Source organism: Halomonas bluephagenesis (genome assembly GCF_054790765.1).
The window spans coordinates 1,383,001-1,440,671 of record NZ_CP133631.1; the positions used below are offsets into that span (position 1 = coordinate 1,383,001).

Consider the following 57,671-nt stretch of genomic DNA (forward strand, 5'->3'; position numbering starts at 1 on the left):
CGCTCTTCAAACTCGCCACGAAATTTAGCGCCCGCCAGCAGCGATCCCATATCCAACGAGAGTACGCGTTTCTCTTTCAAGCCTTCTGGCACTTCGCCGTTCACAATACGCTGAGCCAGCCCTTCAACAATGGCGGTTTTACCCACCCCTGGCTCACCGATCAGTACCGGGTTATTTTTGGTGCGACGCTGCAGCACCTGAATCGTGCGGCGAATTTCATCATCGCGTCCAATCACGGGGTCCAGCTTGCCATCTAACGCACGCTGGGTAAGATCCATAGTGTATTTATTAAGCGCTTCACGCTGATCTTCTGCATTGGGGTCATCGACCTTAGCACCCCCACGCAAGCTGTTAATCGCAGCTTCCAGGCCTTTCCGGTTGAGACCTGCCTCTTTCATCAGTTTGGTGATCGAACTGTTCATTTCCAGCGCAGCCAGGAGTACCAACTCACTGGCAATAAACTGATCACCACGCTTCTGCGCTTCTCGGTCAGTTAAGTTGAATAGTTTGATGAAGTCACGGGATGGCTGAACATCGCCATCGAACTGGCTTACTTTGGGTAAGTCATCTAGCTGCTTTTGTAAACCGTCGCGCAGGCGCGAGCTGCTGCCTTCGGCTTTTTCGACCAAGGCTTTGATGCCAGTGTCTTTGGTATCGAGCAGCGCAAGCAGTAAGTGCGCGGGATCAAGCTGATTATGGCCGCGCCCAACCGCAAGGGATTGTGCTTCAGAAATAGCAGCCTGCAACTTGGCAGTAAATTTATCGAATCGCATGGAGTTCCTCCTGGGGGTGCCGTGCGTTTGGACCCACGGCGTTTCCCAATAACCTGTCTTTAATGTGCTAGGAACGTTGATGTACTAAAAATTTGATGTACTAAAAACGTTTAGCTTGACAAGTTAAATGGAGTCAGTTCCACGCATTTCAAGAGGGACGTATAACAAGCTCGAAGGAATAGCGCTGATTAATTGATCCAGATCACACTTGCCATGCGTCCAGTGTTGCCATTGTCTCGGCGGTAAGAGTAAAAGCGCGATTCGCAGGCGGTACAGAAGTGACCGCCGCTGATATGGTGAATCCCCAGCGTTTCTAGACGAAAGCGCGCCAAGCGATAAAGATCCGCCATATAGTGACCAAGACGATAGGGGCTATGGTCAAACGCTTCAGCGGTCTCAGGGTGGACCGCAACAAACGCACCATAGACCTCTGGCCCGACCTCAAACTGCGCATTCGAAATGGCTGGCCCAAGCCATACCAAAATGTCGTTAGAATCACAGTTCATAGCGGCGACAGTCGCTTCCAACACACCGCCCGCCAGCCCGCGCCAGCCCGCATGGGCAACCGCCACCTGGGTGCCCTGGCGATTACAGAACATTACCGGCAAGCAGTCTGCGGTTAACACCACACAGGCATAGTCGTTACTGCTGACAACCGAGGCGTCAGCTTCCGGCGTATCGTCTTGGTACGCCTGTTGAACACGGGCGCCATGGGTTTGGTTCAACCACAACAGCGGGCGATCATCGCCAATTTCTTTATGCAGCAAACGCCGACACAGCGCCACATGGTCAGCATTATCGCCTACGTGGGTCGCTGGATTGAAAGCTGCAAAATCATCTTGGCTCGGCCCTGTTTCCCGAGTGGTCACAAACGCCCGCACATTCGCGGGGGCTGGCCAGTCAGGTAACAGCAGCGTGGGCTTTAGATCAATCGCGTCGCTCATCTCATGGTCTCGCTATCTTCGCGCAGGTAGTCCAACAACATCAGTAGATCATCGGGCAAGTCGGCATGGAAAGTAAGCGTTTCACCACTCACCGGATGCACAAAACTGAGCTTCCGAGCATGCAGTGCCTGACGAGGAAATTCACGCAAAATCTCTTTTAACGGCGCAGCAGCGCCCGGCGGCAGCTTGGCACGACCACTATAAAGCGGATCACCAATCAGTGGGTAGCGGGCATGAGCCATATGAACACGAATTTGATGGGTACGTCCGGTTTCCAACTGGCAACGCACATGAGTATGAGCGCGAAAACGCTCAACCACCCGAAAGTGAGTCACGGCCGGTTTTCCGGAAGCCTTGACCGCTTGCCGCTTGCGGTCTTTCGGGTGCCGACCAATGGGCGCATCGATGGTGCTACCCGACACGGGCTTGCCAATCACCACCGCATCATACTGACGAGAAACGCTGCGCGCCTGCAATTGTTCAACCAGCGTCGTTTGTGCGGGCAACGTTTTTGCCACCATCATCAGGCCTGTGGTGTCTTTATCCAGGCGATGCACTATTCCTGCCCGGGGCACTTCTGCCAGTGCAGGATGATGATGAAGCAACGCATTCAACAACGTGCCGTCAGGATTGCCCGCGGCGGGATGCACCACCATGCCAGCAGCCTTATTGATGACCATCACCGCGTCGTCTTCGTACACGATATCAAGCGGAATATCTTGGGGTTCAAAACGAGTATCGTCTTCGATAGTCGCTTTTAGCGCTAATATTTCATGGCCGTGCAGCTTGGCCTTCGGCTTGACTTTAGCGCCGTCGACGGTGAGTTCACCGGCGTTGATCCACGTTTTCAAACGTTCGCGGGAATAATCGCTGAACAACTCAGCTGCGGCTTGGTCTAAACGCGCGCCTGCTAATGTCGCGGGTACCCGCTGCGTGGCTTCAACAATACGAGACATGAACAACCTCTTTAAGACGCAAACGGCTTTGCCATTATTTAATGCTGCTTAACTTTTCAAGCAGCAATGGAGTGTCGCTAAGCCTGCGTTTTGCGTCTAGGTGATTTATAGTGGGCGAACTGCGACCTATTCTACCATTTCTACTTATGGCCATCGTCGCTTTTCGGTGATTGAGGCTTGTTTGCAACGAGGATGATGATGCGCGCTTTTTCCGCTGCCAACCGCTTTGGCGTTCTAGCCTTAAGCCTTGCCCTTTTGGCAGGCTGTGCGAGTAATAAATCCACCCCCGAAGAAGAAGATGAATTCGCGGGTGTGCAAGAACGCGAACTCTATGAACTTGCGCGCACAGCGCTGGATAGCAACCGCTTTCCAATTGCCATTGAGCGACTGGAAGCTCTTGATACCCGCTACCCATTCGGCCCCCACGCCGAACAAGCTCAACTTGAGCTAATTTACGCTTACTACGAAAACAGCAATTGGGAAGAGGCACGCGCGGCCGCCAGCCGCTTCATACGCCTGCACCCAGATCACCCACAAGCCGATTACGCCTACTACCTACGCGGCCTTTCTGCTTGGCAGGCAGGGCGATTTAGCCTTGAGCGCTTGCGCCTGATTGATATTTCCAAGCGTGACTTAGGTGCTTCACGGGACGCTTACAACGACTTCCGCGAATTAATTCAGCGTTTCCCCCAGAGCGAATATGCACCGGATGCCCAGCAACGCATTGTTTATCTGCGCGAGCTGCTGGCACGCCATGAACTACATGTTGCCGACTACTACCTGCGTCGCGGTGCCTTCCTGGCCGCCGTTGAACGAGGCCGTTGGGTGATTGAAAACTATCCCGAGTCCAATGCAACACGTGATGCGCTGGCAACCATGGTAGAAGGCTATCAAGGGCTTGGTATGAGTGATCGTGCTAATGAAGTGCTTGTCGTACTACGTGAAAATGCGCCAGACCACGAGCAGCTACGTGGCAGTCGTTTTGTACCCAAGCATGGCAATGCGGATAATTAATCGCCACCTCAGGCAGTATTGATTTATACAAAGTTGTACAAAACGCTCATCAAAAACCACGCTTCGGCGTGGTTTTTTTGTTTCTTCTACAAAACACTTTCACTTACATAACGTTAACAAAATAAAAATCCATTATTCCTAAAAATAAGTTGTACAAATATTGTGCAACAACTATATTCTGCCCATCTTAATAATAAAGCACCTGCTTGGAGCTCACTGAATGTCCGCCCCCAAATCTCGGTTTTCAGAAACCAATATTAGCACTCGTCTAACATTTGCCTTTTCCACCCTACTCGCGTTGTTAGCACTTTTAACAGCTGTCGGTATTTATCAGGTCAACCAAATTGATCGTGGGTTAACGGCTATTAATGACGTGAACGGCGCTAAACAGCGTTTCGCTGTTGACATGCGCGGCAGCGTTCACGACCGAGCTATTGCACTACGCGACATCGTTATGACGAGTGATGCCAGCCGCCTGACAACGCTGAATGAAGAGATGAGTCAGCTAGCTGCCAACTACGATACGGCGATTGAGAGCATGCAGCGGGTCATGCGTGAAACCGATACAACGCCTCAAGAGCAAAGCATTCTTTCGGCTATCAACAATCAGTCGGAAGCTACACAAGTACTTACTCAGCAAGTGCTCAATGCCAAAACCGCTAATACCATTAGTCGCGCCCAAGCCCTTACTCTAGAGCAGGCTGGTCCTGCTTATGCCGAGTGGCTTAATCGCATCAATCAATTTATTAACTTGCAGGAACAGATTAATAACGCTTCCACCGCTGCTGCTCGCAACACTGCATCAGGGTTCCAACTGCAAATGCTGGGGCTAACACTGTTTGCTGTGTTAATCGGGGGGGCAATTGCACTGTTTTTGTCACGCCAATTGCTTCGCGAATTAGGTGCCGAGCCCCGTCAGGTGAAAGCATTTGCTGAAGCCATCGGTCGTGGCGAGCTGACTACTCAGCCACACCTTAAGAAAGGCGACACCCGCAGCATCATGGCATCGCAAGTCGCGATGTCTAAACAACTGCAAGCAATCGTATCGCAAGTTCGTTCATCAGCCGAGGCAGTGGCCTCTAATAGCGAACAAATTGCGGAAGGAAATAATGACCTATCGTCGCGCACGGAAGAACAAGCCAGCGCACTAGCAGAAACAGCGTCAGCAATGGAACAGCTTAACAGCACGGTTAAGCTCAACGCAGATAATTCACAACAGGCAAGCCAGGAAGCCGCTAGCGCTTCAAAAACGGCGACCCAAGGTGGCGAAGCCGTGCATCAGGTAGTCGCTACCATGAACGATCTCAACAAAAGCTCACAAGAAATTGCGGGCATTATTTCAACCATTGATGCCATTGCCTTTCAAACCAATATTCTCGCCCTGAATGCCTCTGTGGAAGCTGCGCGAGCCGGGGAGCATGGCCGTGGATTTGCCGTGGTTGCCGAGGAAGTTCGCAAACTCGCACAGCGCAGCGCTGACGCCGCCCGAGAAATTAACGATTTGATCTCTAATAACTTGGAACGTGTTAATCATGGCAACGCACGCGCTGAAGAAGCCAGCAAATCGACCGAAGAGATTGTGGCAGCGATTGAGCGAGTGACCAAGATTATGCAGGAAATTAGTCATGCTAGCGCTGAACAGAGCACCGGTGTGCAAGAAGTTGGCCAAGCGATCACCGAGATGGATCAAGTGACCCAGCAAAACGCTGCGCTTGTGGAAGAGAGCGCAAATGCTGCGAATCATTTACGTCAAAACGCACATCAATTGTTACATGCTATGAGCGTTTTCAAGTTACCAGCCAGCCAACAACATGCCCATGCGCAAACAGTGACAAGCACCCGCCAGACACAAAATCCGGCGACGAATAACGCTCCGAGCTTACCAGCCTTAAAGCGCCAACCCGCCGAATCTGCGTGGGACAGTTTTTAAGTCAATCAAGCAAACGCTGACGCTCTAATCGCCAGGCTGCCAGCCATTAACAATCGGGTAACGCCGGTCACGCCCAAATCCTCTGGGCGTGACCCGCACTCCGACTGGCGCCTGTCGGCGCTTATATTCACAGCGATCAACAAGCTTAACTACTTTATAAACATCTTCCTCATCAAACCCAGCAGCAATAATTGCCTCAGCACTCATATCGCCTTCGATATAGCTCACCAGAATGGCGTCTAGTACATCGTAATCAGGCAATGAGTCACTGTCTTGCTGGTCGGGCGCCAGCTCCGCACTGGGCGGACGCTCAATCACCCGCTCTGGAATAGCAGGCGATTGGGTATTGCGCCAGCGGGCCAAACGATACACCCAGGTTTTGTAGACGTCTTTGATGGCGTTATAGCCCCCCACCATGTCGCCATAAAGCGTGGCGTAACCCACTGCCATTTCGCTTTTATTGCCAGTAGTAAGCACCATCAGGCCTTTCTTATTGGAGATCGCCATCAGCAGAACACCGCGACAGCGCGACTGCAGGTTCTCTTCAGTGGTATCCCGCTCTGTGCCCGCGAAACTTTCTGCCAAAGTGCCCATAAACGCTTCGACCATCGGCTCAATGGGCATCACGTCATAATGCACGCCAAGCATGTCAGCCTGTTCAGCAGCGTCCTGTTTAGAGATATCCGCCGTGTAGTGATAAGGCATCATCACCGCTTGCACCCTCTGAGGGCCCAACGCATCGACAGCAATCGCCAAAGAAAGCGCGGAATCAATACCTCCGGAAAGGCCCAGCACAACGCCTTCAAAACCACTTTTATTGACGTAGTCCCGCAGCCCAGTGACCAGGGCACAATAAAGGCTCTCTTCTGGCTCAACCTCTGGTTCAACTTCACCCTGCTGTGGTTCCCACGTATCAGCGCTCGTTTGCAGCAGTTGAACGGGCATTAAGCCAGCTTGCCAAGAAGGCGCCAGCACTTTGAGTTCGCCTTGGGCATCCACACAACTGGAGCCACCGTCAAAAACCAGCTCATCCTGCCCACCGATAGTGTTCACATACACAATCGGCCGATTTACATCCTGGGCACGCTGCTCTAACAGGCGCAGGCGCTCGCTGGGCTTATCCTGATGATAGGGAGAGGCGTTTAAGCTGATCAGCACTTCTGCGCCTGCTTCACGGGCAGCATTAACCGGCGTACCTTCCCAAAGGTCTTCACAAATCAGCAGACCTAACTTGGCACCTTTGTGCTCGTAAACCAGCGGTTTGGTGCCTGGCGTAAAGTAGCGCTGCTCATCAAATACCTGATAATTCGGCAGTGCCTGCTTGGCATACTCGGCTTCCCATTGGCCGTTATACAATACGCCCGCCAGATTATAGCGCTCCCCTTCACGCACGCCTGGTTAGCCAATAATCACTAGCACATCGCGGGCGATTTTTTCTGCCATTTTAGACCGCGCTTCACGTAAGCGAGCTTCCATCGATGGGCGAAGCAGCAAATCCTCCGGCGGGTAACCGGATAAGAAAAGCTCTGGGAAGACAACAATATCCGCCCCATGCTCGATCCTCGCTTCGCGCACCGCTTCAATGGCGCGTGCAGCATTGCCGGGAATATCTCCCACTAGAGGGTCGAGTTGGGCCATTACCAGCGTTAAGTCTTGCATGGGCGTTAAAATCTCTTGAGAATCTTTAGAACACGTTGCCGCTAACCTAAGCACATTGTCACGCAAGGGCTGCCAACAGGCAAAGGTTAGCCGGCGCTCATGTTATTCTGGCTATTATTACATCCCACCATGGGAGTCATAGAGGATGAACCTTTTGATCATTCGGCTGATTATTTTTGCCGTGCTGTTCTATGTGGGCCTGAAGCTTTATGGTCTCTACCGAGAGCGCAGACTTTCCCACCAACAGAGTGAACCCGAACGCCATGAAGGCGGACAAATGGTGCGCTGCCGCTGGTGCGATGTCCATGTTCCTGAAGAGGAAGCCCTACGCGATAGCGAACAGTGGTTTTGCTCAAGTGCTCATCGAGATCGGTTTTTGCAAGAGCAACAAGAAAAGCAAACCCGCGACTAACAACGCTGCCGACCAACAATGCCAGCCATCAAGCGATCTGCTGTTGGCTGAAAGGGTGCTGGGTCGATAAGTGGCTCACGCCCTAATAGCTGATCAACCAATACATGGGTAGACGCGGGTGCAAGCACCAACCCATTGCGATAGTGGCCCGCATTGACGTACACATCAGACCACCCAGGCAGTGCCCCAATAAATGGAATGCCGTCCGGCGAGCCTGGACGCAACCCCGCCCAATGATAAGCAACCGGGTAATCTGCCAACGCAGGCACGATACTTTCTGCGGTCTGTTTGAGCGATGCCAGCGCCTCACTGTCGGTCGTTTTATCAAAGCCCGCTTCTTCTAAGGTTGAGCCTACCAACAGCAACCCATCACTACGCGGGATGATGTAGCGACCGTCTTTCAATACCACGCGCTGCACCAATCCTGGCGGCGCTTGATAAGCGATCATTTGGCCTTTTACGGGGCGTACTGGCAGGCGAATAGTTAAGCTTGCTAACAGCTTGGCTGTCCAGGCTCCACCACACACCACCACCTTTTCAGCGCGCAGCTCCCCTTGCGCAGTCGCAACGCCCAGCACCTGCTGGTCATGCGTTATAAAACGACTCACCTCGCAGCCTTCATTAAGCTCAACGTTCGGCATTGCCAGCAGCCGAGCGCGCAACGCCTGTCCCAGACGTGGATTGCGCACGCTGCCGAGTGTCGGCATCCACAACGCACTATCCTGGGCAGCAGCCACCATGGGCTCTTTCTGATGAACAAACTCAGCATTAACACGCTCTAGCGGCTTTGCTAACTCTCTCGCCCAGCCAAGCGCTGTTTCCGCATCGTCAACGTTGAGATAAAGCAGCCCTTTCTGCCGATATTCAGGATCAATGCCGGTTTCTTCCAGCAAGCGTAGCGACAATGTGGGATACACGCCCTCAGACCAGCGAGAAAGTTGCGAGATTGGCGGTGCATACCGCCATGGATAAAGTGGCGAAACAATACCGCCACCTGCCCAGGAAGACTCCTGACCGCAAATGCCGCGCTCTACTACAGTGACTTGCTGACCAGCATCTGCTAGCTGCAGCGCCGTCATCATACCGATCACGCCACCGCCAATAATTAAGAAATTGCTCACAACGTTTGTCCGCTTTGGCTTACATAAAAAACGATCATCGCGAGGTAGGCTGTAAAAAAGCACAAGCCTGGAGTCACCATGCCATCTAACAATAAAGGCGCACCCTACAAGCGTACCCAAGGCTTCACCCTGATCGAACTTGTTATTGCTCTTCTGCTTATTTCAGCATTAGCCGCCTGGGGAATGCCAAACTTTCAAGCACTTGGCCGAAACACAGCCGTTACAGCTGATATTAACAGATTGCAGTCAGCATTTTCGCTGGCTCGTAATACAGCGATTACACAGCGTAAAACGGCCACCGTTTGCCCAACAAATACGCAAAGAGACGCCTGCACCAGTGACTGGAGTAATGCACTACTAGTCTTCAAGGGGGATTCGGTAAGTCAAATAACCAGCAGCGATGTCATACGTGTCTTTCCTGCAGAGAAGACAACCACCGTGACTTATAATCGCAGTAGGCGGCGCGTGAGCTATAGCACGCTGGGCCACACAAACGGCTTCAATGGCCGCTTTTATATATGTGCAGCAAGCGCCCCAGGCAGAGTGCTCGTACTCAGCCGAATGGGACGCCTGCGCATTGATGAAACGCCCGCCGATTGTTAGATTACTAGCTTAGGCGATACCGTCCAGGTAGCGCTCAGCATCTAGCGCTGCCATCCAGCCACTGCCGGCAGAGGTAATGGCTTGGCGATAAATATGATCCATCACGTCACCACAGGCAAAGACGCCAGGCACGCTGGTTGCGGTAGCATTGCCTTCAAGACCTGATTTCACCTTGATGTAACCGCCGTTCATTTCCAGCTGGCCTTCGAAAATTCCTGTATTGGGGCTGTGGCCGATAGCGATAAACAACCCTGGCGCGTGAATCTCTTTGGTAGAACCATCTTTAGTAGACTTAACGCGCACGCCAGTGACACCGGTGTTATCGCCCAGCACCTCGTCCACTTCATAGAACCACTCAAGAGCAATTTTGCCTGCTTCGACTTTTTCGAACAGCTTATCCTGCAGGATTTTCTCGGCGCGCAACGTATCGCGACGATGCACCAAGGTAACCTTAGAGGCGATATTTGAGAGATACAGCGCTTCCTCAACGGCAGTGTTGCCGCCACCCACCACGATCACTTCTTGGTTGCGATAAAAGAAGCCATCGCAGGTAGCGCAAGCAGACACCCCTTGGCCCATAAACTGCTGCTCGGTCGGCAGGCCCAGATAGCGTGCGCTGGCACCGGTAGCAATAATCAGTGCATCACAGGTGTAAATTCCGCTATCCCCTTTTAAGGTGTACGGTTTTTCACCTAAGCTGACCTCATGGATATGGTCGAACAACACTTCCGTATTAAAGCGCTCAGCGTGCTGCTTCATGCGCTCCATCAACTCTGGCCCCTGAACACCTTGTGCATCGCCGGGCCAGTTATCGACATCGGTTGTGGTGGTCAATTGGCCACCTGCCTGCAGGCCGGTAATCAGCAGTGGCTTTAAGTTAGCGCGTGCTGCATACACCGCTGCCGTATACCCCGCAGGGCCGGAACCAAGAATAATTAAACGTTCATGACGCGTTTCCATGACACCACCTTTGTCACAATTGAGCAGATATCGTTTGCAAGAGAGTCTGCCTGAAATGGCGTCAAGTACAAGCAATTACAAGGGTTAGCCTTCGCTATTAGGCGAAGATGCCTTGAAAGCCGGGGGTGAAACACCCATGTGCTATTAAGAAGATAAGCCATACTGGGGATAAGCCACATTAAAGAAAAGCAGTGACCGTCGCGCCTAGTGAGTTGCAATTAGCGATTCGCTCAAGGCCAAGCAATCAGAGGAGAAACTTATGGGCAAGATACCCGATACGCTCACCACCCTAGAGGTGGGCAACCAGCAGTATCACTACTACAGCCTGCCAAAAGCCGCCGATGCGCTCGGTAATATTGACCGGCTCCCCAAAACGCTCAAAATTCTACTCGAAAACCAGCTGCGCTTTGGTGATGACGAAAGTGTCGACCAAGCGGACATTCAGGCATTAGTGGACTGGCAAAAAGAGGGCAAATCGAGCCGCGAGATCGGCTAACGCCCTGCCCGCGTCCTCATGCAAGATTTTACCGGCGTGCCAGGGGTTGTTGATCTTGCTTCTATGCGCGCCGCGGTTGAGAAGCTCGGCGAAGATCCCGCACGCATTAACCCGCTTTCTCCCGTTGATCTCGTTATCGACCACTCAGTGATGGTCGACAAATTCGGCAACGCCGCCGCGTTTCAAGAAAACGTCGATATCGAAATGCAGCGCAATGGTGAGCGCTACGAGTTTCTGCGTTGGGGCCAGCAAGCGTTCGACAACTTTAGCGTTGTACCGCCCGGCACCGGCATTTGCCACCAGGTCAATCTAGAGTACCTGGGTCGCACCGTATGGACGAAAGAGCAGGATGGTCAGACGTTTGCCTACCCAGACACCTTAGTCGGTACTGACTCCCACACGACTATGATCAACGGCCTGGGCGTACTTGGCTGGGGCGTCGGCGGTATCGAAGCGGAAGCCGCCATGCTTGGTCAGCCAGTCTCAATGCTGATCCCAGAAGTTGTCGGTTTCAAGCTTAACGGCAAACTGCGCGAAGGCATTACCGCCACCGATCTCGTGCTTACCGTCACTGAAATGCTGCGTAAAAAAGGCGTAGTGGGTAAGTTTGTTGAATTCTACGGTGACGGTCTTAAAGACTTGCCGCTGGCCGACCGCGCCACGATTGCCAATATGGCACCGGAATATGGCGCTACCTGCGGCTTTTTCCCAGTAGACGACGAAACGCTTAACTACATGCGTCTTACCGGCCGTGAAGATGACCAAATTGCATTGGTAGAGGCATACAGCAAAGCGCAGGGCTTATGGCGCGAACCTGGCGATGAGCCGATCTTTACCGACTCTCTCAGCCTCGACATGGACGAAGTAGAAGCAAGTCTTGCCGGCCCCAAACGCCCCCAAGACCGAGTGGCGTTAAAAGACATGGCTGCCGCCTTTGACAAGTTCATGCAAGAGGACACCAGCGCAGACACAACCGCAAAAGGAAAACTCTCCTCGGAAGGCGGCCAAACCGCGGTGGGGGTTGAACGTAGCTTTGAGCATGACACCAGCCAATCCGTTAAGCTCAACGATAATGATTTCAGTCTTGACCCAGGCGCAGTAGTGATTGCGGCTATCACCTCATGTACCAACACATCCAACCCCAGCGTCATGATGGCAGCCGGTCTATTGGCACGTAATGCGCGCCAAAAAGGACTTACCACAAAGCCTTGGGTTAAGACCTCCCTTGCCCCCGGCTCAAAAGTGGTGACCGATTACTTAGCAGCTGCGAACTTAAGCGATGACTTGAACGCGCTGGGCTTTAACTTGGTGGGTTATGGATGCACGACGTGTATCGGAAACTCCGGCCCACTGCCCGATGAGATCGAAAAAGCGATCAATAGCGGCGATCTTGCCGTGGCATCGGTACTTTCAGGCAACCGTAACTTTGAAGGCCGTGTGCACCCGCTAGTCAAAACGAACTGGCTCGCCTCACCGCCCTTGGTGGTCGCCTATGCGTTAGCCGGGAACGTACAGTGCAACTTAACGTCCGACCCGCTCGGCCAGGACAGTGACGGCAACCCGGTTTATCTCAAAGACATCTGGCCTTCTCAAGCAGATATCGCTAGTGCGGTTGAACAGGTCAACACTGAGATGTTCCGCAAAGAGTATGGTGCGGTATTTGAAGGCGACGATACCTGGAAAGCCATCAACGTTCCTGAAAGCAAGGTCTATCAGTGGCCTGAATCTACCTACATTCAGCACCCGCCGTTTTTCGAAGGCATGGAGCGTGAGCCGGACGCCATTGAAGATGTTGAAAACGCCCGCGTGTTAGCCCTGCTAGGCGACTCGGTGACGACCGACCATATCTCCCCAGCTGGCTCTATCAAGCCCGACAGCCCTGCGGGTCGTTACTTGCAGGAACATGGCGTTAAGCCCGTCGACTTCAACTCTTACGGCTCACGTCGAGGCAACCATGAAGTAATGATGCGCGGCACCTTTGCTAACGTGCGCATTAAAAACGAAATGCTGGACGGTGTGGTGGGCGGCGAAACCCGACACGTACCCAGCGGCGAGCAAATGGCGATTTACGATGCCGCCATGAAATATAAGGAGGAAGGCACCCCTCTAGTGGTGATTGCTGGTAAAGAGTATGGCACCGGCTCTTCACGGGATTGGGCAGCCAAAGGCACCCGTTTATTGGGCGTGCGCGCGGTCATTGCCGAGTCCTACGAACGTATTCACCGTTCAAACCTAATTGGAATGGGCGTGGTACCGCTGCAGTTCCCTGAAGGTGAAAGCCGTGAAACGCTTGGCTTGACAGGTGATGAAGAAATCTCAATTGCTGGTTTGGGCGATTTAAGCCCAGGTGGCACCGTGAAAATTGTCATCAAAAATGACGATGGGGAACGCACCGTTGATGCCAAGTGCCGAATTGATACCGTCAATGAGCTGGCTTACTACCGCCACGGTGGTATCCTTCACTACGTGTTGCGCAAAATGATCGGCGCAGCTTAAAGGCAAAACCTACCAATGCTTGCATCGCCCCCACCATGGTGGGGGCTTTTTTTTGCGCTCGCGTTGCTGTTTCGCTTCTCGTTAAGAAACTTAGAAAGCCCTGCGGCGATAAGCACGATATTCAGGCGACCAGCACGCTCTCTCGATACGCTCACGAAGTTCAATGCCGCTAGTTTTAAGCGCTACACCGTTTTGCTGCGCCTGGGCAGCCACTTCAAAGGCAATCGATTTACTAATGTCACGAATCCGCGACAGCGGCGGTAACAGCGCACCCTTGCCTTCTTTGACAAGTGGCGCCTCGCGAGCCAGCGCCCGAGAGGCACTCATTAGCATTTCGTCTGTCACGCGATTAGCGTTCGCTGCAATCACACCTAAGCCAATACCGGGGAAGATATAGGCATTGTTACATTGAGCAATTGGATAAGTGCGACCGTTATACACAACCGGTGCAAAAGGGCTGCCAGTCGCGACTAGCGCTTGGCCGTCGGTCCAGCGAATCACATCTTCGGGTACCGCTTCTGCCTGAGAAGTAGGATTGGACAGCGGCATAATTACCGGATGCTCGCAGCCCGCGTGCATGGTGCGCACGACTTGTTCGGTGAAAATACCACGCTTACCGCACACACCAATCAATATCGTTGGCTTCATCTGGGCAATGGTTTCTTCAAGCCCCTGACCATTCCAGTTCACAACCAGCTCAGAATCGTGGGCCAAACGGCGTTGGAAATCCCGCTGCCAGGGCTGATCAGTCGTCATCAATCCATCTCGATCAACAATAAATATCCGCGCCCGTGCTTCACTTTCAGTAAGCCCTTCTGCCTGCATGGCCACGACCACCTGCTCAGCAATACCACACCCTGCCGAACCGCCGCCGACAAACACTACGCGCTGCTGAGCAATCGTTTCCTCGCGGGCCTGACACGCCGCCATTAACGTGCCCACCACCACTGATGCCGTGCCTTGCACATCGTCATTAAAGCAGCACAAATCGTCCCGGTAACGCTCTAAAAGCGGTACCGCATTGGCCTGGGCAAAGTCTTCGAACTGAAGCAGAACGTTCGGCCAGCGACGTTTTACAGCGGTAATAAACTCTGCCATAAACGCATCGTACTCTTCCTGACTAACCCGCTCATGACGCCAGCCCATGTACATAGGGTCATCCAGCAATGCCTGATTGTTAGTGCCCACATCAATCATAATCGGCAACGTATAGGCGGGGCTAATGCCACCACAGGCGGGGTAAAGCGCCAGCTTACCGATGGGAATGCCCATCCCTCCGATGCCCTGGTCACCCAACCCTAGGATCCGCTCACCATCGGTGACAACAATCACCTTAACGTTATCTTTGGTGGCACTGCGCAGGATATCGTCCATGTGCTCGCGATCGGGATAGCTGATGAACAGCCCCCGGTGATTGCGATAAATATTAGAGAACTCCTGACATGCCTTCCCAACCGTAGGGGTATAAATAATGGGTAGCATCTCTTCCAGATGCTGAGAGACCAAGCGGAAGTAAAGCGTTTCATTATCGTCTTGGATGGCACGCAGATGAATATGCTTCTCTAAATCACTATGACACTGTTGATACTGGCGATATGCCCTCGACAACTGCTCGTCAATGGTCTCAACTTTTTGCGGCAACAAACCAATCAAGTTAAACGCTAGCCGCTCCTCTTGAGTAAACGCGCTGCCTTTGTTCAATAGCGGCATTTCAAGCAAAGAAGGACCGGCGTAAGGAATGTACAGGGGGCGTTTACTCATCGTAGACATAGGCACTCTCTTTTTATGTCGATTGCTATTGCAATGCAGCAACGCTGGGCGTTGGCGGCGTTTCGCATAATGTAACATGCTAGTACGACAAAGGTGGGAGGGACATAAATAATGGCAACAAAAAAACGCCTTGGTGGCTACCAAGGCGTTCTCAAAAAGTATCGAAATCGGTCAACCACTAGCAACTTTTTGCGACGGGTTTGCGACCTTCAACACCATCAAAAAACACCGGCCGCAGCTTTACGCCCACCATGTTGCCAGCGAACGCCGCGACCATCCATAGCCAACCATGCAAACTGCCAGAGGCAATGCCACTAAAGTAAGCGCCAATATTGCAACCAAATGCTAATCGCGCGCCATACCCCAGCATAATCCCACCAATGACAGCCGCTAATAGCGATTTAAACGGAATGCGGAAGTTGGGAGCAAAGCGCCCAGCTAAGCTCGCTGCGGCAAGCGCACCCAGCATGATGCCAACATTCATTACCGTCGTGATATCACTCCATACACTCGCCTCTAACGCTGCTGCATTACCAGGGGCTTGCCAATAGCCCCACTGGCTGACATCACCACCAACGAGTTCAAACCCTTTTGCGCCCCACAACGCGAACGCAGAGGTAATGCCCCAGGGGCGACCAGCAAGGGCCAATGTTGCGAAATTGAGTAGCGCTAGCGCCACTGCGCCAGCAATCAACGGCCACGGCCCCGTTAACCAGCGCTGACTGCCAGGCTTATCGACCAGCGGCGCCTGCTCCAAGTGGCCATGACGACGCTTTTCCATAATCACAGTAAACGCAGCAATCGCCGCAAACAGCACCAAGCTAATCGCGATACCACCACCAGCGCCTGCCACATTCACCAGCGACACAGGCTGAAATGCTGGCAAGCTCTGCCACCACGTGAAATGCGCTGAACCAATCACCGACCCGACAATAAAGAACAGCAGCGTAATTAACATTCGTGCATTACCACCACCTGCAGTAAACAGCGTGCCCGACGCACATCCGCCACCTAACTGCATGCCCACACCAAAGATAAACGCCCCCACCACGACCGAAATACCAATCGGCGCGACAAAACCACTCACGCTAGTGCCAAACAGCGAACCAGCGCTTAACGCCGGAAAAAACAGCACCACCGCAATCGCCAACATCACCATCTGAGCGCGCAAGCCACGTCCCCGCTGCTCGGTGATAAATCCCCGCCAAGCAGCAGTAAAACCAAATGCCGCGTGATACAGCACCAGCCCAAGCAAACCGCCAACAATCATTAAGAGGCCAATGTTCGCGCCAAACACCACACCGATAATCACCGCACCCAGCACAATGGCTGCTGTTGAGATTAATGGCACCCGGTTCTGACTAGGTGCCACTGCAGAAATCGTGGACATAGCTCACCTTCTAACAACGCCAAAAGCGCCTGTTAGAAACAGGCGCTTGGCTGAGTTGGACAATAATGATAAGCCTAACGCTGGCTGTAGAACGCTGGAAATTCTTTATTCAGCAGTGCATATGCTTTTAAAGAATATTGTTCTGCATTCCAGTATTGCTCTCACCATGAGTAGTTTACCAATACGCAATGATCTTAGATGCCTAATCGCTGAAAGATAATTCGCTCCAGGGCGTCGGTGATGTAGGCGCTGAGTTGTTTTTCTTCGTTTTCATTGCCTTGATCAATCCGCAGCATCGGCATAAAACTACCCGGCTCGTAGACCACCGTGGTGCGTTGGTTGTTGGTCTCTTCCCGTATGATGCGGTCGCCGTCCCAGCCGTAGTGGGTGGCGCACGGTTTTGCTAATGCGTCGTCCTAGGCCGTCGTAGCGGTAGCGGATACCGTTGAGCTGGGCGAGCTGGTTGGTGGCATTAGGTGTGGAGCTGCTCGCGGCACTGCGGTTACCGGCAGCATCCACCGGGTAGCGGTGGGCGTCGAGGCCGTGCTGGCTGGCGATTAAGCGCCCGGCCTTGTCGTAGGTGTAGGCAATGGTGGGCGAATCACCTTGCTGGGTGCGGAAGGTCATTCGCCCCAGGGCATCGTATTGGTAGTGCTGCTCACTGGCGCGATGGGGGCTGCGCAATGCGAGGTGGTCCAACTGGCCCGTGGCGGTGTAGCCACGCTCTAAGATCAGTGGCTGGGGGTGATCGCCGGTACTAACGCCGGTACTGAGGCTCAGGCGGCGCTGGGTCTCGCGGTGCAGGGCATCGGGTTCGAGGGCGATCTCCAGGTGGAGGTCGGGGGCGCTGAGACCGTGCAGGTGGCCGCTGCCGTAGGTGTGCCTAAGCTTGATGTAAGTCATGGTGAAAGATGCTTACTGACACGCTTCCCCCAAGAAGGCAGCGGGAGCCCTCCTTGGGGGGAGTACGCGACCCAATACATATCAGTTATGTTATGCAAGGCTAATTAGTAATACCCCGACACCTAGAACAAACAGTTGAGATAAGAAAAATATAGCGGCTGATTTTTCTCGAGAGGCCTGATCATTTAACAGCCTTTTTTCTATGACAATATAGCTATAAACATTTCCTAAAACACATTGTGCTACAAAAATTATCAGAACGCTTAGTATTATATTTAATTTTACAACGAGGACGATCAGGGCCAGATAAGAAGGAAGCATAACAAGAGCTTCAACCCACTTTTTACCCCAGTCTTCTTTAGCTAACTTCATTCATCTAGCCCCAGGGACACACATCCCATGTTGGTAATGCTCATCAGACAATCCATCCCCGTTACCATCATAATTGCGTGTTTGAAGAGTGCTTATCTTCGATGGATCAACTAGCGCCCATCCTCCCCATACATAGGGGTTGCTTTTAATTATGGCCCCAGTAGATATGTCTACCTTGGAAACTCCACCAGTAACTTTGCCCCAGACTTTGCTTAAACCGGCATTCCCCACTTTTTCTAACGTTGATCTAGGCGCGGGCGGGTAGCGAGAATAAGGATTGCTACGCTGCCGGCGACCAGATTGATCAATATCCCCTGGGCGATCAAACAACCCCAGCGGATCCACCATCCCCGTCGGGTTGGTCACATACCCATACAAATTCGTGCCGCCCCTTAACCCAATCGGATCCTGGCTGATATAACGCCCCTGCTCGGGGTCGTAGTAGCGGTGGCGGGTGTAGTAGAGGCCGCTTTCTTCGTCGTGCCACTGGCCTTGGAAGCGAATCGGTTGGGTGACGCCACGCACGGCGCGTTGTTTTGTGACCGCCGCCCAGTCGTCGGGCTCGGCGAGCCAACGGGGCTGGCCGTTGGGGCTGAGCAGTTGCAACGGGGTGCCCAGGGCGTCGGTGATGTAGGCGCTTACCTGTTTTTCCTCGTTCGCTCCGGCTGTGCCGTTGTTGTGTGAGACGCGTTGGTCAATTCTGAGCATCGGCACAAAACTGCCCGGTTCGTAGACCACCGTGGTGCGTTGGTGCTCGGTCTCTTCATGGACGATGCGGTCGCCGTCCCAGCCGTAGTGGGTGGGGGCGGTGGTGCCATCGGGGTGGCGCACGGTTTTGTTGATCCGCCGCCCCAGGCCGTCGTAGCGGTAGTGGGCGTGGCGGGTATAGCCCAGTTTGCTGATGTGGGTCAGTTGCCCCAGCCGGTTGGCGCCGTCGTAACCCAAGGTGAGGCGCTCGCCGTCGGGGGGTTCACGATGGATCAGATTGCCCGCGCCGTCGTAGCGATAGCGGGTGCCGTTAAGCTGGGCGAGCTGGTTGGTGGCATTAGGTGTGGAGCTGCTCGCGGCACTGCGGTTACCGGCAGGATCCACCGGGTAGCGGTGGGCGTCGTGGCCGTGCTGGCTGGCGATTAAGCGCCCGGCCTTGTCGTAGGTGTAGGCGATGGTGGGTGAATCGCCTTGCTGGGTGCGGAAGGTCATTCGCCCCAGGGCGTCGTATTGGTAGTGTTGCTCACCGGCGCTGTGGGGGCTGCGCAATGCGAGGTGGTCCAACTGGCCCGTGGCGGGGTAGCCACGCTCTAAGATCAGCGGTTGGGGGTGATCGCCGGTACTAACGCCGGTACTGAGGCTCAGGCGGCGCTGGGTCTCGCGGTGCAGGGCATCGGGTTCGAGGGCGATCTCCAGGTGGAGGTCGGGGGCGCTGAGACCGTGCAGGTGGCCACTGCCGATTGATGTGAGTCATGGTAAAAGGTGCTTACTGGCACGCTACCGCCAAGGAAGTCATCCAGTGTCTTCCTTGGCAGAGGGGGCAGCATAAACTCAGCGTCTTTTCTACAATCTCCAGCTGCTCCAAGTCATAGTCACTCCATGGAGTTCAACGTCAGTTTCGACGATGATTTTGTCATATTTTCCCCCACGCTCAAGACCTTCGCCTTTTCGTAAAAACAGAATTAAGTCATTGCTTACTATAGCTAGTCCGCCAAGGTGAGAGACTGTGGTGGTATGGCCATTTGATGTATTAAGCAAAGTTGCAGATATAGAGTGCTTGCCAAAAAAATCATCTCCCCACTTATATGTATCCTCTCTGCTTTCAATATGAGCTGGCCGCATTGAAGTTACATCAATACGAACACTTGCTCCGGGAGTTAAGACTTTTAATGGCTTTTCTGACTCAAGCTCTAAGCGGCTACCCGCTTTCATATCAACAGGCGAAGACGTTAACGTAACTAAACTCCCAGTAAATGTAACTACAATAACAAACTTTAATAATTTCAATAAGTCTAATAAAAATTCCAACATAATCACACCCACATTTTAAGTTATCATTTTGCATCAAGTTGCTATCGATACTTATCGCCAAAATTGCCACCATGATGCATCAGAGGTCGCTTTATCGGCTTCACGAAGAACATCATCAGCCCATGTTTGGCAATTACGCGCTCCAAGCACATGAGGCAATGTTCCCCGGTATGCTCCTACGTTATAGGTAGGTTCCCCCACATTTCTAGCAGAATCCCGTACAGCATTGGCATACTCGGGGTCTTCAGATATAACGGTACAGAGCGCGTTGGGTGATTCTTTTTTATCAATCCACCCTTGGCTCCAAAGTAATTGCATAGCATCATCACGCTCTTCAATATTTCCCCGTCCACAACCAAGAAATCATGGCGTAAAGGGTTACCACTCGGTTTCATTGGTGATAGCTCAGGATCAAGTGCATCTAGCCCCCTTGCACATCTCAGTGTTTGCACCCCCAGCGGATCCACCATCCCCGTCGGGTTGGTGACGTAGCCATACAAGTTTGTGCCGCCCCTTAACCCAATCGGATCTTGGCTGATATAACGCCCCTGCTCGGGGTCGTAGTAGCGGTGGCGGTTGTAGTAGAGGCCGCTTTCTTCGTCGTGCCATTGGCCCAGGAAGCGGATCGGTTGGGTGACGCCGCGCACGGCGCGTTGGTTGGTGACGGCGGCCCAGTCATCGGGCTCGGCCAACCAGCGGGGTTGGCCGTTGGGGCTGAGCAGTTGCAACGGGGTGCCCAGGGCGTCGGTGATGTAGGCGCTTACTTGTTTTTCCTCGTTCGCTCCGGCTGTGCCGTTGTTGTGTGAGACGCGTTGGTCAATTCTGAGCATCGGCACAAAACTGCCCGGTTCGTAGACCACCGTGGTGCGTTGGTGCTCGGTCTCTTCATGGACGATGCGGTCGCCGTCCCAGCCGTAGTGGGTGGTGGCGGTGGTGCCATCGGTGTGGCGCACGGTTTTGTTGATCCGCCGCCCCAGGCCGTCGTAGCGGTAGCTGGCGTGGCGGGTATAGCCCAGTTTGCTGATGTGGGTCAGTTGCACCAGTCGGTTGGCGCCGTCGTAACCCAAGGTGAGGCGTTCGCCGTCGGGGTGTTCGCGATGGATCAGATTACCTGCGCCGTCGTAGCGGTAGCGGGGGCCGTTAAGCTGGGCGAGCTGGTTGGTGGCATTAGGTGTGGAGCTGCTCGCGGCACTGCGGTTACCGGCAGCATCCACCGGGTAGCGGTGGGCATCGTGGCCGTGCTGGCTGCCGATTAAGCGTCCCGCCGCGTCTTAGGTGTAGGCGATGGTGGGTGAATCGCCTTGCTGGGTGCGGAAGGTCATTCGCCCCAGGGCATCGTATTGGTAGTGCTGCTCACTGGCGCGGTGGGGGCTGCGCAATGCGAGGTGATCCACCTGGCCCGTGGCGGGGTAGCCACGCTCTAAGATCAGTGGCTGGGTGTGATCGCCGGTGCTCACGCTCAGGCGGCGCTGGGTCTCGCGGTGCAGGGCATCGGGTTCGAGGGCGATCTCCAGGTTGAGGTCGGGGGCACTCATGCCGTGCAAGTGGCCGCTGCCGACGATATGCCTAAGTTTGATGTGAGGCATAGCAAAAGGCGCTTATTGCTATACTACCGCCGCCTCCAGGGAACGCAGCAACCTTCTTCTGTTGGGAAGATTCGGTCTCTTCCAGCCCCGTAGAATAAATGAGCCATATTTTCAGAATCACTTATGCTGTAGGGAGGTAGTCCTAATGTATTTAAGTAATCGCTGAAGTCTAGACCAGACTCGAGAAGTATTGCCGAATTATCTTTTATTTTTATTAAGAAATAACGATCACCATCATCCAAAGCAATGCCATAGAGGGTGTCGTCCGCAACAATCCATTCTGAAACATCTTGGACGAGCACTTTGTTATTAGTGCAATCTATTAGGTTATATTCATCTTTCATGAAGATTTGATCAATACAGATGTTTTCAACGATACGCGTCCTAAAGTTATACACATGCTGGAAGACTAAAAATGCTACTATAAATATAGTGATAGCAATAAGGGTCGCGAAGACTATAAGAGCTTTGAGAAGTCTTTTCATCGACACACTCCTCCACCTTGATAATTTTCAGACCACTGATCACTAATATTGTATGGCGAACCATCAGGATTCCACTCACCATCAAACAGATTAAAAGTGTCATAAGGGTCTGTAAATTCGTCATAAAAATCTATCGTTGCTTCACCTGTGTATGTGTACGCTCCGTTTGGGTAAACAGTAGTAGTGCCTGTGAAATCCCCAGACAATGTAGCTGATCCAATAAACCACTTATCTCGATGGAATCTATAGCTATTTCGAAATGTCTGGTTTGTATCAAATACCCCTGGTCCGTTTGATGCGCATATTGCCTTTGCGGTGTCATTTATATCTCTAGAGCCAAAGCGAGATAGTGCCCCTTGGGTCGTGGAAGAGTTTTGTATGGTTGATAAAAGCCCTATTTCCCTTAGGGTGACATCTGGTCCATTATTTCTGTAGTGCAGCCATGAGCGTAGGTTGGACCATCCCTCCAACCCCAGCGGATCCACCATCCCCGTCGGGTTGGTCACATACCCATACAAGTTCGTCCCGCCATTGAGACCAATCGGATCCTGGCTGATATACCGCCCTTGCTCGGGGTCGTAGTAGCGGTGGCGGTTGTAGTACAGCCCGCTTTCTTCGTCGTGCCATTGGCCCTGGAAGCGGATCGGTTGGGTGACGCCGCGTACGGCACGTTGGCTTTTAACTGCGGCCCAGTCGTCGGGCTCTGCGAGCCAGCGGGGTTGGCCGTTGGGGCTGAGTAGTTGCAGCGGGGTGCCCAGAGCATCGGTGATATAGGCGCTTACCTGTTTTTCCTCGTTCGCTCCGGCTGTGCCGTTGTTGTGTGAGACGCGTTGGTCAATTCTGAGCATCGGCACAAAGCTGCCGGGTTCGTAGACCACCGTGGTGCGTTGGTTGCTGGTCTCTTCGTGGACGATGCGGTCGCCGCCCCAGCCGTAGTGGGTGGTGGCGGTGGTGCCATCGGTGTGGCTCACGGTTTTGTTGATGCGGCGGCCCAGGGCGTCGTAGCGGTAGCTGGCGTGGCGGGTATAGCCCAGTTTGCTGATGTGGGTCAGTTGCACCAGCCGGTTGGCGCCGTCGTAACCCAAGGTGAGGCGCTCGCCGTCGGGGTGTTCGCGATGGATCAGATTGCCTGCGCCGTCGTAGCGGTAGCGGGTGCCGTTAAGCTGGGCGAGCTGGTTGGTGGCATTAGGTGTGGAGCTGCTCGCGGCACTGCGGTTACCGGCGGCATCCACCGGGTAGCGGTGGGCATCGTGGCCGTGCTGGCTGCCGATTAAGCGCCCGGCCTTGTCGTAGTTATACGCAATGGTCGGGCTGGTTTGGCCTTGCCCTTGTGAATGCTGCTGGGTGCGGAAGGTCATTCTGCCCAGGGCGTCGTATTGGTAGTGTTGCTCACCGGCGCTGTGGGGGCTGCGCAATGCGAGGTGATCCACCTGGCCCGTGGCGGTATAGCCACGCTCTAAGATCAGCGGCTGGGTGTGATCGCCGGTACTAACGCCGGTACTGAGGCTCAGGCGGCGCTGGGTCTCGCGGTGCAGGGCATCGGGTTCGAGGGCGATCTCCAGGTGGAGGTCGGGGGCGCTGAGACCGTGCAGGTGGCCGCTGCCGTAGGTGTGCCAGTTAAGGGCCGGTAACTCGCCGAACTGGCTGGCCTGGGGCGCGCCGGTAGCAGTGAGTGTGTGCTGGTGTTGCCAGCTCCACGCCGTGTGTTCGTTGGTGGCGCCTTCGAGGCTGGCATGGCGTTGCTGTTCGCCGATCATCCGTTGGGCGTGGTCGTAGCGGAACGTGACTTCGCTGTGGTCGTTGGTGACGCTGTCCAGTTGCCCATGGGTGCCCCAGTGGTAGTGTTCACTGCTGGCGGGGGCGTGCTCGGTGGCGGGCAAGTGGCGGGTGATAAGACGCCCGGCGTTATCGTAGTCGTACCGCGTCACTAGTGGCTGGCCGTCAGGGCCGGGGCGGTTGGCTTCCACTCGCTCGATCAGTTGCCCGGCGTCGTCGTAGCGGTACTGCTGTTCCCGGCCATCGGGGCCGGTCTCGCTGGCGAGACGGTCCATGGTGTCATAGGTAAAGCGGTACACCGCGCCGTTGCCCAGAGTGAGTTCACTGAGTCGCCCAGCGTCATCGTAGGCGGTGTGCTGCTGACTGCCGTCGGCCTCGATGCGCTGCACCGGACGGCCGTGGTCATCATAGAAGATCTGTTGCCGGAACCCGTGGGGCCCTTCCAACTCGACCAGCCGCCCTTGAGGGTCCACATGGTGGTGCCAGTAATGTCCGTCGGGGAGTTGGGTGGCGACTCGCTGGCCGCGTTCGTCGTGCTGGGTGCGAGTCGTCTCGTTCAGGGCGTTGGTGACACTGGCCAGATAGCCGTGGCGGTCGTAGGTGACGGTGGTACGTTGCTGGGAGCAGTCGGTCTGGGCGGTGATTTGGCCCAGGGCGTTGTACTCGCGCTGGTGGGTGGCCCCAACCGCATCCGTCAGCGTGGTGGGCCGGTCAGGAAGTGACGCGTTCTCATAGGCGAAGGCGGTGGTGCCTTCTGGCCCAGTGACAGAGATAGGATGACCACGGTCATTGCGTTTGATCTGCCAGCGCTGATCGTCGGGGCCGTCGAGGCGCATCGGCTGTCCCAGGGCATCCCGTTCGATGGTCCAGCGGCTGCCATCCGGGGTGGTCTGGCCGACCACCTGGCCGTGGTCGTCGCGCTCGATCAGCGTCTCACGCCCTAGCGAATCAATCGTGGCCACCTTACGCCCGGCACGGTCGTAGCGGAACTCGATGCGTGAGCCGTCGGCGCGGGTGTGGGCTGTCCAGCGTTTGCCGGGGCCGCTGCCCACAAAGTGGAAGCGCTCTTCGCGGCCCAGGCTGTCGGTGACCAGGGTGTGATCCACCTCGTAGCGGTACGACCGCGCCAGGCCGCCGGCTTCCTGTTGACCGATCACGCGGCCATCCGGGGCATGACGATCCCAGGTGTAGTGGGCTTCTATCCCCCGGGGACGCGATGAGCCGTCAACATATGGGTGTCCCACTCGAACTCGCGCATCACCTCACCGTGGCGGTGGCGCACGGCGATCAAGTCACCGACGGAGTTAAACGAGTAACGGACTAACCAGTCGTCCTGGGCGCTGCCGTCGTGGTCCTGGATCAGCTTGACGCCGGTTAAGCGCAGCCCAGCGTCATCAGGCTGGGCGGGAAGGACACGGTCATAGACCAACTGATAGTGACGCTGGGCACTGTCGATCACCCGTACCAGCAGGTCTGCTTCCCAGTGGTACTGGGTGGTATAGCCGTTGCGGTCGCGCTCTTCAATCAGCGGCCAGCGGGCGGTGTCGGTGTCGGTTGTTTCCTCCTGCTCTACGGTGGAAGGTGCAAACACATAATAGAGGCCGCTGGCATCGCTGAGCACAATATGCTCAGGATCACTTCGCAGCGTTTCGTCTAACGCTTGCCAGCGAGACGCGTTGCTCTCTTCATCGACTGAGGCACCCCCACGGCGTATCCATAGCTGCTCGGTGGGCGAGTGGCGCGCCTGACCGGGGGCCAGTGAGCCAAAGGTAATCTCGCGCCCCTGTGCGTCGTGGATAATACAAGCATCCGCGTTGAGGGTGATCGACAGACTCTCCCCAGGCAACGACCAGCCTTGGCCAAGCGCGCCGATGTGCGCATTGCTGGAGAGGTAGCCGCGGCTAAACACCCAGGGCCGTGGCGCCGGTAGCGCAAAATCGGTCTCGGCGGGCAGCAGCTTGGCGCCGAGCAGCGGGTTGACCGGGCTGCCCACCGCAGGCTCGCAGGCGCTGCACTGGTCGGCCAGACCATCGGCGATGTCGATATCCTCCATCGCGAGCGGCGTGGCGGCGATAATATCGCTGACCAGCAGCGGGGTTTGGTGCGGTTCTAGGGTGACGTACTCACTGGCTTCCGAGGCGGCTTCACCCGGTAACCGCGGCAGCACAATGGCGTGGCCGCGGCCACGACCGGGGCTGCCGCCGGAGTTGATCTTGACCATGGCGCCGACGATGGTCACGCCGCCGCTGTCCAGCTTGATAAAGCTGCCGCCCGCGTTAAGGGTAATTTCATTGCCCGCATCCAACACGATCTGGCTGCCCGCTTTGTGGTGCAGTTCACGGCCTGCCTCGACCAACTGCGCCTCGCCGTAGTGTTCATGGCGGGTGTCATCGACCTGGAGGTGATCATCGCCTTTGATCAGGGCGTGGCGTTTGCCGTGTACCGTCAGGTGATCATCGTGGTGGATCTCGCTGAGGCGGTCGTGGTGAACGGTGAGGTGGCTATGTCGGCGGATTTCTTCGGTGCGGTCGTTGAGGGTCAGCAATTCCAGGTCTTTTTGGGCGTGGAGCCAGATCTGCTCTTGATCGGTTTTGTCGTCAAAGCGCAGTTCGTTAAAGCCACTGCCTTGGTGGCTCTGGGTGCGCAATACCGTGCGGGTCTTATGTTCCGGCAGCGGGTACGGGGCCGGTTCACCGCGTGGTAGGTGCGGCCAGTAACCAGTGGTTGATCCGGGTCGCCTTCTAAAAACGAGACAATAACCTCATGGCCGATCCGCGGTATTGCCATGCTGCCATAGCCGCCGCCTGCCCAGCCTTGGGCAACCCGTACCCAGCAACTGGCGGTCTCGTTGGGTTCGGCGTAGCGGTCCCAGGGAAATTGCACTTTAACGCGGCCATGTTCGTCGCAGTAGATCTCTTCGCCCTCTGGCCCGACCACGAACGCCACCTGAGGGCCATCGACTCGGGGCTTGGGGGCGGGCGTCGGGCGAAAGGGTTGATCCCGCGGCATGATTACCACCTCGTTGTGGTAGCGGGTCATGCCGTCACCCCCTGCGGCATCTTCTTCCAGGGCCTGGGGCTGTTCCCCGTAGTGCACCACCGAGACCACTTGCCATTCCTGGTTCAAGCTTTCCGTGTCGTGCTCGGTGAGGGTAAAGCACAGGCCGGGGGCCAGTTCAGGTAAGTCACTCTCCGCCTCGGCGGTGGTAGCATCAGCGCGCAGCGCTTCCAGGCGGTGGCGGGTAAACGGCTTGCCGGAGGCGTCTTTTTTATAGCGCCCTGGGTAATCGAAGTGTTCGTAATCCTCCCGCTGGGCATGTGCTTCCAGGTCGCGAGCCTCATGCTGGTGGCGCTGTGCATAGGCGGGGTTCTTAAAGCTGTAATCCTTGAGCGTGACCGAGGCAGGGCGCACACGGCTGACCTGACGCAGCTTGCGCAGGTGGCGCTGGGGCGGTGTACCGCCCGCACGGCCGTGGTAGGTGCGCTCGCCGACGTTGGGCAGAATCACGGCGGCATCGGCAAATACCAAACGGTGTTGACCGCCATCCGCATTCTCAAACTCGTGAAAGTAGAAATAACCCTCTTCGGCAGCTAAGCGCTCAATAAAGGCCAGATCGGTCTCGCGGTACTGAACCAGAAACTCACGCTCGGCGGGCTCACGGAAGGCAGACACGCCCATATCGGTAAGCCCACGCTCGTTGGCCAGGGTGGTGATGGCATCAAACGGCGCGATGTCTTGAAAGATACGCGAGTTGTGACGCAGCGACAGCCGCCACAGGGCGGGGCGAATCTCGACACGATAAAAGCTGCGGCGGTGACCGCGATCACCGCGATGAAACTCACTGACGATGCCATGCACGCGGCGCAGCGGCTCGCCATCCTGCCAGATCGTCAGCGTGGCATTCTGATCCAAACAATCAGAGGGCGACAGGTCATGGGTACGGCTGGCAAATTCCACCGAGAGCACAAACGGCGCTGACAGCGCCTCGCGGTGGGTAAAACGCACCACCGCCGTGTCCTTCGCTCCGGGTAGCGATAGGGTGAATTGAAGTCCTGACATATTATCGTCCTTGAGTATCAGTGTGTTCGCAAGTGTGCGCGTCTTCATTCATTAGAGAAGCGCTAGTGTCTGATGAAGTCTTTTCGAGCGTGTAAAACCAGCCATCTAAAAAAAGCCACAGCTGACGGTCCACTACTTCAAAAATATAAGGCAACTCATTTAGCGAACGACTTTGCACACTCAGCGTGGTGATACTCTCTCTTTCCAGACCAACGCCATAGAAACTCCCAAACCGTTCACTTACTTCAGGAACATTGCCCTCTCCCTTCAGAACAGAGTGGTTTTCGATTTGATAAGCAGGGTCTTCATAGACAGAGCCATCCCAAAATAAAAACTCTCTTTTATTCACCTTAACTTGTGCGTTTAGTTGGCGAAGCGCATTTTCACGACTCGTTCGCCCTCCCCGATATTGCTCTATTTTGGTCACACAATAGGTACCATAAAGATATTCAATCAACTCATTCTTTTCTACACCACCCGCATAACTCGAAGTCAGCGTAACCAAGGCAACAAAAGATATAAGCATCTTTAATATACTTACCATCTTTTATATACTCCCTTTGAAAACATCTCCCACTCAGCAGAACGACGATTGATAAGACCCTGGTTGACTTGTCCTTGCGATTTATTCCAGGCCTTCCATGCTTCTTCAAGAGATGTAAAGGGTGTTTCAGCTTGAGAGTCATTTATTAACTTAACTACCGATGATGAACTAAAACCTCCCACTCCAATGTTGTAAGCAAGCATGACAGAAGCATCTAACTGGTGAGATTCAAGAGGAACGGGAATAACGCGGTTTACTGCATTAACAAAAGGGGTTAGATCATTATTAAAGAGTTGATCTGCTTGTTGAGCAGTAATGCCATCTTGATAAATCTGCCATTCTTGCCGAGAAATAAGATGTCCATAACCAACCGTAGCGCCTGGTACCCAGCGATTAATCTCTTCACCGGTTTGATCGTCATAGGGCATCAAGCGAAGCTCCTCAACTCCCTTCAACCACTCTCTACCTGCTTCACTCAAAGCAGTTGCTTCAGAGCTTGGAGGAGTAGCTCTACTCGTTGATTCAGAAGCAGGGGCGTTAACTAGCGCTATTGAGGATATGGTAGGGACACCACCCACGTCGGTTACATCTCCTCCCTCCCCTGAACCAGAGCCAATCACTACGCCACCGCAATCCACTGCGTGGCCGGTCAGCGCCGCAGGTTTTCCATCGATGAAAATTGTTCCTGAGCCTTCGGCAATGGCACGCGGATGAGGAGGATGCTTGGGTTTGGCGTGTGGCGCTAATGGGTCACCTACACGAGCCATCGGCTTACCATCCATTAATACCGTGCTACTACCCCCAGTCACTGGCGTTGGGGGGAAACCATCATGGTCGGTGCCTATATCACCTACTAATACAAATTTTTGGCTCATTAGCGGAACTCCTTCTCCGAGCAACTTGTTCGTCTTAGTGATACTTATCTTTGGGTCGGCCAATCATTTAGTCGCCCTGCTTACTCATCCCACATTGCAGGCGCTTCGTAGCTGGCAACATCGAAAGCATCTACGTATTGGCGAGTAAACCCCGCCGCTTCAAGGCTATCGATGGCTGAGTGGCACACCATTGGCAGACGTGTTTGTAGCGGTACACCTTTAAGACTACGGCGCACCGCAGTTAATAGTCGCGTGCCGTGACCACTACCTTTCCACTCTTGGCTGATATAAAAAAAACGCAGTTGCCATGCGGCTTCGTCATCCGCCCTACAGGCGAGCACCATGCCAAGAGGCGGGCCTTCACCATGCCTAAGTGCTAGCAGACGTCCCTGCCAATAGGCTACTTGGCCTTCTTCCCGCTGAAGCCATAAGCCACGATGCACAGTGAACTCAAGTGCACGACGCAGCGTTTCCAACACGCTGCTGTCACGCAGCACCCACGGGGAGTGTCCCTTTTGATCTGCCTTATAAACCGCCTCGATAAAGTTATCGATATCTTCGTTGCGTGCATCTGACAATAATCGCGAGCGCTTCACGCTATGGCTAATCGTTGACGTTGCAGGTTGTCGATTCGAGCCGATGGTGAGCAGTTGCTTGAACTTAGTCAGCATGATCACCTCGATCAGCATAGAGGGCTGATGGCAGTTGAAAGCCTGCGGCTAATGGGCGGGTAAACGGATTAGGAGCACCATCGGCAAACAGACGATAGCGCATCGCACCGCCAGCCACGTTAAAACGTAGCTCCAGCTCACGCTCGCTTACGCTGGTAATATCCGCTTCTTCTAGTAGGCGAAACCATGCCCAAGCGCCGTTCTGCGTGATACTCCGCGGTGAGCGGTTAATCTCACTGGGTACCATCGTGATGCGGCTTTCCGTACCGCCGCGCAGAGCATTAGGCCAAATCATAGAAACGCGTTGGCTAGCGCTGTGTGCATACTCAATAAGCTGTCCATCAACACTGATCACACTACGCCGCTTATCTGGACTTAGGCTGATAGGCTCAAGGGCAAACTCTACGTCGAGTGCACCGTCTCGGCTAAAGTAAGCGCGGCGAATCTGTTCTGCCTGTTGACCCGCCGTATAAAGGCTGTCTCGCAGCAGTGAATTCCCGTCGGCATCCACCAAATACTCGGGAGCCCCTTCAATAAAGGGTTTCAGACTGTCTTGGTAGAATGAATCTAGCGTGCCACCTGGAGCAAAGAAGTCCTCGAAGTCGCTTAACGCCACTTCCTGACTGGCATTCGGCGACAATGGATAACGGCCAGCCAAATGTGCTTGATAGGGTGCAACAACATCATCCAGCCATTGGCTTTCAAGATGGCGTGTGGCTCTAACCATCATTAACTGCCAACTTTGGTCAGCCAGACTTTGCAACATCCGACCTACCGGTTCTGGCGCATTGCCAGCGATGCGCTGCAGGTTATCGATAGGGTCATTACCCCGTAGCGATAGCCGGTCACGTACCGTCAAGAAAGCAGCTCTCCCGGTATTATTCGACTCCTCTATATCTAGCAGATAGTTTCGCAGTGCTGACACAGCTTGCTTAATCTCCTCAAGAGTTGAGGGATTACCATCACGAGCTTGGCTGAGTCGGTTGACCGGCGTAAAGGGCTGCTCAATAGCTGAGGCTAATTGATAACGCTGGGATTGACGCAATGCTTCGCGGGCTTCTTCGTCATCGACGGGCAGCTCTGGATAGAGGCTAGTATTTCGCTCAATCGCGGCTAATAGTCTATCGAGCGGCCGCTGCGGCCCTACTAAGGAGTCGGCTACCACAATAGCTTGACGAATATCGGGCAGTGGCACCAAGTGCGTATTACGCAGCGCGTCGCGCCAACTAACGTGGTAATCGCCAACATAGTGTTCCCGCAGCGCGGTTTGCAGTTGCTGTGTATCTGCATCGCTGAAGTTAATGTCCTCGCGCTGGCCTAACACCCAGGCATCAACCAGTGCTAGCTCTGTTGCGCGCGATAATTCGTTTAGAAAGTATTTCTCAAAGCCATCTCGGGTTAGCAGATGTGCCAGGCGCACATGTTCAGGGTCATCATCGCGTGCCATAAATACTCTATCGAACAGCGTGCCAACACTATGCCGGAGGTCCAATCGCTCACCATGACGATTGCCTGCCGCTTTTAGCGCTAAGTAAACACGCTCATCAATCGGTTGGCGGGCTAGCTCATGTTGTGCCGCGTCGATACTTCCTTGCAGCGGTGCCATCGCTTGCTTAGCACGTGGGCTCCCCTCAGCAATACGCCCTTCTAGGTCACTATGTTCCAAAGCATAGTCTAGATGCGTTAGCAAGCGCTCTTGCACCTCGCCTTGCTGAGGAAAGTACGCCTGCCAACGCTGAGCCATAAACCGCTCAACCCTTTCGGGTTGGCGACCACTAGCATCTGACATCATGCGTAATACGCGTAAGAGCGCCAATTTGGCGTTGCTGCCCTCTTCAGATCGGTTCATATCGTCCACAATGCCAATCATGATGGCAGGCAGAAACTGCTGCTCTAGCATGGCGAGATAGGCGCGTTCTACCTGGGCACCTATGATGTGCCCTTGATATAACCCCATATCTGCTAGATACGTTACGTGTGTACGATAGCTTTCAAAGGTTTCCATCGTGTCACGCAGCCGATCCAGGGGGTCGAGGAATTCATAACCCGAGGGGTCATCGCTTTGAAACGCTTCAGGGTGAGTCGCCAAAAACGCTGATGCGCGCTCTTCGACAGCAGTAAGCGAAATGCTATTTTTTTGGTAGAAGTGACTCCACCCTGCAACGAGGATTACACCCATTATTGAGCAGGCGGCAAGGCTGTACGTACGCATGCGTCTGCGCCGCTGTGCAACTCTGGCATTATCGCTCGCCAACCCTGTTTCCGGATAAATAACCTTCTCGAAAAGATCTTCGGTGAAGTACAACGCACTACGAGTAGCGCGGTGGGCAGACTGAACGCTATCTTTCATGCCATAGCGCCGAGCAGCTGCATCCACGAAGGGATCTTCCGGCACCCCCTGTTGATATACCGATGTGAAGTAAGCGCCACGCACGATCGCAGCAGTAGAAAAACGGTCGCTGGATAACGCTTCGCTTAAAAAGCCAAATAGGATATCTCTTAACCCGGCGAGCTGACGTACAAAACGAAATACCGACTCTCTCTCTTCACGGTCACGACACTCTGACAACATAGCGGGTAAAAGCTGGTTCACGCGAGCCAGCATGGCATCGTAATCAGCCTCAAACTCAGCTTCCCATTTGCCAGGGGTATCAATGGAAGCAGGGGTAAACGTAAAGCCAAGGGGGGTCTTTCTAGCTGAGCGAGAGTAGTGACGAAAGAAGCTATCAAAACCGTGCAACAAGTCCATTTTGCTAAAGGTCACGTATACCGGCAGGCGAGGACCATGTTGTTCCATAAGTTCGCGTAAACGGCTACGCAGCAGTGCCGCATAGGCTTTGCGCACAGCCACCTTGGCATGACTCAAACGAGCTAGGTCCAGAACCAATACCACTCCATCTAGTGGTCGTTGAGCTCGGTTGCGTTCAAGCCACTCCACAAAGTGTTCCCATAACCGACGCTGAAGCACCTGCGACTCTTCACCCTCCAGCGCCCCCTGCGTCAATAGCTCACCATCAGGGTCTATCAATACCGCTTTGTCACCAATCCACCAGTCGAAACCTAGCTGGCTCTGTTTGCTGCTCTGCCCGGAGGCTTTCATCACATGGGTAAGTGCAAAGTTCTGGCCAGAGCGGTTGATAAGACTGGTTTTACCAGCATTCTCTATCCCCATGACCAAAAACCAAGGCAAGCTATAACGACTTTTGCTTCCACCTCCCAAGCTACCAGTTATTTCTTTCAACACTGCGTTCAAAGAGTCTTCTTGGCGTTCAACTTGATCGATGGCAGGGTCTTCCTGACGAGCTTTTTCCTGCTGGCGTTCGTCATCCAGCCTACGTAATCGGCGGGCAAGGCTGACACCCCATATGATGGCCACTACCGTGACTACTAAAAGTGTTGCCAGCAAACGGTTCATTAAGGGAGCAAGAGGAGTGGTTTCCCGCACCTCCCAGTTTGGCCCCCACCACCAAATAGCAATTACCAACACGATGAGTAGTACCACCCAAAGCAGTGTTGAGAGGCGCAGAAGTCCTTTGGCTTTGTTACCGTGCGCATTGGCCCTGTTTTTCGCGGTTTGCGCCCGGGAAAAGCCAGGCACCCAGCGGCTCAGTTTTGATTTTAAGGTTGACCACATTAGCCTTTATCCCTCGTCCCTGTTGATGATGACCACTAGTGTGTCTCTTGAACCGCTGCTTTTAATCGTGACACCAACGCTGGTTCCCAATGTCCTAGCGCCAGATCCGTTACTGTTTGGTACAGCGTGTGATAATGCTGCTGCGCTAAGCTTTCCAGACCTGCTTCATGTAAAAGCTCAGCACTGGCTAGTCGCCAATAGACACTCTCCCGTGGAGAACAGGCTCTGCTTAGCCCTTGATCTAGCACTTTGAGTGCTGCACTAAGATCGCCGCCTTTCACCGCTTCCCGAGCTTCTTCCAAGCCAGCTTCCCATGCCTCATTACCATTACTGACGGCTCCGCTGTTACCCGCAGAACCATGTAGCCAGCGCATCGTTTCCTCCTCGAGGAACGCAGCACCATTGTTGAAGGTCAGTGATTCGATACCCGGCAACCGCTCCACAAACCGCAGCGTTTCCTCACGAATCGCTTCTGCACAGCATGAATAGCCCAGCTGTTTGGCCAGCTCGGCACTGAGCCGATGCCCTTCCAACCAATAAGGGCTTAGCGCGAGGCTATTCTCAATGCGCTGCCAGAGAGCGTTATCGCCCCCCTTGGAGAGGGATTCACGGTAATCAGCAATACGATCAGCAGAGACTGGGGAAAGCTCCGTTTTGCCATTTTCTTTAGCGACGGGAAGTGTCTGGATCGTGCTCCAAACCGCATAACGACGCAGACGGTAAGAGACTTGTTCGCCAGGCGATTGTTCGCCAAGGAATTCAGCCATTTTCAGCAATGCCTGACGATTTGAGCGATCGTTACCTGCTTCTAATCGTAGCTCTGGCGCTTTGGCAGTCGCAGGCGCTTCGTATCCCTGACTGGCGGAGGTCTGCTCTCCCACTTGCTGGGGCGTTAGATTTTCTGGCGCCGATGATGACTGCTCCACTGAGCGCTGAGCAGTTAACTGGCGGCTTAAATCTTCAATTGCCTTGCCGGGTAGCGATGTTTCAGTCACTTGCTTCTTTAGCTCGGCAAGCGACGCCTGACAAGCTTCAAACTCATCCTCGGCATTGTGAAAGTCGAGCCCAGATACAAGTTTGACACTCCGTTGAATAAACTGCTGCACCAGCCGCAGGCGCAGCTTGTCACCGCGCTTACCTCCAAATGGATAAGCATGCTCCCACCAAGGTTGAGCAATACTGCGTGCTAGTAGGCGTAAGGACAGTGCAAAACGCACGCTGCTGCCATCATGCTGCATGCAGTGCAGCAGGTGCCCCAGCACTTTTATGTCTTTGCCACGCTCACTCAACATACGAATTGCCAGTTCCTCAGCGGTCCCCCACTCCACTTGGCCGTGCTGAAGTGAGCCTATCTTCATCATCTCTTCATCTAATACGAGATAGTCATTGTCATCTTCTAACGACTCTCCCACGGGAAAGCCGTCTGCGTTTGCTCCCAAAGGGGCCAGTAAAGGAGCCAAATGAGATTCTGCGGTAATCTGCATATAAAACTCCTTTACCAGCGACACGCTTCACGTAGTGGCTGGATGGCTTGGCGCAAGCCGGTTGTATCAAAGTGCAGTTCATCCAGAGCGGCAACATCGCTATGTAGCGTAATACCAGTGGCATTTAGCAGTTGGCGGAGTGTATCGATAGCCGGTAGACCCCGTCCGCCGCTCACTACGTGACCACCATCCCGCACACGCCACTGCTGTTGAACAGTGCCGCTATTACTTGTCAGCCGTAAATCAACCCTGGCATTGTCGAGTGGTGCCGGAAGGTGTAATTGAAAACGAGTAATCAGTTTTTCGCAGGCTATCACCAGAATCGGGCGAGGCGGTGTGGTGCCTAACGCTGGCATGCTGATCAGCACCTCATCTCCTGCTTCCTGTACGATTAATCCAACATTCCTTTCATTACGCGCTCCTTCCTGATGCTCGATAGCATGCCAAAGACCAGGCAATTCACTATGCTCATCACTCAGCTGTGCCTGTTGAAAAATAGCGTCGTAACAGTTCAACCGTTCGAGCCGCGAAGACGCCTCCGCACATAGCTGCGCACGTTCTATCAAAGCGCTGTCATCCTGGGCCTGTAGGGGGAAACTGATCAGCGCACCTAGCATCAGCAATACACGCATTGACCACTGGTGTTTTGGCAACATCGCGTTCATTTCGTATCTAGTTCCAGTTGCTGACACTTGTGAGCCAGTGTTCGCTTCGGCAAGCCCAAGCTTTCAGCCGCCTGGGCGCGATTTCCGCCAAAGCGCCTTAAACGTTGGCGAATGATGGCGGACTCCACATCACGAAGCGCTTGGCGAAGATCGTTTATGTCATCGTTTAGCGCGAGCGACGTTGTTTCCACGCTGTCTACGGTTTGCGGTGTGCTCTCTTCTTGCTCGCCGGGCAGCACATAAGCATCGATATCGGCTCCCTCAGGCGTCATGGCACAAGCGTAATCAACGATGTTCTTAAGTTCGCGAACATTGCCGGGATACTCTCTCCGATAAATTAGCCGCAACGCTGCTGGCGTGATGCCCATCTCGTCACGTGCCTCCCGAGCACAAAAATCAGTGATGAATGACTGCGCTAATTGAGCAATATCCTCACGCCGCTCTGAGAGTGTCGGTAAGGTGATAGGGAATTGGCCTAATCGGTAATAAAGGTCAGCACGAAAACGCTGCTCGCGAATTTGTGTTTGAAGCGGTTGGTGTGTTGCCGCTACCAAACGAAGATCAGCGCAACGCTCCTTGCTTGCCCCAAGCGGCCTGTAGCGGCCACTTTCTAATACACGAAGCAGCTTGGCTTGTAGCGCTAACGGCATATCACCAATTTCATCTAGGAATAAGGTTCCACCGTCAGCCTGACTAATCAGCCCATCCCGGGCCTGATCAGCTCCTGAAAAAGCGCCTTTGGCATGCCCAAACAGCTCTGATTCCAACAATGCTTCGGGAATGGCAGCACAGTTAATCGCCATAAAGGGGCCTTTAGCCCGTGCCGAAAGTTGATGTATCGCCCTTGCTACACAGTCTTTGCCCGTGCCAGTTTCTCCTTGAAGCAGTACCGCCAAGTTTGTTTCTGCTGCACGCACTACATGTTGGCGTAGTGACTGCATGGCTGTTGATTGACCCAGCAGCTCTTCAGCTAATTGGTCAGCTAATGCTTGGCGACGAGCCCCATCGTTCAGCTTGGCTAAGGAGTCCTGAAGTACTCGTGAGCGCAGTCGCTCCCCCTGCTCTCTAGCAAGACGCGCCCATAAGCGGCATAACAAGGCTTCAAAAGCAGCCATACCGGGGTCGTCTTTCAGCGTTGTCAGCCTCGCTAGCTCGCCTGCTAGTAACATCCCCCCCAGCCACTCCTTCTTTCCATCACTGGCACGTAATGGACGAATTTGTAGCTGCAGTGCAGCAGCTAATGGAGCCACTTGTGCTTGAAAACTCGGATGATCCAAACGAATTCGTGCATCTGCCACGCTAAGCGTTAGCGCCTTGCCACCACGAATGACATGGGCATAAGGGTGATTAAAAACTCCACAATCAAACTGCCCTTCATCACCATCCCGCCCTAACCAACGACCACTTCCTTCAATATAAAGGCACTCCACAAATACCAACCCCAAGTGGTGTTGCAATAAATGCGCAGCTTGCTGGCGTAGCACAACCGTTGAGCTGCTCTCCACTAGCGTTAAAGCGATCGGCATAGCTGCTAACTCAGCGGTGAAACATCGTTCCGCAATGGCTTCATGGGAAACAGGCAGTGTCATGGTGTCAAACTACCTCTGCTGTGAAAAAGCCACTCTCGGGGTCGACACCCAGCACGACGTTTGCCACTGTTTCACGTCGCGCCATACGTTCGAGCAGGGCCCGGGAGAGAGGAGGCAGCAATTCGCCATCAATCACCGACTCCAGCATGCGCGCTCCGTTTTCACTACGAGTAGCTCGCACGCATATTGCTTCCGCCAGGGAGTCGTTTAGTACTACCTCTGCTTGACGATGGCGCTCACGGATACGACCAGCCAGCGTGTCGAGCTTGGCCGTCACAATGCTGCGAAGGGTGTCGCCATCAAGCGGTAAGTAAGGCACCACTTCCATGCGCGCCAGCAGGGCCGGTTTGAAGAACTCTGCGAGTACCGGATAAAGCGCAGCATCGAGCGCATAGACATCGTTGCCATGGGCAACGATGGCCTCATAGCCAAGGTTTGAAGTCAGGAAGAAAAGTACGTTTTTACAATCAATTATTCGCCCTTCCCCATCTGCCAGCTCGCCTTTGTCGAACGCTTGATAGAAAAGATTGAGTACATCGGGGTGTGCTTTCTCTACTTCATCGAGCAACACCACCGAATATGGACGCTGACGTATCGCTTCCGTTAAAAGCCCGCCCTCACCAAACCCCACATAGCCAGGTGGAGAACCAATCAGCCGAGAAACCGTGTGTTTTTCCTGATACTCGGACATGTTAATAGTGGTGAGGAACTGGCGGGCGCCATACAGCTGGTCGGCAATCTGCACCACGGTTTCTGTTTTGCCCACGCCACTCGGGCCTACGAGCAAAAAAGCACCTAACGGACGTCCGGGGCGACGCAAGTCGGCACGCGCCGTTAACAGGTGCCGATGAATCCGCTCAATAGCGGTATCTTGGCCTTTAATTTGTTCACCAAGGTAAGCAGGCAGCTCCGTGAGGCGTGTTAACTCATCGCTGGTCATCCGCTCAACCGGCACACCGGTCCAGTCGCCAATAACCTGAGCAATTTGGGCTTCTTCAACACTTGGGTTAACCAACGAAAAATCGTGCTGCAAGCGTGTTAACTGCTGCTCGCATTCGACCAACTCAGCACGCAACTGAACCGTGGATTGCTCATTAAACTGATCATCACTACTCTGGCCGTCGCCGCTCTGAACATCCGCTTCCAACAGCTGGCGGTGGAGAGCCACAATGGCATTCACACATTCACGCTGCTCTTGCCAGGCAGCCTCCAAGACCGTGAGCTCATTCTCAATGTTAACCAAACGCTCACTAAGCGCCTCAAGAAGAGCGGCATCAGGTTCGCGGCCTAACAGTTGCTCACGTGCAAGCTGATCCTTTTCGCGCAGTGCAGCCGTATGTTCACTTTGCAAGTGGCTCAGTTTTCGTGGTGGTGTATCAAGCGCTTGCGACAACCGTGTGCAAGCTGTATCCAACACGTCAATGGCTTTATCTGGCAGTTGACGACCCGCCAGATAACGTGCAGACAACGCAGCAGCTGCCCGCAGCCCGCTATCACCAATCAGTACACCGTGGGCACGCTCGTAAACATCTTGCAGGCCTCGAAGAATGACGAGTGCCTGCTCAACACTAGGCTCTGATAATGCGACAGGCTGGAAACGGCGTGAGAGTGCAGGGTCTTTCTCGAAGTATTTCTTGTACTCGCGCCATGTTGTCGCCGCAATTGTGCGCAACTCTCCGCGGGCTAGCGCAGGCTTTAGCAAATTGGCCGCGTCGCCACCACCTTCCTGATTACCCGCACCAATCAGCGTATGTGCTTCATCAATAAAGAGTAGTGTTGGCTGCGGTGCATTTTTGACTTCATCTATAACGGCTTTTAGGCGTTTTTCAAATTCCCCCTTAACGGCGGCGCCAGCTTGAAGCGCTCCCAAATCAAGCGTTAATAATTCCACACCGGCAAGTGCAGCAGGTACTTGCCCAGCCACGATACGAGCCGCTAACCCTTCAACGACAGCACTTTTACCCACCCCTGCATCGCCAATGACAATGGGATTGTTTTTACGGCGGCGACCAAGAATATCAAGCATCTGGTCGATCTCTGGGTCACGCCCTAAGACAGGGTCTAACTCTCCTTTTCGTGCTTGCTCAGTAAGCGAGGTTGCAAATCGCGACAACGCACTGTCATCACCGGGACCAGAAGAAGACTGGTGCGGTTGATTGGCAGCATCTTCTTGGGGAGCTTCTGCTGAGTCGACAGTGAGTCGATCCAAGTGGCGGCGCAGATTCTCCCGATTAATGTGAGCCAGTAGTCGAGCCGAGCCTGCGCCTAAATAACGCTCGATATTATGTAGTAGTGCTGTAAATATCGCGCCACTACGCAGTGTCCGGTGCTGATACTCAGTAGAAGCTAATAGCCACCCATCCTGCAGCAGTTCAATCAGTAGCGGGGAGAAGCTTGGCGTGGATACTTCTGTGTTAAGTGGTGGGCGTGTTTCTTCAGCCAGCTGAGCGCGTAGAGCTACCGTATCTACATCAACGCTTTCACAAATGCTGCGAACATCACATAAGGGCTGGTCGAGCATTGCTTGCAGTAAATGCCCCACGGATACCTCTGGGGCCTGCTGCTGTGCGCAAAGCACGGCGGCTTGCTCTAGCCCTTGGCGAGTAATGGCATTGAGGCGGCCAATAAGCGCTGATAGCTCTACCCTGAGCATGATAACTCCTAGCGATAAAGTTGATTAAGAAGCGAAGCAATCTGTTCGGCTTGTTGATCAAGCATCCATGAAAAGCCCAGATAAACGCCGGTCATAGCAACACCGAACAGCGCAAAAATGCCCCATATAGGGAAGTGAGAGGTACGCCGTTGGCGACCACGAACCACATTACTGAGTGGCTGCGTCAAGGCCTCTTCAGCAGGCTGTTTAAGGGCGGTAAGCTGGTCACCCAGCGCTCGAACAATGTGCTCATACTCTTCGCTCCCATGAGACCTAACGTGATAGCGCCCCCCGAACCCAAGACACAGACACAGATAGATAAATTCCAGCATATCTCTGTAACGGTGAGGCTCCTGCTGTAACCGCGAGAGGATGGAGAACACTTTTTCTCCCCCCCATGTTTCATTGTGAAACCTTGTCAACAGGGAGTGCTCGGCCCATTTACTCTGACGCCCCCAGGACATGCCCATGACCGCTTCATCAATGAAGGAACAGAGAACATAGCGGTACGCAAGCAGTGTGGCTCGGTCGTACCCCTGCTCTGTCAGTTCAATTTCGATAGCCGCGATCTCATCAACCACTTGCTGATAGAGACTCTCTATATCACCAGCACTGTCGAGTTGGCGTACGCGCACGACCATTCCGAGCAAACTACTGGCAGCATCTACCAGCGGATTTAAACTGTGGCCGCGCAAACGAAACCAGTAGTCCTCATCAGCATTTAGCTGCTCGGCATGACTGTGAACCAAGTGCTCTATACCGTGCTTGCTAATACTGTCTTCGTGCCGCCCCTTATGATGGGAAAAATGTTGCTGGGGCGAATCGTGCTCATCAGTGACAAGTTGTTGCATGGTTTAACTCCTGATCGCCCAAAACTGCATTTCCAAACCTGGAAATTCACCGGCGACGTGAAACGCAAATCCACTGGCATCGTTAAGCATTCCCCAGGCTTCGCTTCGGCGGTCTAACTGGAAGTAGGTGTAACCAGCGTGATAAGGCAGCTCGCGGGGAGCTACCGGCAACGGCTCCAACGGCACACCGGGCAGCTGTAAGCTAATGAGGTCACGAATACGCTCGACGCTGGCCACTTTTGTTTGCTGCAAAAACAGTTTGCGTAGTCGCTCGTTAGGCATGTCAGCCCGCACCGCGAGAATAAACTCTGCTGTTTCGATCAAACTGAGATCCGAAAGCGGCGCGACCAACAAACCAAAGCGACGTGCCTGTAGCTGAATGGCCATGGCACGTGGTTCAAGTACTGTGGAAAGCGCTTGGCGGAGCATTTTCATCAAAGGGCGAAACGCTCCCTCAGGATGATTGTGATCATAGGCCGGACACTCCGGCGGCAAGCGTGATTCATCGGTGAACGTGACCAGCTCACAAGCAATCTCGTGCATGGTGTCGTAGAGACGCTCTGGATGAAGTTGCCCTAAGCGGGCAAGGTGCTGGAAACGAGGCTGAGCCCGATTAAGCAGCTGCAAAAGCATAAAATCCGCCACATCTGCAACCCCGGCTTGATGGGGTGTGGACAGACGTTGGGCGATGTTGCGAGCACGCTCACGCATCAGCCCTGACATTTCGCCGACGAAACGTTGTAAACCTGGGGCGGCTTGAACGTTCAAAAGCGTGGGTATGAACTGCTCATCCAGCACTAGGCTACCGTCAGGACGACGTTCAACAATGCGCGCCACTGCAAGGCAGGCATAGCCACTACGGTCATCCCGTTCGAGCAATAGACGAGGGGCTACACGTGCAACATCAAGCTCTGTCGTTGCCCCATCCCGAGAATGCAGATCCCTAACGCTACTTGACCGCAGTCGATAGCGAGCTGGCAGGTCGTCATCAGGCCAGCGCACTTCACCGATACCGTCCGTTGCTAATGGCAAGCCCAAGTAGACAACTTGGTTAGTGATGCTCGTATCGCTAATTTCCAGCGGCGCAGGTTCTACATCATCATCGGGCAAATGAAAGGCCACACCATCCGGCATCACACCGCTTGCACGACTAATTGCCACCCGTCCAAAACTAAGAAATTCGTTATTAAGCTCAAGAGAAAGGAAGCCGTACAGATAATGGCTGACTCCTTTAAGCCGCGTATCCAGCAATCCTTCTAAACTACGCTGCTGCTGTTGAAAGTGCTGAGGCTTAATAAATAAACCTTCGCTCCACACCACACGGTTTCGGCTAGCCATTACTCCTCCTTCCTTAGTTCCACTTCACTGTCACGGAGGTGAACCAGCAAGTGGTAGTGCTCTCCACGGCTTTTAACCTTCACAATCTTTTTCCACTCCGCTTCATTCGGCGTGGCGTAAAATGCGATGATTCCGATATAGCGTGTTGCTTCATCAATCTCGAAAGGCTCATAGAACTTCCATTGCCCTGGAAGCAAAGTAAAGTCGTCATGGGTCAAGTAATTAGTGCCCAACGACTCTTCTAAATCTTGCTGTAACTGAGTTAAGTCGGCAGCCATCAGCATCGAGTCGTCTTTGAGTTGCAACACCTGAAAGCGTAGCGGCGTTCCATCGCCATCCACATTGGGGTTTACATTCCTTTCTGCCACCATGCTCAGATCAACAAGCGTAGGCCTGTCTTCCGGATAGCCAACGGGGATCGACGGGTCACGAATGACCTCCCAGACTTTCCCTGTCGTTTCTCGTGTTGAGGCACAGCCGGCCAACAAAATAATGAGACAGATCAGCACAATTATCCGAACTGCACTTGACGCGCTCATGCCCCCTCCCGCTGCTGGCGGCGTACCGATTGGTCGTAAGCTTGTTCAAAGACTTCCCAAAACAGTTTTTGAAAGCCTTGCTGACGACCAGAGTTCAGCTCGCGGTAATAGTGCTGGTACATTTCCCATGCCCAATCTCCTTCGTCTTCAATACGGTTGCCTATCCCTCGGTAAGCGTGAAAACGTTTAAGCAGTGTCTCGGGAGAAAAGGCATCCAGGATGGCACCAAGGGCTAGACCGATAGCCTCTTCAACAGCCGTTTGGTGTTGACCTTGGTGCCGTAAGCTCTCGGCTACGGCTTCTGGTGCAGAGAGGTGAACAGGGCTGCGCTGCGCAGAGAACATCGTTTCCGCGGTTTCACCATAAGTCATCCCAAGTCTCAGCGGGTTATCTTCAATCGGCTGTAAGCGACGGTCACGTAGTGGGTATTTACTATCATTCTGAAACTGCTGTAACAAACGCAGCCCATCAATAGTGGCTCGTAGTGTTTGCCCAGCTTCTTGTAAAAAAGCTTGCTGCTCTTCAGCATCCCGAAAAGGCAAATCAATACCCAATCCTCGAAGCAATGGGTCAGCACCTATATGACCAAGCGCCTGCGTCGTCGGCTTTTGCCAGCGATCCTCTAGCTGCTCGCCCACAGAGCGCTCCAAGTCATCTAGTTGCCGTTCATCCATGTCACTGCTCCTATGCTTTTTTGTGCCGCTGAAAGGTTTAGGTTTTATATCGGGGAGACGTACTGCTTGATCACTACGCTCCTGCTGATGCCAGTCCCCACGCTGGTCATGCTGAGTAAATGACACAGTCTCTAAAGGCTCTACTACCGATGGCTGATGCTCATCGCTATCAAGCGCCACTATAGGGTCATGCTGCTGCGAGCTAGGCATAACGCCGCCGAGTAATTCAATGGGATCGTCTTCTTTGGTTTGATGATGATCCACACGCTCACTGCCTACCGGTCGCGTGTCCGTGACCGTCATCACATCCTCATGCTCTTCATCAATCAATGTCGTTAATGAGAGGACGCCTGGCTGCCGGGCGCACCAATCACCCAGGTGTACCTTTAATCGATACTCACCTACGTTCAGCTCATCCCCATCGTTCAATGCTGCCTTTCGGTCACGACCGATAGGTAGTGTTGCGCGGTTAATAAAGGTGTGTCCGCTGCAATCCACCAAACAAAATTTACCGTCGATTTTAGTAATGTCGGCATGACGAGGATGAATTTGCCCCATATGGTCTTGCAGCAACCAATCATCGCTGTCGCCACTACCCAGCGTCCCGCCCTCTCCGTGAAAAACGTGACTACTAGATGAGCGCCCTTCAAGCTGCTCACTGTTAACAACGACTAGCGTGATGCTCTCAAGTGGATCGGCCTGCATGATTTAACTCGTCATTTGAATATGTACATGACGACGTTTAGAAGTGTCGTCACTATCTGGATTAACAAATGTTGTCCAACCCAACTGACTTGAGCCAGCATCGCCTAAACGCATGGGCTTCACCTCACTGGCTAGAAGGTCAAGCTCTAAGTCGTAGGCAAGTGGTTCACGTAATACAAAATTTACTAATGTTTTTAACGACTGATGCTCCTCACCATCGGGCAAAAAATCGCGAAAACGAGAAAGCGTCAGCCCACGTAGGCGAAGCGCAAACTTTCCTTTAACATCGGCAACTCTCTCGCCAGCCACCATATCTTCACCAAGTGTCATCCCCGTAAGGCCATTTCGGCTGAGCTGATCTGGCGGCATATCTATCCATCGATAGACCCATTGCTTAATTTCAACCTGGGCCACCTCAAAGCAGTGACTCACAATCCCACTAACCACATCAGGCGAGCGAGAGCGTCCGGCCAACAGCCCCGCATAGGAAAGCATCTTGCTCCAGTTAATCGGCGTTTCACCGCGCAAGTTGCTGTCAGCGAGACCGACTAAGGAAAAAATCGCGGCAGAAAAGCCATCCTGAGCGTTATTTTGGTAACGCACATGATGGCGATATTTACGCCATCCTCGATGGGTTAGTGTCAGCAAGCGATGATTAAAAAAGTCTAGAAAATCCCCCGCGATACCTTCATGGTGCGCCGACTCATGGGCAAGCGCTTCCAAGTAGTAGCCCGGCAGTGGAGATTGCGACCCTTGCAGCCCCAGAAAACTAACCTCCATTTCATACTGGCCGTATTCATTAGCCTCAAGAGCCAACACATCACTACTAGGAAAACCCAGTGAAGCCGAAGCTTTGTAGCGCACTCGCTGAAACACCGGCACGCTACCGCCATGACGCTGCTCCAAATCATCGTGGTGATGACGGTGCAACAGCTCCACTAGTTGAAAAAATTCATAGCGTCGCGCCGCATTAAACAAGGGCGCTAGCAGCGCTACATCAGAGGCTGCTGTCCCGCTTGTAAGCTCCATACGTAGCGCTCTTGGTTATGGCGATTGATTATTTGCAACTCATGGAAAGAGTTAATGCTGGCGTACAAGGACAAAAAGCGAGCCAGCACACTGCCAAACAGGTAAAGACTGCCTTCATCTCCAAAAGCATTTTGGTCAAGCGTCATAATTGAACGTAAACCTCGCACTGGCAGCCCTTTGCGTAGCCGATCAACTGGCTGAGTATTAATATCTACAATCCCAGTTAATCGATTGTGAGCTACGCGCTCTGCCTGACGATCCACCAGAGCACGGAAATCGTAAGCCCTAAGCACCGCACAGAGCGCATCACGATTTAGCAGTGAAAGGTAATTGAGCGATAAGTTAGAAATTAAGACCCACAGCAAACCATCATCGATGGCTGGACGCAGTACCTGTGTAGGGCGTGTAATGTTGCGAAAGGTAGCGAAAGTAGGGCTATCATTTGTACCGACACACACATCACCAACGGTCAGTTGCTCCGGCAATTCTCGATTACTACAGGTCAAACCCAGTGAAATCGTCTCACGGCGCCCAAGACATAGCTGCTCATCCTCACGTGTAAAAGCTATGTCATGATCGAAGCCGTCACCGCGTAGACTGTTGCTCACTCGCACGCGATAGTGCAACGCTTCGCGTCCTTTATCGCTTTCAATTTGATGTTGAAAACTTTCAAAGGGCACATAGCGCCGCAAGGATGCCTGTGAGCCACTTTGGGAACCCTCTAAATGACCCAGCACGCTATCTACACTATAAGTTTCATAATGTGCCGGCATCTTACTGCTTGGCCGAATACGGTACTGACTTCGCTCTCCTGTTAAGTCAACCGGTTCAGCATCGTGATCAAAGAGGTTAATCGCCGGTGTACAGTAGAGAGCTAAATGCTCATTTTTAACACGCGCATCGGTGGGTAATGGGCGAGAAAAAACAAAACGAAGCGTTACACTATCCGACGCTGCAGAAGGTAATAATTGCCCTATTCCCTGTACGTCAAAGAAATGAAACGCCTCGGGAAAGCAAAGATACTCCTGCAATATCCGATAGCCTTGGTGGACATTTCGTGGGTAAGGCAGTAACGCTTGATCACTCTCAAACCCTACTGCTTGCAACGCATTTGTAGCTATCGATTGCCGCTGTCCATTCACTTCTAGCTCCAGATGGGCTAGATAATGGCTCATCCATAGATACAGTGTCCGAGCAGTATATCCGTCGCCCCCCAAGTGTAACCTCAGGGCATCAATCCCAAGTGTATTCAAGGGTTGATCGCTGTGAACTTCTAGGGATAGCTCTACAATAGAAATCTCTCTGGTATGGCGCGCATCAACGCCACCATGAACTAGCGGATAAAGCGCCACATCGTGGCAGGGACGAAATAAACACGATGTGCCTTCAACAGGAATACTGGCTAGTTCAGTGCCTCTTTTAACTTGCTGCTGTTGACTCAGTCCGTGCAACTTGGGCGTGAACTGGATCACGGTCATACTTGGTACCGGACGCAAGTAATTAGGCCATAACATACTAATGAGCGAGTGAGTAAGTTCGGGAAATTCATCCTCTACTTTTTCGCGCATGCGACCAGTCAAGAAAGCAAATCCTTCCAACAGACGCTCTACATCTGGATCAGTGCTCCGCTCGGAAAGAAAGCGGCTAAGACCAGGGTTTGCTTCCGCAAACTCTCGGCCTTGTCGTTTCAAAAAGTTGAGTTCGTCACGATAGTAGCGATTTAGCATTCGCGCCTCTCAGGCCTATCAGTTGAGACACTGATAACGCTTGTTGTTAAGCAATAGATCAATGGTGGTTGGAACGCTTTTCTTTCCCAGCAACAACGTGGCATGAACTTGAAAACGTAGCTGCAGCCCACTGCCTAGGCTCGGCAGGGCTTCGACATCAACATCTTGAATCCGGGGCTCATAACGCTCTATGCAGTGACGAATAGCCTGCTTAATGTTGAGCTCCAAATTAAGTACACCTATCGTGGCATCATTGAAATCAAGGAGGCCTAGTTCGGGTGCGCAAGCGCTGTTTCCAGGGTGACTATTGAGCAACTCAACAAGGTGGTGCTTTATGGACGCCACCACCATCTCCAGCGGGCTCTCTTCTGCGTAATGAACGGTCTTGCTTGGCGCTGCTAAGCGTTCAAAAAGCCGACTTCCGATTCGCCCACCACGTTCCATTGCCATAGCGCTTTTGTTCCTTTATTCCTTATCAAGACGCCCAACGAGAGACAACTCAAAACTGGCACCCATGTACTTAAAGTGAGGGCGCACTGACAAAGAGACTTGATACCAACCTGGCTCGCCATTAACGTCAGAAACCTGGATAGAGGCCGCTCGCAGTGGACGACGGCTACGGACATCAGCTGGCGGATTTTCTTGGTCTGCAACGTATTGGCGAATCCATGCGTTAAGCTCACGCTCAAGATCCTGCCGCTCTTTCCAGGAACCAATCTGTTCGCGCTGCAACACTTTCACGTAGTGCGCTAATCGATTGATGATGAACATATAGGGGAGCTGCGTTCCCAACTTGAAGTTGGTTTCTGCCACTTTACCCTCAGCCGTATTGGGGAATACTTTGGGCTTTTGTACGGAGTTCGCTGAGAAGAAAGCGGCGTTATCACTACCTTTCCGCATGGTCAGAGAGATAAATCCCTCGTCTGACAATTCAAATTCGCGGCGGTCTGTAATCAGCACTTCTGTCGGTATTTTGGCCTGCAACTGACCAAAAGCCTCGTAGTTATGAACCGGCAGATCTTCGACAGCACCGCCACTTTGCGGACCAATAATATTGGGGCACCACCGGTACTTGGCGAAGCTATCTGTCAAACGCTCCGCCAATAGATACGCTGTATTACCCCACAGATAATGCTCGTGATTTTCACTCACATTTTCACGGTAATTAAAGGTTTTGATTGGATTTTCAACTGGGTCATAAGGCGTACGTAACAAGAAGCGGGGTGCCGTCAAACCAAGATAACGGGCGTCATCAGACTCACGCAAACTGCGCCAACGGGCATATTTTGGCCCCTCAAAAATCGCTTTAAAGTCTTTAATATTAGGTAGCTCTTCAAAGCTATCAATACCGAAGAAAGAGGGCGCAACAGAGGACATAAAAGGAGCATGAGCCATTGCCCCAACGGCAGAGGTGTACTGCAAAAGTTTCATATCAGGTGAAGACGGTGAAAAATCGTAATGACCGATAACACCCGCAACTGGCTCCCCGCCAAATTGCCCATAGCCAGCGTTATAAACGTGATGATAAAGGCCGCTCTGACTAATTTCAGGCGCGAATTCAAAGTCATCAAGTAACTCTTGCTTCGTTGCATGCAATAGATCTAGCTTAATATTCTCACGAAAATCAGTGCGATCTACCAACAGTTTCAATCCACGCCAAGCAGACTCTAGCTGTTGAAAGTTATTTTCATGCAAGATCTCATCAACTTGATGGCTAATTTTTCGATCTAGTTCCACGACCATACTGTCAATATAAGACTTGTTAACTTTTGGCGTCTCATCGCTATTACTTAGAAGCTCTGTAATAAACGCTGCCACCCCTTGCTTGGCAACATCGTATCCTTCATCAGCAGGGGCCATACGTGTTTGTGCCATGACCTGATCAAGAAGAGAAAGCTCTGCTTCAGCTTCTAATACCGTCTTTTTTTTAGCTGCTTCATTCATTTTTCTACCTCGAAATCGCTATACGACTGATAGATAAAAAAGTTAAATATAATTAATTGCTATCATTAGATTTATCTAGCAAATCCAACTCGCTCAAAAGCTGCTGACGTGCGCTATCATCTTCGAGCAGTTTTTGTAAGCGATTTCGGAAATTAGGCACGTTACCTAACGGCCCCTTTAAAGCAACCAAAGCTTCACGCAGCTCTACCAATTTACGCAGTTCGGGAACTTGCTTTGCTACTGCATCAGGCGAAAAGTCTTCAAGTGACTTGAATGACAAGTCAACCGATATATCATTAGGCTCTTCGCTCTCATCAAGTCGATTAGGAACAACGGCTTGCAGCGACAGATCAGCTTCTCGCATGACAGATTGAAAGTTAGCACTATCGATCAATACTGCCTGACGCTCCTCAATTGGAGTCTCCTCTTCTCTACCTTTGAAGTCCCCCACGACCAACAGCTTAAGTGGTAGCTCTGTATCAGTCTGCTGACCTCCAGTTGCTGGCACATACTTAATATTGATGCGCTCTTTTGGCGCGACAGTTCCTTGTTTAGCCATGATTTATCCCGGAAAAGTGACTAAATGTAACCGCAAGTAGTTATTAACAAAGCGAGACTAGCGAACTAAAAAACAAGTTTCCAATCGCAAAATTGTGTATTTATAGAAACAATCAAAACTGCATCGAATAAAAATAGAAGTTGACTGTTAAATCGCGAATTTTAACAGCATTTAGCAACAATAAATAAAACAAACTATAATTTGTAAGAAATATCTTACAAAAACTATAGTCAATCTCCTACATTGAAAAAATAATTTATCAACAGAGTCGACAAAAAACTTTAAAAACGTATACCCATGTCACCTTAAGCTTTGTTAAATACAATATCTTATGAAACACAATGTTGCAATTAGCTAGCAGTTAGTTTGTTAAATCACCATTTAACCATTAAGCAAATGCTCGCCGACCAGGCAAACAACCGCCTATAAGCAAGCAAAAAACTGCCTAATTAAAAATAAATAAAAAAAAGAAAAACCATAAGCAACTGTTTTAAAATTAAAACATAAAACTGGCATCTGTTTTGCAATTATCAATCTGTCCTCAGGACAACACCATTAACATCGTCAAGGAGCAGACTTATGCCAACTCCATGTTATATCAGCATTGAAGGCCAAACTCAGGGTCATATTACAGCTGGCGCCTTTACTCCCGACTCCGTAGGTAACATCTACGTGGAAGGCCATGAAGACCAAATGCTGGTTCAAGAATTTAAGCATGTAGTGACCGTGCCTACAGACCCACAGTCTGGTCAACCTTCTGGTCAGCGTGCCCACAAGCCATTTATCTTTACGGTAGCACTCAACAAGGCCGTGCCGCTGATGTACAACGCATTGGCTTCTGGAGAAATGCTCCCCACTGTTGAACTGAAGTGGTACCGCACTTCCGTTGAAGGTAAGCAAGAGCATTTCTTCACAACGACTCTGACTGATGCCACTATTGTCGACATCAACTTACGCATGCCACACGCACAAGACATTACCAAGTCTGAGTTCACTCAGCTAATGGACGTCTCTCTGGCGTATCGTAAGATCGATTGGGAACACAATGTTGCGGGCACTTCAGGCTCTGATGACTGGCGCGCGCCAATCGAAGGCTAAGCATTTTTGCTATGTCCGTATTAAAAAACCCCTTCTATTTAGAAGGGGTTTCTTGTCAGTGCAGTTTTAAATCCACTAAACAAAGCGTCCTAAGCCTACCGCGGAACGTAAGCGATCCATGGTAATGGCGGCTTCTTCTCTAGCGCGATCGGCACCTTTTTGTAGCACCGCTTCAATATGCGCAGGGTCTTCCATGAGCGCGATGTAACGCTCGCGGGGGGCGCTTAAGTGCGCATTCAAGTAATCAAACACGTGGTTCTTAGCGTCGCCCCAGCCGATACCTGCCACGTACTGCTCGCGTAGCGCAGCGGCTTCTTCATTGCTGGCAAACGCTGAAAAGATTTGGAACAACGTACAGGTGTCTGGATCTTTGGGCTCGCCAGGTTCCAGCGAGTTGGTTTTGATTTTACGCACCAGCTTCTGCAGTTTTTTCTCGCTGGAGAAAAGCGGGATCGTATTGTTATAGCTTTTGGACATTTTGCGACCGTCCAAGCCCTTCAATACTTCCCCTTTTTCATCCACAACGGCTTCAGGCTGAACAAAATACTGGCCTTTAAACATGTGGTTGAAACGTCCGGCGATATCACGCGCCATTTCAATGTGCTGAATTTGGTCGCGCCCTACCGGCACTTTATTGGCATTAAACATTAAGATGTCAGCAGCCATTAACACTGGGTAACCGAATAAGCCCATGGTGACGCCTTTATCCGGGTCTTGGTCACCGGCTTCTTCATTTTCAGCGACTGCCGCTTTGTATGCGTGGGCGCGGTTCATCAGCCCCTTGGCGCACACACAAGAAAGCATCCACATTAATTCGGGAATTTCAGCAATATCCGACTGACGATAAAAAATGGCGTTATCGGTATCTAGCCCTAGCGCAAGCCACGTGGCGGCAATTTCCAGACGCGACTCTTGCACACGCTTCGGATCTTGGCATTTGATCAGCGCGTGATAGTCAGCAAGGAAGTAAAACGACTGTACGTTGGGGTCTTGGCTTGCCTCAATGGCAGGCTTAATAGCACCCACATAGTTACCAAGATGTGGCGTTCCGGTCGTGGTAATCCCGGTCAGCACGCGGGTTTTGGCTGTCTGACTCATAGTGTGGATCCAGCTGGATAAAGGTCAAAAAAGGTAAGTCATTGTACACTTAATGCCAAACCACCGTCGCCTTTGTCTGATGGCTTTCCTCCCCTTCCTCTACTTTGATAAACACAGGTAAGCTTTGCGCTAGCAGCATTTCACTATCGGTATTGGCATTAGTAATAACCGCACCTAACGCCACTACCCAAGGCTGGCCGTCACGCTCAACGGGCGTAAATAAGCAGCTATTGTGTTCGCAGTCATCACCAAGCACCGTAGTTAATGGGTGCACTACGATATCTTCCCAGCGGAGAGTGTGATCGCTATTGATGGTGAGCACGCTGTCCCCCCACTCCAATTGATTAAAGGAAGCCACTGCATGTGAGGCGGCTATTTCAGCGCGCATTTGCGCTAACGTCGATGCCCGATAATTGCTCGCTAAGCGTTCATCCACAAACGCAGATTGCACGCAGATAACACCAATAATCAACGCACTCGCTAACAGTGCCATCACCACAACTAGCGCAGCGCCTTGCTCCTGCCGTCGCTGTCTAAGCTGCATATCGCCTCTCTGCTCATACTCCATACATCTCAGGGGCTAGCCGAAAACGCAGGCTGCAACACAGCCTCTCGATGGGTAACGTGGAAATCAATATTGGCCCCTTGCCGACCTAATGGCAGTGACACCAAGCTAACCCCTTTGGTGGCGGGCGCTCCAAGCGGGTTGTCCCGCTCACAGCTAGCGCCAGCGTCATAGTCAAAGGTGACCAGCGGCTGAGCCTCCTGCATATCCTGAACCGTGCAGCGACAGCCAGACTCAATCACCCCGCACTGCAAGCGAAAAAAAGGCGCTCCGTTTGAGTCGGTAGCGCCTTGTCTGCGTAGGGTGTCGGTAATCGATGTCGCCGCGTAAAGAAGCGCTTCCTGATGACGCCCCAATTGATCTACCTGCTTAAACGTGTGAAAGGTGCTTAAGAAAAGCTGTCCAGCACCTAGAATCACCACCATACCAATAACCATGGCGACCAGTAGCTCTGTTAACGTAAAACCGCGCTGCACATCCATGGCAGGCCTACCTTTACGGCTGGTTGGGAAGTTGGAACACGTAGCTGAAGATATCGTGGGGCTCATTGGGCCCAGTACGCAGGCGCACAACTACATCAAACTGGCAGTCTTGCCGGTCGATACGACTCTCTTGCCCCTGGGTATGACCAAGCGTTGCCGATTGACCTGCAAACCAATGGCTGAGCCATGCAGACTCAATCGTGGCCAACGGAATCGTGTCACAGTCTTGGTACGAAGAAAGCGCTGCCCACACCCGCTCTTGGGCATCTCCCGCTGCGACGTTAGCCAGCGACTGTGTATAACCAGCAATGGCGCTTTGCAGTGCCTTCACCTGCATCGCGGCGACGCCTATTAGCCCAAACGCTAAAATCACCAGCGCGATAAGCGCCTCAATTAGCGAAAGGCCGTTTTGCCTGCCCATTTACCAGCACGCCTCAGGCAGACGCTCTCCCCGCGCATTAAATTGAATATCGCTTTCACAGCCATCGGTTTGCGAGGTTGTCGCCGTCAGTAAAAAACCACCATCATCTTCACTGCCGTCGGCGACGGTAATAGAGTAGTTGCCATCGGGAGAGGCGGGAGTAAACGAACAGTCAGCATAAGCGTATTGGCGGGAGTAGCAGCGCTCAAGCTCAGAGGCTGCCTGCAACAGGCCAGCATGGGCGTCAGTACGGAGCGAGCGCTCAACATAGCGGGTATAACTGGGGTAAGCAATGCCTGCCACTATTCCAATAATAGCGACGGTAATCAGCATCTCAATAAGCGTAAAACCGTGCTGGCGAGCTTCCTGGCGTCCAGCACGGTTAGCAAAGGGTGAAGGCACTGAGCGTGCTCCTGTATCAGTTGGCCCATACGCGGAGTATGTCGCAAACTGATACGCTTTGCATTAGTCGCTTACAATCACTTGCTCACGCAGCTCTCTCGGCATAGAGAAGGTAATATTTTCCTCGCGGCCCTGAAGCTCAACAGGCACCTCTGCGCCAAATGCTTGAAGCTTGTCGATAACGCCTTTCACCAGCACTTCTGGCGCGCTGGCTCCGGCGGTGACCCCAATACGACTAACACCTTCCAGCCACGCTGGCTCAATTTGGTCGGCATTGTCGATTAAATAGGCAGGCGTGCCCATGCGCTCGGAAAGTTCGCGCAGGCGATTAGAGTTGGAGCTATTGGGGCTGCCGACGACCAAGACCAAGTCGCTATCCGCTGCTAGTTCACGCACCGCATCTTGGCGGGTTTGAGTGGCATAACAGATATCATCTTTGCGCGGCCCCTGGATCTCTGGAAACTTCTCCCGCAACGCATCAATCACCTTCGCGGTATCATCCATCGAGAGCGTGGTTTGAGTCACAAACGCCAATGCTGACGGGTCGTTAACGCCTAACTTCGCCACGTCCTGCTCATCCTCGACCAGATAAATCTGGCCACCGTGGGAAGTGTCATAACGTCCCATGGTGCCTTCGACTTCCGGATGGCCTTCGTGACCAATCAAAATGCACTCTTGACCGCGCTTAGCATAACGCAACACTTCCAAATGCACTTTGGTAACCAATGGGCAGGTTGCATCGAAGACTTTGAGACCGCGCTGCTCAGCTTCTTGTTGCACGGCGCGGGAGACGCCGTGAGCCGAGAAAATCACGATTACGTCGTCAGGCACTTCATGCAGCTCTTCAACGAACACCGCGCCACGCTCGCGCAATGTTTCGACCACAAAGCGGTTATGAACCACTTCGTGGCGCACGTAGATCGGTGGGCCGAAGACATCTAACGCGCGGTTGACTATATCGATCGCGCGATCCACACCAGCACAAAAACCGCGCGGGTTTGCCAGCTTGATTTGTACGGGTTGTGTTGGCTGAGATGACTCTGATGACTGCATAAAAGCGCCTTGATGCAATTGCATCGCCTGTTAAATGAAAACGAGTGCTTAAAATCAGTGTTTGGTGATGGGCGTTACGTTCAGCACATCGACTTCAAACGTCAACGTGCGCCCTGCGAGCGGATGGTTAAAGTCCACTTCCACACGATCGCCGTCTATGGTTTTGACCACGCCAGGCAATTCCGTTCCCGCTTTATCAGCAAATGACATCACCATACCGATTTCCGGCTCTTCATCACCAAAATCGGCGCGCTTCAGCGTTTGGATATTTTGCGGATTATGCTGCCCAAAGGAGTGCTCAGGGGTAATCTGAAACGACCCGCTCTGACCAGCGGTCATGCCTTTAATTGGGTGTTCAAAACCAGGTGGCAAGTTGCCATCGCCATACTGGAACGTCGCAGGGGCTTTCTCTTTGGTGGAATCGACTACCGTGCCATCTTCCAGCTTCAGCGTGAAGTGCAGGGTAATTTCCATACCATCGTCAATTAGGTAGTCCATGGTTCCTCACTCGTCACTCTATGGCTTTCAATCACGCTGCTGGAGCGCGGCTTTCTTGCGGCGTCGATCACCCATCACCGACTCCCAAATTAACCCTACTGCTCCCAGCGTAATGCCGATATCCGCCACATTAAAGGCGGGATAGTACCAACCAGCGGCATGGAACGATAAAAAGTCCACCACATAGCCATGTACTAAACGGTCATACAGGTTGCCCAGGGCACCACCAATAATCAGCGGCAACGCCACGGCCAGCAATTTTTCATCCGCTCTAATGCGGGAAAGCCAGACGGTTAAGCCAATGCTGGCACCAATGGCAATCAGCGCAAAAACCCAGCGCTGCCAGCCGGGGTGGTCCGCTAAAAAGCTAAACGCAGCGCCAGTATTGTGCAGCAGCGTAAGGTTGAAAAACGGCAGCACCTCAACGGGCTGGGCGTAATTCAAAAAATGGCTGGCGGTGTATTTGGTTAGCAAATCTAACACGATAATCACCACCGCTAGCCACAGCCAGCGCAGTGGCCGCCGCATCGGCGGCCACTGATTTGGATCGTTGGTGGTTGATGAAGCGTTAGGCATAGTAACGAGTCTCACCACTGCCCTCAGGCAGGTTGCTGATACAGCGACCACACAGATCCGCATGCTCAGCATGGGCGCCTACATCAGCCCGGTGGTGCCAGCAGCGCTCGCACTTCTGATGCTCGCTTCCGCTGACCGCCACTTTCAGGCCGTCAAGCTCGGTGCTTTCTGCGTTGGCGGCATCCGCTAGCGGTGCGAGATGCACTTCACTGGTGAGCATGACGAAGCGCAGCTCGTCGCCCAACTTGGACAGCGTGGCGTTCAGTTCGTCGCTCACGTAAAGCGTGACTTCCGCCGCTAGGCTACCTTTGATGACTTTGGCATTACGGGCGTCTTCCAAGCACTTATTCACCGAATGCTTCACCTCCAGCACTTGCTCCCAGAAGGCACGGCCTAGCTCAGCGCCATCATCTAAGGTTCCAAGCCCAGTGTAGTAAGTTTCCAGCAGTACGCTGTCGCCGCGCTCGCCAGGGATGTGCTCGTAAATCTCCTCAGCGGTAAACGACAGAATCGGCGCAACCCAGCGGCTCAACGCTTCGACCACATGGTAAAGCGCGGTTTGCGCGCTACGGCGGGCGAGCGAATCTGTTTGGGTGGTGTACTGGCGGTCTTTGATGACATCCAGATAAAAGCCACCTAATTCCCGTGCGCAGAAACCATGTACCTGCTGGTATACATCCAGGAAACGGTACTCTTCGTAGGCTTTTTCGATACGCCCCTGCAGCTGTGCCGCGCGATCGACCACCCACTGATCCAGCGCTAGCATATCGCCAAAGGCCACCTGGTCTTTGGCCGGATCAAAGCCATTCAAGTTGGAAAGCAAAAAGCGGGCGGTGTTACGGATACGACGATACACGTCGGCGGTACGCTTCAAAATTTCGTCAGACACCGCCATTTCACCGGAGTAGTCGGTAGACGCGACCCAAAGGCGCAAAATATCAGCGCCTAACTTATCCATCACACTTTGCGGCGCGACCACATTACCTAGCGATTTGGACTGCTTACGGCCCTGTGAATCAACGGTAAAGCCATGGGTTAGCAGCTGACGATATGGCGCATGACCATCAATCGCCGAACCGGTCAGTAGCGACGAATGGAACCAGCCACGGTGCTGATCCGAGCCTTCCAAGTACAAGTCAGCACGCGGGCCACTTTCATGACCATGAGGATGCGAGCCACGCAGCACATGACGATGCGTGGAGCCAGAGTCAAACCAGACATCCAATGTATCGGTGACTTTATCGTACTCAGCGGCGTCGGCACCTAATAGCTCAGCGGGGTCGAGCTTAAACCACGCCTCAATGCCCTCTTGCTCAACGCGCTTAGCCGCCTCTCCCATCAGTTCAACCGTGTTGGGGTGCAGCTCGCCCGTTTGCTTATGCAAGAAGAACGGAATTGGCACGCCCCAGTTGCGCTGGCGGGAGATACACCAATCCGGGCGATTAGCGATCATACTATGCAAACGCGCCTTGCCCCACGCGGGGGTAAATTCAGTGGCTTTGATGCCTTCCAACGCCCGCTCACGCAGAGTTTTACCGTCTTTACCTTGAATATCCATGCCCACAAACCACTGGGCAGTGGCACGATAAATCACCGGGGACTTATGGCGCCAACAGTGCATATAGCTGTGCTTGATGGGCGTGTGCGCCATTAGCGCATTAACCTCGCGCAGCTTCTCAACGATATGCGGGTTAGCTTTCCAAATCATCTGGCCGCCAAAGAACGGCAGATCATCGGCGTAGACACCGTTCCCCTGCACTGGGTTAAGCATGTCGTCAAAGCTCATGTCATGCTCACGGCAGGGGATAAAGTCATCCATACCGTAAGAAGGCGCTGAGTGAACGATGCCCGTGCTGCCCACTTCGGACTCAACGTAATCCGCTAGGTAAACCGGCGAGAGGCGATCATAGAACGGATGACGGAAGTTGATCAGGTCAAGCGCTGTGCCTTGCGCAGTAGCGATTACGCTGCCCGACAGCCCAAAGCGCTCTAAACAGCTTTCTACCAGCTCTTCCGCGAGCAGCAGCAGACGTTCGCCGTTATCCACAAGCGCGTAAGTAAACTCAGGGTGAACGTTCAACGCCTGGTTAGCGGGGATTGTCCAAGGCGTGGTGGTCCAGATCACAACAGCCGCAGGCTTGGGCAATTCGCTTAGGCCAAAGGCCGCCGCTAGCTTGTCGGCATCTTCTACCGGGAAAGCGACGTCGATCGCGTCGGATTTCTTATCGGCATATTCAACTTCCGCTTCAGCCAAGGCCGAGCCACAATCAAAG

General features: G+C 53.1%; 46 protein-coding genes and 4 pseudogenes (2 of these 50 only partly in view). 6 read left to right on the forward strand and 44 right to left on the reverse strand.

The features are described 5' to 3' along the window. The 3 genes from clpB to rluD form a co-directional block, all read right to left on the reverse strand. Positions 1–773, reverse strand: partial view of an ATP-dependent chaperone ClpB gene (gene clpB / locus REH51_RS06100; RefSeq protein ID WP_009725028.1) — the beginning only. The gene continues 1,807 nt to the left of window position 1, outside the view; 773 of the gene's 2,580 nt are visible here — the first part of the coding sequence; the start codon lies at positions 771–773; the stop codon falls past the left edge of the window. Positions 774–961: 188 nt separating this feature from the next. Further along, entirely contained in the window at positions 962–1,717 is a 756-nt protein-coding gene (pgeF, locus tag REH51_RS06105) for a peptidoglycan editing factor PgeF (protein WP_009725029.1), read from the reverse strand. Continuing rightward, on the reverse strand, positions 1,714–2,673 hold the full coding sequence (rluD, locus tag REH51_RS06110) for a 23S rRNA pseudouridine(1911/1915/1917) synthase RluD (RefSeq protein WP_009725030.1): 960 nt from the start codon (positions 2,671–2,673) through the stop codon (positions 1,714–1,716). The genes pgeF and rluD overlap by 4 nt, the downstream gene beginning before the upstream one ends. Positions 2,674–2,871: 198 nt before the next feature. Between rluD and REH51_RS06115 the strand changes: the two genes are divergently transcribed. Both REH51_RS06115 and REH51_RS06120 read left to right on the forward strand, forming a co-directional pair. Next, positions 2,872–3,687 (forward strand): outer membrane protein assembly factor BamD, encoded by an 816-nt coding sequence (locus tag REH51_RS06115; RefSeq protein WP_009725031.1) that lies wholly within the window; start codon positions 2,872–2,874, stop codon positions 3,685–3,687. A gap of 220 nt (positions 3,688–3,907) precedes the next feature. Next, the gene (locus REH51_RS06120) at positions 3,908–5,617 is read left to right on the forward strand and encodes a methyl-accepting chemotaxis protein (protein WP_009725032.1); all 1,710 of its coding nucleotides are present in this window, start codon (positions 3,908–3,910) and stop codon (positions 5,615–5,617) included. Between the two features lie 24 nt (positions 5,618–5,641). On the opposite strand, the pseudogene REH51_RS06125 reads toward REH51_RS06120, so the two are convergent. Then, a pseudogene (locus REH51_RS06125) lies at positions 5,642–7,276 on the reverse strand (NAD+ synthase). Positions 7,277–7,421: 145 nt separating this feature from the next. On the opposite strand from REH51_RS06125, the gene REH51_RS06130 reads away from it, so the two are divergent. After that, entirely contained in the window at positions 7,422–7,688 is a 267-nt protein-coding gene (locus REH51_RS06130; protein WP_498937183.1) for a PP0621 family protein, read from the forward strand. Here REH51_RS06130 and thiO read toward each other — a convergent pair. Further along, the gene (gene thiO, locus REH51_RS06135; RefSeq protein WP_039869978.1) at positions 7,685–8,809 is read right to left on the reverse strand and encodes a glycine oxidase ThiO; all 1,125 of its coding nucleotides are present in this window, start codon (positions 8,807–8,809) and stop codon (positions 7,685–7,687) included. The two genes, REH51_RS06130 and thiO, sit on opposite strands and share 4 nt — an antisense overlap. A 78-nt stretch (positions 8,810–8,887) precedes the next feature. Between thiO and REH51_RS06140 the strand changes: the two genes are divergently transcribed. Then, a complete protein-coding gene (locus REH51_RS06140) occupies positions 8,888–9,412 on the forward strand; it encodes a GspH/FimT family pseudopilin (RefSeq protein ID WP_009725036.1) in 525 nt (174 codons plus the stop codon). 9 nt (positions 9,413–9,421) lie between these two features. Here the strand turns inward: REH51_RS06140 and trxB are convergent, their stop codons facing one another. Beyond that, positions 9,422–10,372: a thioredoxin-disulfide reductase gene (gene trxB / locus REH51_RS06145; RefSeq protein WP_498937185.1), complete on the reverse strand. Its 951-nt coding sequence runs from the start codon at positions 10,370–10,372 to the stop codon at positions 9,422–9,424. 259 nt (positions 10,373–10,631) lie between these two features. Here trxB and acnA point away from each other — a divergent pair. Beyond that, a pseudogene (gene acnA, locus REH51_RS06150) lies at positions 10,632–13,364 on the forward strand (aconitate hydratase AcnA). Between the two features lie 90 nt (positions 13,365–13,454). Here acnA and REH51_RS06155 read toward each other — a convergent pair. The 29 genes and pseudogenes from REH51_RS06155 to tssB all read right to left on the reverse strand — a co-directional run bounded on the left by REH51_RS06155 (position 13,455) and on the right by tssB (position 49,205). Next, complete coding sequence (locus tag REH51_RS06155; protein ID WP_498937187.1) at positions 13,455–15,134, reverse strand: NAD-dependent malic enzyme; 1,680 nt, start codon at positions 15,132–15,134, stop codon at positions 13,455–13,457. A gap of 178 nt (positions 15,135–15,312) precedes the next feature. Continuing rightward, positions 15,313–16,524, reverse strand: a complete 1,212-nt coding sequence (locus tag REH51_RS06160) for a YeeE/YedE family protein (protein ID WP_498937189.1) — start codon at positions 16,522–16,524, stop codon at positions 15,313–15,315. A gap of 306 nt (positions 16,525–16,830) precedes the next feature. Then, positions 16,831–17,427, reverse strand: a complete 597-nt coding sequence (locus tag REH51_RS06165) for a hypothetical protein (RefSeq protein ID WP_498937191.1) — start codon at positions 17,425–17,427, stop codon at positions 16,831–16,833. A 90-nt stretch (positions 17,428–17,517) separates the two neighbouring features. Further along, on the reverse strand, positions 17,518–17,799 hold the full coding sequence (locus REH51_RS06170) for a hypothetical protein (protein WP_009725043.1): 282 nt from the start codon (positions 17,797–17,799) through the stop codon (positions 17,518–17,520). Continuing rightward, positions 17,800–19,056 (reverse strand): RHS repeat-associated core domain-containing protein, encoded by a 1,257-nt coding sequence (locus REH51_RS06175; protein WP_498937193.1) that lies wholly within the window; start codon positions 19,054–19,056, stop codon positions 17,800–17,802. A gap of 294 nt (positions 19,057–19,350) precedes the next feature. Further along, positions 19,351–19,818, reverse strand: coding sequence for a hypothetical protein (locus tag REH51_RS06180; protein WP_498937195.1), 468 nt, complete (start codon positions 19,816–19,818; stop codon positions 19,351–19,353). A 176-nt stretch (positions 19,819–19,994) separates the two neighbouring features. Then, positions 19,995–21,077 (reverse strand): annotated as a pseudogene (locus REH51_RS06185) (RHS repeat-associated core domain-containing protein); the annotation flags it as partial. A 12-nt stretch (positions 21,078–21,089) separates the two neighbouring features. Beyond that, positions 21,090–21,404, reverse strand: coding sequence for a hypothetical protein (locus REH51_RS06190; protein ID WP_498937197.1), 315 nt, complete (start codon positions 21,402–21,404; stop codon positions 21,090–21,092). 23 nt (positions 21,405–21,427) lie between these two features. Beyond that, positions 21,428–21,889, reverse strand: coding sequence for a hypothetical protein (locus REH51_RS06195; RefSeq protein ID WP_009725049.1), 462 nt, complete (start codon positions 21,887–21,889; stop codon positions 21,428–21,430). Then, on the reverse strand, positions 21,886–24,909 hold the full coding sequence (locus tag REH51_RS06200) for an RHS repeat-associated core domain-containing protein (protein ID WP_498937199.1): 3,024 nt from the start codon (positions 24,907–24,909) through the stop codon (positions 21,886–21,888). The genes REH51_RS06195 and REH51_RS06200 overlap by 4 nt, the downstream gene beginning before the upstream one ends. Further along, positions 24,864–25,718: a DUF6531 domain-containing protein gene (locus REH51_RS06205; protein ID WP_498937723.1), complete on the reverse strand. Its 855-nt coding sequence runs from the start codon at positions 25,716–25,718 to the stop codon at positions 24,864–24,866. Before REH51_RS06205 ends, REH51_RS06200 begins: the two co-directional genes overlap by 46 nt. Before the next feature lie 63 nt (positions 25,719–25,781). Continuing rightward, a pseudogene (locus REH51_RS06210) lies at positions 25,782–27,724 on the reverse strand (type VI secretion system Vgr family protein); the annotation flags it as partial. A 1-nt stretch (position 27,725) separates the two neighbouring features. After that, positions 27,726–28,268, reverse strand: a complete 543-nt coding sequence (locus REH51_RS06215; protein WP_009722766.1) for a hypothetical protein — start codon at positions 28,266–28,268, stop codon at positions 27,726–27,728. Continuing rightward, complete coding sequence (locus tag REH51_RS06220; RefSeq protein WP_009722767.1) at positions 28,262–29,143, reverse strand: type VI secretion system PAAR protein; 882 nt, start codon at positions 29,141–29,143, stop codon at positions 28,262–28,264. The genes REH51_RS06215 and REH51_RS06220 overlap by 7 nt, the downstream gene beginning before the upstream one ends. Before the next feature lie 80 nt (positions 29,144–29,223). Beyond that, positions 29,224–29,814, reverse strand: coding sequence for a GNAT family N-acetyltransferase (locus REH51_RS06225; protein ID WP_039868799.1), 591 nt, complete (start codon positions 29,812–29,814; stop codon positions 29,224–29,226). Next, a complete protein-coding gene (gene tssM / locus REH51_RS06230; protein WP_498937201.1) occupies positions 29,804–33,448 on the reverse strand; it encodes a type VI secretion system membrane subunit TssM in 3,645 nt (1,214 codons plus the stop codon). The genes REH51_RS06225 and tssM overlap by 11 nt, the downstream gene beginning before the upstream one ends. Positions 33,449–33,483: 35 nt before the next feature. Next, on the reverse strand, positions 33,484–34,932 hold the full coding sequence (tssA, locus tag REH51_RS06235; RefSeq protein WP_498937203.1) for a type VI secretion system protein TssA: 1,449 nt from the start codon (positions 34,930–34,932) through the stop codon (positions 33,484–33,486). A gap of 11 nt (positions 34,933–34,943) precedes the next feature. Then, positions 34,944–35,597: a type VI secretion system-associated protein VasI gene (gene vasI, locus REH51_RS06240; protein ID WP_009722771.1), complete on the reverse strand. Its 654-nt coding sequence runs from the start codon at positions 35,595–35,597 to the stop codon at positions 34,944–34,946. Continuing rightward, the gene (locus REH51_RS06245) at positions 35,594–37,186 is read right to left on the reverse strand and encodes a sigma-54 interaction domain-containing protein (RefSeq protein ID WP_498937205.1); all 1,593 of its coding nucleotides are present in this window, start codon (positions 37,184–37,186) and stop codon (positions 35,594–35,596) included. The genes vasI and REH51_RS06245 overlap by 4 nt, the downstream gene beginning before the upstream one ends. A gap of 4 nt (positions 37,187–37,190) precedes the next feature. Further along, positions 37,191–39,839 carry a type VI secretion system ATPase TssH gene (gene tssH / locus REH51_RS06250; RefSeq protein WP_498937207.1) on the reverse strand — a complete coding sequence of 883 codons (2,649 nt, stop codon included), beginning with the start codon at positions 39,837–39,839 and terminating at the stop codon, positions 37,191–37,193. Between the two features lie 8 nt (positions 39,840–39,847). Next, complete coding sequence (icmH, locus tag REH51_RS06255; protein WP_009722774.1) at positions 39,848–40,690, reverse strand: type IVB secretion system protein IcmH/DotU; 843 nt, start codon at positions 40,688–40,690, stop codon at positions 39,848–39,850. Between the two features lie 3 nt (positions 40,691–40,693). Further along, complete coding sequence (gene tssK / locus REH51_RS06260) at positions 40,694–42,028, reverse strand: type VI secretion system baseplate subunit TssK (RefSeq protein WP_009722775.1); 1,335 nt, start codon at positions 42,026–42,028, stop codon at positions 40,694–40,696. Continuing rightward, a complete protein-coding gene (tssJ, locus tag REH51_RS06265; RefSeq protein ID WP_009722776.1) occupies positions 42,028–42,567 on the reverse strand; it encodes a type VI secretion system lipoprotein TssJ in 540 nt (179 codons plus the stop codon). Before tssJ ends, tssK begins: the two co-directional genes overlap by 1 nt. Next, positions 42,564–43,946 carry a type VI secretion system-associated FHA domain protein TagH gene (gene tagH / locus REH51_RS06270; protein WP_009722777.1) on the reverse strand — a complete coding sequence of 461 codons (1,383 nt, stop codon included), beginning with the start codon at positions 43,944–43,946 and terminating at the stop codon, positions 42,564–42,566. The genes tssJ and tagH overlap by 4 nt, the downstream gene beginning before the upstream one ends. Before the next feature lie 3 nt (positions 43,947–43,949). Beyond that, positions 43,950–44,975, reverse strand: a complete 1,026-nt coding sequence (gene tssG, locus REH51_RS06275) for a type VI secretion system baseplate subunit TssG (protein ID WP_498937209.1) — start codon at positions 44,973–44,975, stop codon at positions 43,950–43,952. Further along, positions 44,939–46,702 carry a type VI secretion system baseplate subunit TssF gene (gene tssF / locus REH51_RS06280; protein WP_498937211.1) on the reverse strand — a complete coding sequence of 588 codons (1,764 nt, stop codon included), beginning with the start codon at positions 46,700–46,702 and terminating at the stop codon, positions 44,939–44,941. The genes tssG and tssF overlap by 37 nt, the downstream gene beginning before the upstream one ends. 18 nt (positions 46,703–46,720) lie before the next feature. Next, the gene (gene tssE, locus REH51_RS06285) at positions 46,721–47,152 is read right to left on the reverse strand and encodes a type VI secretion system baseplate subunit TssE (protein ID WP_009722780.1); all 432 of its coding nucleotides are present in this window, start codon (positions 47,150–47,152) and stop codon (positions 46,721–46,723) included. A 15-nt stretch (positions 47,153–47,167) separates the two neighbouring features. After that, positions 47,168–48,646: a type VI secretion system contractile sheath large subunit gene (gene tssC, locus REH51_RS06290; RefSeq protein ID WP_009722781.1), complete on the reverse strand. Its 1,479-nt coding sequence runs from the start codon at positions 48,644–48,646 to the stop codon at positions 47,168–47,170. A 52-nt stretch (positions 48,647–48,698) separates the two neighbouring features. Beyond that, positions 48,699–49,205 (reverse strand): type VI secretion system contractile sheath small subunit, encoded by a 507-nt coding sequence (gene tssB / locus REH51_RS06295; RefSeq protein WP_009722782.1) that lies wholly within the window; start codon positions 49,203–49,205, stop codon positions 48,699–48,701. 579 nt (positions 49,206–49,784) lie between these two features. On the opposite strand from tssB, the gene REH51_RS06300 reads away from it, so the two are divergent. Next, positions 49,785–50,303 carry an Hcp family type VI secretion system effector gene (locus REH51_RS06300; RefSeq protein ID WP_009722783.1) on the forward strand — a complete coding sequence of 173 codons (519 nt, stop codon included), beginning with the start codon at positions 49,785–49,787 and terminating at the stop codon, positions 50,301–50,303. 75 nt (positions 50,304–50,378) lie between these two features. Here REH51_RS06300 and REH51_RS06305 read toward each other — a convergent pair whose 3' ends face one another. The 9 genes from REH51_RS06305 to ileS all read right to left on the reverse strand — a co-directional run. Further along, positions 50,379–51,401, reverse strand: a complete 1,023-nt coding sequence (locus REH51_RS06305; protein WP_009722784.1) for a tryptophan--tRNA ligase — start codon at positions 51,399–51,401, stop codon at positions 50,379–50,381. A gap of 49 nt (positions 51,402–51,450) precedes the next feature. Then, positions 51,451–51,945: a pilus assembly PilX family protein gene (locus tag REH51_RS06310; protein WP_143759723.1), complete on the reverse strand. Its 495-nt coding sequence runs from the start codon at positions 51,943–51,945 to the stop codon at positions 51,451–51,453. 29 nt (positions 51,946–51,974) lie between these two features. Then, complete coding sequence (locus REH51_RS06315; RefSeq protein WP_498937213.1) at positions 51,975–52,448, reverse strand: PilW family protein; 474 nt, start codon at positions 52,446–52,448, stop codon at positions 51,975–51,977. Between the two features lie 13 nt (positions 52,449–52,461). Continuing rightward, entirely contained in the window at positions 52,462–52,869 is a 408-nt protein-coding gene (locus tag REH51_RS06320) for a type IV pilus modification PilV family protein (protein ID WP_498937215.1), read from the reverse strand. Continuing rightward, positions 52,870–53,271: a type IV pilin protein gene (locus REH51_RS06325; RefSeq protein ID WP_009722788.1), complete on the reverse strand. Its 402-nt coding sequence runs from the start codon at positions 53,269–53,271 to the stop codon at positions 52,870–52,872. It abuts the gene before it with no gap. A 63-nt stretch (positions 53,272–53,334) separates the two neighbouring features. Then, positions 53,335–54,324 (reverse strand): 4-hydroxy-3-methylbut-2-enyl diphosphate reductase, encoded by a 990-nt coding sequence (gene ispH, locus REH51_RS06330; RefSeq protein WP_498937217.1) that lies wholly within the window; start codon positions 54,322–54,324, stop codon positions 53,335–53,337. Between the two features lie 54 nt (positions 54,325–54,378). Then, positions 54,379–54,822, reverse strand: coding sequence for an FKBP-type peptidyl-prolyl cis-trans isomerase (fkpB, locus tag REH51_RS06335; protein ID WP_009722790.1), 444 nt, complete (start codon positions 54,820–54,822; stop codon positions 54,379–54,381). A gap of 27 nt (positions 54,823–54,849) precedes the next feature. Further along, a complete protein-coding gene (lspA, locus tag REH51_RS06340) occupies positions 54,850–55,398 on the reverse strand; it encodes a signal peptidase II (protein WP_498937219.1) in 549 nt (182 codons plus the stop codon). Further along, positions 55,391–57,671: the 3' portion of an isoleucine--tRNA ligase gene (gene ileS, locus REH51_RS06345; RefSeq protein ID WP_498937221.1), read on the reverse strand. It continues 551 nt past the right edge of the window; the window shows 2,281 of its 2,832 coding nt (coding positions 552–2,832); the start codon falls outside the window, past its right edge; it ends in the stop codon at positions 55,391–55,393. The genes lspA and ileS overlap by 8 nt, the downstream gene beginning before the upstream one ends.

Bases quoted from the DNA above. Each gene is read 5' to 3' on its own strand.
- pgeF (WP_009725029.1), bottom strand. From the start codon at position 1,717: ATGAGCGACGCGATTGATCTAAAGCCCACGCTGCTGTTACCTGACTGG.
- rluD (WP_009725030.1), bottom strand. From the start codon at position 2,673: ATGTCTCGTATTGTTGAAGCCACGCAGCGGGTACCCGCGACATTAGCA.
- REH51_RS06115 (WP_009725031.1), top strand. From the start codon at position 2,872: ATGCGCGCTTTTTCCGCTGCCAACCGCTTTGGCGTTCTAGCCTTAAGC.
- REH51_RS06120 (WP_009725032.1), top strand. From the start codon at position 3,908: ATGTCCGCCCCCAAATCTCGGTTTTCAGAAACCAATATTAGCACTCGT.
- REH51_RS06130 (WP_498937183.1), top strand. From the start codon at position 7,422: ATGAACCTTTTGATCATTCGGCTGATTATTTTTGCCGTGCTGTTCTAT.
- REH51_RS06140 (WP_009725036.1), top strand. From the start codon at position 8,888: ATGCCATCTAACAATAAAGGCGCACCCTACAAGCGTACCCAAGGCTTC.
- trxB (WP_498937185.1), bottom strand. From the start codon at position 10,372: ATGGAAACGCGTCATGAACGTTTAATTATTCTTGGTTCCGGCCCTGCG.
- REH51_RS06155 (WP_498937187.1), bottom strand. From the start codon at position 15,134: ATGTCTACGATGAGTAAACGCCCCCTGTACATTCCTTACGCCGGTCCT.
- REH51_RS06160 (WP_498937189.1), bottom strand. From the start codon at position 16,524: ATGTCCACGATTTCTGCAGTGGCACCTAGTCAGAACCGGGTGCCATTA.
- REH51_RS06165 (WP_498937191.1), bottom strand. From the start codon at position 17,427: ATGACTTACATCAAGCTTAGGCACACCTACGGCAGCGGCCACCTGCAC.
- REH51_RS06170 (WP_009725043.1), bottom strand. From the start codon at position 17,799: ATGAAGTTAGCTAAAGAAGACTGGGGTAAAAAGTGGGTTGAAGCTCTT.
- REH51_RS06180 (WP_498937195.1), bottom strand. From the start codon at position 19,818: ATGTTGGAATTTTTATTAGACTTATTGAAATTATTAAAGTTTGTTATT.
- REH51_RS06190 (WP_498937197.1), bottom strand. From the start codon at position 21,404: ATGCCTCACATCAAACTTAGGCATATCGTCGGCAGCGGCCACTTGCAC.
- REH51_RS06195 (WP_009725049.1), bottom strand. From the start codon at position 21,889: ATGAAAAGACTTCTCAAAGCTCTTATAGTCTTCGCGACCCTTATTGCT.
- REH51_RS06205 (WP_498937723.1), bottom strand. From the start codon at position 25,718: ATGGAGGATATCGACATCGCCGATGGTCTGGCCGACCAGTGCAGCGCC.
- REH51_RS06215 (WP_009722766.1), bottom strand. From the start codon at position 28,268: ATGGTAAGTATATTAAAGATGCTTATATCTTTTGTTGCCTTGGTTACG.
- REH51_RS06220 (WP_009722767.1), bottom strand. From the start codon at position 29,143: ATGAGCCAAAAATTTGTATTAGTAGGTGATATAGGCACCGACCATGAT.
- REH51_RS06225 (WP_039868799.1), bottom strand. From the start codon at position 29,814: ATGCTGACTAAGTTCAAGCAACTGCTCACCATCGGCTCGAATCGACAA.
- tssM (WP_498937201.1), bottom strand. From the start codon at position 33,448: ATGTGGTCAACCTTAAAATCAAAACTGAGCCGCTGGGTGCCTGGCTTT.
- tssA (WP_498937203.1), bottom strand. From the start codon at position 34,932: ATGCAGATTACCGCAGAATCTCATTTGGCTCCTTTACTGGCCCCTTTG.
- vasI (WP_009722771.1), bottom strand. From the start codon at position 35,597: ATGAACGCGATGTTGCCAAAACACCAGTGGTCAATGCGTGTATTGCTG.
- REH51_RS06245 (WP_498937205.1), bottom strand. From the start codon at position 37,186: ATGACACTGCCTGTTTCCCATGAAGCCATTGCGGAACGATGTTTCACC.
- tssH (WP_498937207.1), bottom strand. From the start codon at position 39,839: ATGCTCAGGGTAGAGCTATCAGCGCTTATTGGCCGCCTCAATGCCATT.
- icmH (WP_009722774.1), bottom strand. From the start codon at position 40,690: ATGCAACAACTTGTCACTGATGAGCACGATTCGCCCCAGCAACATTTT.
- tssK (WP_009722775.1), bottom strand. From the start codon at position 42,028: ATGGCTAGCCGAAACCGTGTGGTGTGGAGCGAAGGTTTATTTATTAAG.
- tssJ (WP_009722776.1), bottom strand. From the start codon at position 42,567: ATGAGCGCGTCAAGTGCAGTTCGGATAATTGTGCTGATCTGTCTCATT.
- tagH (WP_009722777.1), bottom strand. From the start codon at position 43,946: ATGCAGGCCGATCCACTTGAGAGCATCACGCTAGTCGTTGTTAACAGT.
- tssG (WP_498937209.1), bottom strand. From the start codon at position 44,975: ATGGAGCTTACAAGCGGGACAGCAGCCTCTGATGTAGCGCTGCTAGCG.
- tssF (WP_498937211.1), bottom strand. From the start codon at position 46,702: ATGCTAAATCGCTACTATCGTGACGAACTCAACTTTTTGAAACGACAA.
- tssE (WP_009722780.1), bottom strand. From the start codon at position 47,152: ATGGCAATGGAACGTGGTGGGCGAATCGGAAGTCGGCTTTTTGAACGC.
- tssC (WP_009722781.1), bottom strand. From the start codon at position 48,646: ATGAATGAAGCAGCTAAAAAAAAGACGGTATTAGAAGCTGAAGCAGAG.
- tssB (WP_009722782.1), bottom strand. From the start codon at position 49,205: ATGGCTAAACAAGGAACTGTCGCGCCAAAAGAGCGCATCAATATTAAG.
- REH51_RS06300 (WP_009722783.1), top strand. From the start codon at position 49,785: ATGCCAACTCCATGTTATATCAGCATTGAAGGCCAAACTCAGGGTCAT.
- REH51_RS06305 (WP_009722784.1), bottom strand. From the start codon at position 51,401: ATGAGTCAGACAGCCAAAACCCGCGTGCTGACCGGGATTACCACGACC.
- REH51_RS06310 (WP_143759723.1), bottom strand. From the start codon at position 51,945: ATGCAGCTTAGACAGCGACGGCAGGAGCAAGGCGCTGCGCTAGTTGTG.
- REH51_RS06315 (WP_498937213.1), bottom strand. From the start codon at position 52,448: ATGGATGTGCAGCGCGGTTTTACGTTAACAGAGCTACTGGTCGCCATG.
- REH51_RS06320 (WP_498937215.1), bottom strand. From the start codon at position 52,869: ATGGGCAGGCAAAACGGCCTTTCGCTAATTGAGGCGCTTATCGCGCTG.
- ispH (WP_498937217.1), bottom strand. From the start codon at position 54,324: ATGCAGTCATCAGAGTCATCTCAGCCAACACAACCCGTACAAATCAAG.
- fkpB (WP_009722790.1), bottom strand. From the start codon at position 54,822: ATGGACTACCTAATTGACGATGGTATGGAAATTACCCTGCACTTCACG.
- lspA (WP_498937219.1), bottom strand. From the start codon at position 55,398: ATGCCTAACGCTTCATCAACCACCAACGATCCAAATCAGTGGCCGCCG.